The following is a 57,671-nucleotide window of genomic DNA, read 5'->3' as shown; positions in this document are numbered from 1 at the left end:
CCCAGCGCTTCTTCGCTCAATTTTGTGCCGGGCGCCAGACGCTGTTCGAGGATGGCCTCGAAGATATGCGCGTAGACAATATCGTCCTGGGTTCCGCTGCGGCCGGCTTTGCCTGCTCGCGGTTGTTTCTTGAGGGGTTGCAACTGTTCGTTCATGGGCACTCGAGTCGGGAGAACTGCGGCGAATAGACCGTGACTGTAATACGGCACAGTAGGTCGCTGGCAAGTATCGCGTAAAAAACAGCGCGATTGTACACAATGAAAGGTGGCAACACGACTGTACGGCAATTTGTGACTTTGGCTGTATTGCAACGATCCGTTACGAATGAGTTTAGGCTTGATCACAGAATCCGCTGCCAGAACACCGCCTCCCCTGTAGGAGCTGCCGAAGGCTGCGATCTTTTGACTTTGATTTTAAGAAGCAAGATCAACAGATCGCAGCCTTCGGCAGCTCCTACAAGGGTTTGCGTCATGGCGGACATCTTCATTGGTATAAGGAACACCGTTGTCATGAACGACGCCACCCACACTCAACTGCGCCCCTTGGCCGACACTTCGCCTTCAGCCATCGTCGCCGGTTTCATCGCGATGATGACCGGCTACACCAGTTCACTGGTGCTGATGTTCCAGGCCGGGCAAGCGGCGGGCCTGACCAGCGGGCAGATTTCTTCGTGGATCTGGGCGATTTCAATTGGCATGGCCGTATGTTCGATCGGCCTGTCACTGCGCTACCGGACGCCGATCACCATCGCCTGGTCGACACCCGGCGCGGCGTTGCTGATCACCAGTCTGGGCGGCGTCAGTTACGGCGAAGCCATCGGTGCCTACATCACCTGTGCCGTACTGGTGACGATCTGCGGGCTGACCGGCAGCTTCGAACGACTGGTGAAAAAGATTCCAGCCTCACTGGCGGCGGCATTGCTGGCAGGGATTCTGTTCAAGATCGGCAGCGAAATCTTCGTCGCCGCACAGCACCGCACCGGGCTGGTGCTGGGGATGTTCTTCACTTATTTAGTGGTCAAGCGCCTGTCGCCCCGCTATGCGGTGCTCGCCGCGTTGCTGATCGGCACCGCGCTGTCGGGCTTCATGGGTTTGCTGGACTTCAGCGGCTTTCATCTGGAAGTGGCGACGCCGGTGTGGACCACGCCGCACTTCTCACTGGCCGCGACCATCAGCATCGGCATTCCGCTGTTCGTCGTGGCGATGACCTCGCAGAACATGCCGGGCATCGCCGTCCTGCGCGCCGACGGCTACAACGTCCCGGCCTCGCCGCTGATCACCACCACCGGCATCGCCTCGCTGTTACTGGCGCCGTTCGGCTCCCACGGCATCAACCTCGCCGCCATCAGCGCGGCGATTTGTACCGGGCCGCACGCCCATGAAGATCGCAACAAGCGCTACACGGCGGCCGTCTGGTGCGGGATTTTCTACGGGATTGCCGGGGTGTTTGGCGCGACACTGGCGGCGTTGTTTGCGGCGCTGCCGAAGGAGCTGGTGCTGTCGATTGCGGCGTTGGCGTTGTTCGGTTCGATCATCAATGGTTTGAGCATTGCCATGACCGAGGTGAAGGAACGTGAGGCGGCGCTGATTACCTTTATGGTCACGGCGTCGGGGTTGACGCTGTTTTCCATCGGGTCGGCGTTTTGGGGGATTGTGGCGGGGGTTTTGACACTGGTGATTCTGAATTGGCGTAAAGCTTAAAAGATCGCAGCCTTCGGCAGCTCCTACAGGAGATCGCGCTCCTCTGTAGGAGCTGTCGAGTGAAACGAGGCTGCGATCTTTTGATCGACGAAAAAAAACGGCGACCCTCAGGTCGCCGTTTTTTTCAGTATCACTTAGCCGCGTTGATCGGCTTTTCCGGATACCAAACGTCCAGCAACGGGCTGACTTCATACTTGGTCAGCTCGGCGCGGGTTTTCAGCCAGGCTTCAACGGCAGCGCGCTGCTCTTCGTTGACCGAGCCACGCTTCTGCAGGCATACCAGACCGAAGTCGTCGCCGCCAACATAACCCAGGCCGTTGGCTTCCATGGCTTCTTTGATGAATGCTTCGAGGAAAGCGTCAATGGCTTCTTCGGACAAGTCTTCTTTGAAGTCCAGGTTCAGTTCGAAACCCAGCTCTTGAAATTCATCAACGCACAGTTTTTTGCGCAGACGCTGGGAACGGTTAGTCGCCATTGGAACAATCCTCTTAAGTAAATACGGCGGGCACTTTACCAGTTTAAGCCGTCGATTGCCCGCCTCTGTAGACACAGCGGCTGACCGCCTGTAAAAAAATCAGCGAATCGCCACCCCGAGGACGGCACAATCGGTTACACCTTGGGGCATAATGCCGACACTTTCGTGACCACTGAGGACCTTTTCATCCATGTCCTCGTCTTTTTCCCCCTCGGCTGTAGGGTTTTATTTCATATGATCAAATCGTTGCGTCCACTGTTTCTCGCCGGCCTCCTTCTGCCTCTGGCCCTGCCTGTTTCTGCTGCCACCATCAACACCTCCCTCACCCCGAACGTCGAAAAAGCCCTCAAGGCGAGCAAATTGCAGCCTAGCGCCCTGTCGCTGGTGATGGTGCCACTGGACGGTCCGGGCACGCCAACCGTGTTCAACGCCGACGTGTCGGTCAACCCGGCCTCGACCATGAAACTGGTCACCACCTACGCGGCGCTGGAAATGCTCGGCCCCAACCATCAGTGGAAAACCGAGTTCTACACCGATGGTGACCTGAACGGCGGCATCCTCAACGGCAACCTCTACCTCAAAGGTGGCGGCGATCCGAAGCTGAACATGGAAAAACTCTGGCTGCTGATGCGCGACCTGCGCGCCAACGGCGTGACCCAGGTCACCGGCGACCTGATCCTCGACCGCAATTTCTTCGTGCAACCGGTGTTGCCGGAATTCAACGATGACGGCAACGACGAGAACAAACCGTTCCTGGTCAAACCCGATTCGCTGCTGGTCAACCTCAAGGCCCTGCGCTTTGTCGCCCGCAACGATAACGGCCGGGTGCTGATTTCGGTCGAGCCGCCGATCGCCACTGTACGTATTGAAAACACCGTCAAAGCACTGAACTCCAAGCAATGCACCGGCGGCGTGCGCTACAACCCGGTGCCGCAGGCGGATGGCAGCGTTACCGTCACCGTTGCCGGCCAGTTGGGCGAAGGCTGCAGCTCGCAGACCTACCTGTCTCTGCTTGACCATGCGACCTACACCGCCGGCGCCGTGCGCGCGATCTGGAAAGAACTGGGTGGCAGCATTCAGGGCAAGGATCGTCTGGCCTCGACCCCGGGCAACGCCAAACTGCTCGCGCGTGCCTACTCGCCGGATCTGGCGGAAATCATCCGCGACATCAACAAGTACAGTAACAACACCATGGCCCAGCAGCTGTTCCTCAGCCTTGGCCAGCGATTCCGCAACGACGCCGACGGTGACGACGCCAAGGCCGGGCAACGCGTGGTTCGTCAGTGGCTGGCGAAGAAAGGCATCACCGCGCCGCATCTGGTGATGGAGAACGGCTCCGGCCTGTCCCGCGCCGAACGCGTCAGCGCCCGTGAAATGGCGAACATGCTGCAAGCCGCGTGGCACAGCCCTTACGCCGCCGAATACATCAGCTCGCTGCCGATTGCAGGTACCGATGGCACCATGCGCAAGCGTCTGAAAACCACCGCCATGCGCGGTGAGGCGCACGTCAAGACCGGCACTCTGAACACTGTGCGGGCGATTGCCGGTTTCAGCCGTGATGTGAATGGCAATACCTGGGCAGTAGTGGCGATCCTTAACGACAAGGCGCCATTTGGTGCATCGTCGGTGCTGGATCAGGTGCTGCTGGACCTCTACAAGCAACCGCGATTGCCGCAGACGGCTTCGGTCCTTTAAAAGCAAAAGAGCAGCCTTCGGCAGCTCCTGCAGGTGCCACATAATCCTGTAGGAGCTGCCGCAGGCTGCGATCTTCTGATCTTCTGTAGGAGTGAGCCTGCTCGCGATAGCGTCAGTCCAGATACATCATGGTGACTGATATACCGCAATCGCGAGCAGGCTCACTCCTACAAGGGTTCAGCGCCGGGCTTAGCTCATCTGTTCGACCCGATCGCGGCCGCGTTGCTTTGCCATATACACACCCGAATCCGCGCGCAACAGCAACGCATCTGCGCCCTCCCCCGGTCGCCAACTGGCGATACCGAAACTCGCCGTGACCACACCAACCACGTCCACCGGCGCGCCGCGCAAGCCTTGCCACAACTCGACCGCGAGCATGTGCGCGTGCTCGCCGTCGATGTCCGGGCACAGCACCATGAACTCTTCGCCGCCCAAACGGCAGAACACATCGGTGCGGCGCAGGCGATGACCGATGCGCTCGCACACCGCTTGCAACACCCGGTCGCCAACGGCGTGGCCGTACTGGTCGTTGATGCGTTTGAAATGGTCGATGTCGAGCATGATCACCGACAGCTCGCCACCGCCGCGCTCGACCCGGGCCATTTCGGTGGTCAGGCGTTCCTGGAAGTAGCGACGGTTGTGGATCCCGGTCAGGGAGTCGGTGACCGACAGCGCACGCAGTTCTTCTTCCACGCGTTTCAGATCGGAAATGTCCGAGATATAGCCATGCCAAAGCACCCCGCCACCCGGCAGCTCCTCCGGCGTCGCCTCGCCGCGCACCCAGCGCAGGCCACGTTCGGGCAGTTGCACGCGGTATTCCTCGCGCCACGGGCTGAGGCTGTCTGCCGAGGCGCGAATGGAAGAGCGCACGCGGGTGATGTCCTGAGGATGGATGCGCGTGAAGATCGCTTCAGCGTTGAACAACAGCACGTCCGGTTCCAGTTCGTAGATTTCGCGAATGCCGTCGCTGGCATAGATCACGCTGAACCGCCCGTCGAACTCCATTTTGAACTGATAGATACCACCGGGAACGTGCGCACTGAGCTTCTTCAGCAACACATCCCGCGCCGCCAGCACTTCGTGCACGCGTTTGCGCTCGGTGATGTCGATGCAGATCGCCAGATGGCCAACCCACAAACCTTGCTCATCCAGCACCGGTGTGGCCAGCATGTTCACCGGCAGATGGCTGCCATCGCTGCGCACCAGCGTCCACTCGCGCGCCTCGTGACCGCCGACTTCGCCGCCCTCGACGAGCATCGCGTGGCAGGTCGGAATGCTTTTACCGTAGCGCGCGCTCAACTCGGCAGCGCGCGCCGTCAACTCGCGCGGCAGGTGCAGGTTTTCCAGGGTCATATGGCCAACGACGTCGGCACTGCTGTAGCCAAGCATCTGTTCGGCGCCGGGGTTGAAGGTGTTGATCACGCCGCGCAGGTCGGTGGCGATGATCGCCACCTGCGTCGCCGCATTCAGCACGCCGCGTAACTGGCCATGGGTGCCCCGCAGTTCCTGTTCGCTTGCATGCAGTTCCTGGGTGCGCAATTGAACCAGACGCAAGGCACGCTGACGCTGACTGACCAACACGTAGAGCAAGGCGCTGAGCAGCAAACTGAGCAAGCCACCCAGAATGATCACGCTACCAACCGACGAATGGTTAGCCTGAACGAAGGCGTCGCTCGGCAAGATATCGACCTGATAGTCGTGATCGGCCATGCGTACCAGGCGCGTGGCGGACAAGTCGCTCGGCGCCGGCTCGTTGGTCGATTCGAACAACACCTCGTGCTGATCATGGGTCGACATGTCGAGAATGCGCACCGACAGGTAGTCATGGAAGGCATCCGGCAAACCGTCGGCGAGCAGCTGGCGCATGCTGATCACCGCCATCACGTAGCCGAACGATTGGCGCTCGCCATTGCGGCTCACCGGCGCCACCAACAACACGCCACGCGCATAGGACGGCTCGATACTGACCAGGTGCATCGGCTGCGACACCGCCAGACTGCCGAGCTTGTCGGCACGTTGCAGGGTGTCGCGGCGCAACGGCTGCGCCAGCAAGTCGTACCCCAGCGGTGAACCAAGCCGGCTTTGCGTCTGGCTGAAGAGCACCGGCACGTATTCATCGCGCACGCCAGCCAGTTGCAGTTCGCCTTGAGGATGCAATTCTCGCAGGGTGAAGTGACTCAAGCCTTCGTCACGCACCCGCTGCTCGAAAGCGGCGCGCTCGGGCCCGCTGACCTTGAGAGCAAACGAGTAGGCCTGGGTACGCATTAGTAAAGGTTGGGTGTAACCGTCGAATTCGGCGCGGGACACCGATTCAGAGTTGGCAAAGAAGCGCCGCAGACCATCGAGGCGCTGTTCCTGATCCTGAAAGCGTTCTTCGATACGACTGTAACGTTCGTTGGCCAGCAGTTGGAAGCGCTGACGCGTTTGTTGCTGAAACTGATTGAGGGTCGCCCAAGCGAGTAACCCCGTGAGAATTGCACCGGCGAGCAATACCAGCATCGCGACCAGCCAGGCCGAGACGTCTTCGCTGATAAAACCCAGAATCTTAGGGCGCACGGGGTGCAACGACATAAAGACAACTCACACTACGCCAGCATTCACGGGAAAACCCCATTGACCGTGTGTGAGTTATAGCTATTAGCCACTAATTTAGCTAGCGCGGGCAGATCCACGGAGCCTTTAAAAATCAAGGCTCTGTGGATCCAACCCGGCAAAGCGTCAACGAGCCGTGATTTTCCAGGCGCGGTGGATCTTGGTGTTGCGGGCAAAATCCGGATCAATGGTCTGCGCGCTGATTTCCTCGACCGCGTAGCGCTCGGCGAGGTTTTCTTCCAACTGGAACTTGCGGAAGTTGTTGGAGAAATACAGCACGCCACCGGTTGCCAAACGCGCCATGGCCAGGTCAATCAACTGCACCTGATCACGTTGCACGTCGAAGATGCCTTCCATGCGCTTGGAGTTGGAGAACGTCGGCGGATCGATGAAGATCAGGTCGTACTCGTCACGACTGCTTTCCAGCCACGCCATCACATCGCCCTGCTCCAGACGGTTCTTGTCGGAGAAACCGTTCAGCGACAGGTTGCGGCGCGCCCAGTCGAGGTAAGTTTTCGACAGGTCGACACTGGTAGTGCTGCGCGCGCCGCCCTTGGCCGCATGCACACTGGCGGTCGCGGTGTAGCAGAACAGATTGAGGAAGCGCTTGCCGGCGGCCTCTTTCTGGATGCGCATGCGCATTGGCCGGTGATCGAGGAACAGGCCGGTGTCGAGGTAGTCGGTGAGATTGACCAGCAACTTCACGCCGCCTTCGCTGACTTCATTGAACTTGCCCTGCGCAGCCTGACGCTCGTATTGCTTGGTGCCGCTCTGGCGCTCGCGGCGTTTGACCACCACGCGGCTCTTGTCGACGTTGAGCGCCTGCGGAATCGCTGCCAGCGCATCGAACATGCGCGCCGAGGCTTTTTCCGGGTCGATAGACTTCGGCGCGGCGTATTCCTGCACGTGCACCCAATCGTGGTACAGGTCGATGGCCATCGCATATTCAGGCATGTCGGCATCGTAGACGCGGTAGCAATCGATGCCTTCGCGCTTGACCCACTTGCCCATCGCCTTGAGGTTCTTTTGCAGACGGTTGGCAAACATCTGCCCGCCTTCGCTCAAGCGCGGCTGCTCGATCACCGGCGCCGGGGCTGGCGTCGGTTTGATCGGGTTGCCGTTCTTGTTGAACTTGCGCTCTTGCGGCTCGTCCGGAGTCAGATCGTAAGCCGCTTGCTCGCGCTCGGCTTGACGTTGTTCCGGGGTCCGACGCTCGCCGGTGACGAACTGATCCGGCAGAACCTTGATCAACAGCAGCTTGCACGGCAACGCGCCGTTCCAGAACGAATACTGTTTGTGGCTGCGGATGCCCATGCGCTTGCCCAGATCCGGCGCGCCGGTGAACACCGCCGCTTCCCAGTTCAGGCAGGCCTGACGCAGGCGTTCGCCAAGATTCTGGTAGAGATAGAGCAGGCTGGCTTCGTCGCCGAGACGCTCGCCGTACGGCGGGTTGCAGATCACCAGACCTTTCTGGTTCTGGTCCGGGCGCGGCTCGAAGGTCGCGACTTCGCCCTGATAGATCTTGATCCATTCGCTGAGGCCAGCGCGCTCGACGTTGTTGCGGCCCGGCTGAATCAGTCGCGGGTCGGCTTCGTAACCGCGAATCCACAGCGGTGGCTTGGCCAGACCGGCAGCGGCGCGTTCGACGGCTTCTTCATGGAGTTTTTTCCACAGCGCCGGCACGTGACCGAGCCAGGCCGTGAAACCCCACTGCTCACGACGCAGGTTCGGCGCCATATCGGCGGCGATCATTGCTGCTTCGACGAGGAACGTACCGACACCGCACATCGGGTCAGCCAGCGCGCCGCCTTCAGCGGCAATGCGCGGCCAGCCGGAGCGGATCAGGATCGCCGCTGCGAGGTTTTCCTTCAGCGGCGCCGCGCCCTGCTGCAAACGATAGCCGCGCTGGTGCAGGCTGTGCCCGGAGAGGTCGAGGGAGAGGATCGCTTCGCCACGATCCAGACGCAGGTGAATGCGCAGATCCGGGTTGAGCTTGTCGATCGACGGGCGGTCGCCCTGCGGGGTGCGCAATTTATCGACGATGGCGTCTTTGACTTTCAGCGCACCGAAATGCGTGTTGTCGATGCCCGAGCCATGACCACTGAATTCAACGGCCAGGGTGCCGTCGCTGAGCATGTGATCCTGCCATTCGATGTCGAGCACGCCGTGATAGAGGTCTTCAGCGTCTTTCATCGGGAAACGCTTGAGCACCAACAGCACCCGGTTGGCCAGACGCGACCAGAGGCACAGGCGATAAGCGGTTTCCATGGACGCCATGCCACGCACGGCGGAAGTGTGCTCGCGCGCTTCTTCAAGGCCAAGCCCGACGGCTTCCTCGATGAGCAGGCCTTCAAGGCCTTTAGGGCAAGTGAGGAAGAGTTCGAAACGGTCGGACATGGTATTTCCAGAGCCTTTGGCTAGTGAATCGGCAACGCATTGCCGATCCGGTTTTCAATCAGGCGCTTTTCTTAAAGAGCGCCCGCGTGGCACGAAGGTGTGCCGTTCCATCCCCGCTGCTCGGGTTAAAAGAGCTTAGATGCCAGGACAGATAAAAAAGTTGATGCAACAAAAAGTCTTAAAACGACCCTTCGTCGAATAGTACCCCAGCGCAAACGTGGGTCATTCTCACTAAAGAATTAACCCCATCATCCAGCGCGGGGCCGATCATACCGGGGTTTGCCCAATAAACATTCAATAAATACGCAGTTACTTATCGCTATAGCACCCTTTTCGTTACGTGCTTATGACAAAACGGTCATTCCATCGCTGTGACTCATTGGTTAGAACTGAGCACAGGTTGACGTCGCAACGGCGTCAACACCTTGGCTCGCCACGCCGGCAGCGAGCCGCACCATGGCAGGTTTTTTCTGCCAGACCTCAGTTGAGGTCAACGCGATACAAAACAGTCAACAAGTGAGGGAAACACCCTATGAGAAGACTTAAGCGTGATCCGTTGGAAAGAGCATTTTTGCGCGGATATCAATATGGCGTTGGTGGCAAATCCCGTGAGCTTTGCCCATTTACTCTACCGTCGGTACGTCAAGCCTGGATTAACGGCTGGCGAGAAGGACGCGGCGACAACTGGGACGGTATGACCGGCACTGCGGGAATCCACAGACTCAACGAACTTCACGCCGTCGGCTGACACAGGGCATTTATTCCGACACGACAATCTGAATTTGTAACAAATTAACCACGCACGTCCTTCCCGGACGGCGGGCTACGGCCCAGGGGCTCCTTCGAGGAGCCCTTTTTATTGCATGGTTTTTTGTGCCGAGCGCATAACCTGTAGGAGTGAGCCTGCTCGCGATAGCGGTCTGTCAGTCGCTGATGAAGTGACCGAAAGAAAGCTATCGCGAGCAGGCTCACTCCTACAAGGGAACAGTGGTGTCTATGGATCAGCGCAGGGCGGCGATCGCGTCGACCGACTCGCGAATCAACGCCGGGCCTTTATAGATGAAGCCCGAATAGATCTGCACCAGGCTCGCACCCGCGAGAATTTTCTCCGCAGCATGCTTGCCTTCAGTAATCCCGCCAGCAGCAATGATCGGCAAACGCCCAGCCAGCTCACCGGCCAGCACCTTCACGGTATTGGTGCTCTTCTCCCGCACCGGCGCACCCGACAAACCGCCCGCCTCGTCGCCATGCTCCATGCCTTCAACGCCGACACGGCTCAGCGTGGTGTTGGTGGCGATCACCGCGTCCATACCGGTTTCGATCAGCGCCTGTGCTACCTGAACGGTTTCTTCATCGGTCATGTCCGGGGCAATCTTGATCGCCAGCGGCACATGCTTGCCGTGACGCAAGGCCAGTTCGGCACGACGCGTAGCCAGATCGGCGAGCAATTGCTTGAGCGAATCACCGAACTGCAAGCTGCGCAGGCCCGGCGTGTTCGGCGAACTGACGTTAACCGTCACGTAGCTGGCGTGGGCGTAAACCTTGTCCAGGCAGATCAGGTAGTCGTCAACCGCGCGCTCAACCGGCGTGTCGAAGTTCTTGCCGATGTTGATGCCCAGCACGCCTTTGTATTTCGCTGCTGCCACCCGCGCCAGCAAGTTATCCACACCGAGGTTGTTGAAACCCATGCGGTTGATGATCGCTTCGGCTTCCGGCAGGCGGAAGATCCGCGGCTTCGGGTTGCCCGGCTGCGGACGCGGGGTCACGGTGCCGATTTCGACAAAACCGAAACCCAGTTGTGCGAAGCCATCGATGGCCGCGCCGTTCTTGTCCAGACCGGCCGCCAGCCCCACCGGGTTCGGGAACTCCAGCCCCATGACCGTCACCGGTTTCTTCGCCGGCGCCTTGCACAGCAAGCCGTTGAGGCCCAAACGCCCACCCGCGCCGATCAGATCCAGCGACAGGTCGTGGGAGGTTTCCGGGGAAAGTTTGAACAACAGCTGACGGGCCAGGGTGTACATGGGCGGCGATGACTCGGGCGGCGAAAAGAGGCGGCGATTATAGCCGGGCAACGACCCACCGCGCGAGGCGCACGCGCAAATCACTGGCACTGGCATATGCCTTGCACCCTCTTCGCTATCAGCGCGCAGGCCAATGAAGGCAGGCGGGCAAGGACAATGGCGTCGTCCCGGATTTTGCCTGCGCAAAGTCCGTGGCGACGCTTTTTTTCGAGGTAGCGTTGGATGAATGAACCTTCGGTAGGGCCACTGGCCTGGGTCAATGGCAGCGATGCCCCGGAAAAAACTGCGATCAACCTCGGCTTCATGGCGTTGAGCGACTGCGCGTCGGTTGTCGTTGCTGCCACTCAAGGCTTTGCCCAGCCTTACGGACTAACGCTGAACCTGAAGCGCCAGGCTTCATGGGCCAATCTGCGCGACAACCTGGTCAGCGGTGAACTCGACGCGGCGCACAGTCTGTACGGATTGATTTACGCCGTGCATCTGGGCATTGGCGGCGTCGCTCCGACCGACATGGCGGTGCTGATGGGCCTCAATCAAAACGGTCAAAGCATCAATGTGTCCCACAACCTGCAACACCTCGGCGTGACCAGTCCTGAAGCGCTGGACCGCCACGTGCACCAAAGCCGCGCAAAACTGACCTTCGCCCAGACCTTTCCCACCGGCACGCACGCGATGTGGCTGTATTACTGGCTGGCGAGTCAGGGCATTCATCCACTTCAGGATGTCGACAGCGTGGTGGTGCCACCGCCACAAATGGTCGCGCACTTGCAGGCCGGGCGCATTGATGGCTTCTGTGTCGGCGAGCCGTGGGCGGCCAGCGCGGTGCAGCAGGATCTTGGGTTTACCTTGGCGACCAGCCAGACCATCTGGCCCGATCACCCGGAAAAAGTCCTTGGCTGCACCCGCGAATTTGCCGAGCAATACCCCAACACTGCGCGAGCGTTGGTGATGGCGATCCTCGAAGCCAGCCGTTTCATCGAAGAAAGCCCGGAGAACCGCCGCAGCACCGCGCAATTGCTGAGTGCGCCGGAGTATCTCGATGCTCCGCTGGCCTGCATCGAACCACGTTTTCTCGGTGACTATGCCGATGGCCTCGGCAATCGCTGGCAGGATCCGCACGCGCTGCGTTTTCACGGCAATGGCCAAGTGAATTTGCCGTACTTGTCCGATGGCATGTGGTTCATGACCCAGTTCCGCCGCTGGGGCTTGTTGCGTGAAGATCCGGATTACCTCGCCGTCGCCCGCCAGGTTCAGCAGCTTGATCTCTATCGCGAGGCCGCCACGGCGCTCGGCGTTGCCGCGTGGGGCAGCGACATGCGCAGCAGCCAGTTGCTCGACGGCAAGATCTGGGACGGCAGCGATCCCGCTGGTTATGCGCGCAGTTTCAAGCTGCACGCGATGAGCGACGACGTCGCCCTTCTCGCCCGCCGCTGACAGGAGACCGCGAACATGTTGCGCATTCTGTTGATCAACGACACAGCGAAAAAAGTCGGACGCCTTAAAGCCGCGCTGACCGAGGCCGGTTTCGAAGTAATCGACGAATCCGGGCTGACCATCGACCTGCCCGCGCGCGTCGAAACGGTGCGCCCGGACGTGATCCTGATCGATACCGAGTCACCGAGCCGCGATGTCATGGAGCAAGTGGTACTGGTCAGCCGCGACCAACCTCGGCCAATCGTGATGTTTACCGATGAACATGATCCGGGGGTGATGCGCCAGGCGATCAAGTCCGGGGTCAGCGCGTACATCGTCGAAGGCATTCACGCCCAGCGTTTGCAGCCGATTCTCGATGTCGCGATGGCGCGTTTCGAGAGTGATCAGGCGTTGCGTGCGCAGCTGCACGCGCGTGACCAGCAATTGGCTGAGCGCAAGCGCATTGAGCTGGCCAAAGGGTTGCTGATGAAGATGAAGGACTGCAATGAGGAAGAGGCTTACACCCTGATGCGGCGCCAGGCCATGAGCCGGCAGCAGAAGCTGATTCAGGTGGCGGAGCAGATTATTGCGATGAGTGAGTTGCTCGGCTGAATCAAGATCAAAGGATCGCAGCCTTCGGCAGCTCCTACAGGAGACTGCATTCCACTGTAGGAGCTGCCGAAGGCTGCGATCTTTTGATCCTTGGCACAAATCTCGCTATGTAAACAGAACAGGTAACCAACGGCGGTTGCCCCACCTACGACAAAGACGTCGCTCACCCGTTCGCCCAACCGGCGCATCAGGTAGCGACGTTTTTGCGTTTTGGCCCCACAGCTCGGGGCCGGTGGTGCGGCCGTGGCGGCGCCCCACCTGCTGTTGCATGACTCCTTTCGAGACTCTTTTCAGCTGAGGTGCGCGATGAATTCAAGCTTCTGGAAATCCGGCCACACCCCGACCCTGTTCGCGGCCTTCCTCTATTTCGACCTGAGTTTCATGGTCTGGTACCTGCTCGGCCCGCTGGCGGTGCAGATCGCCGCCGACCTGCACTTGACCACGCAACAACGTGGCCTCGTCGTCGCCACGCCGATCCTCGCCGGTGCCGTACTGCGCTTCGTGATGGGTATGCTCGCCGATCGGCTCTCACCGAAAACCGCCGGGCTGATCGGTCAGGTCATTGTGATTTGCGCGCTGTTCGGTGCCTGGAAAATCGGCATTCATAGCTACGAGCAGGCGTTGGTACTCGGCCTGTTCCTCGGCATGGCCGGCGCGTCGTTTGCTGTTGCGCTGCCGCTGGCTTCGCAATGGTATCCGCCACAGCATCAGGGCAAAGCCATGGGCATTGCCGGTGCGGGCAACTCCGGTACCGTGTTCGCCGCGCTGCTGGCGCCGGTACTCGCCGCCGCGTTCGGCTGGAGCAATGTCTTCGGTTTCGCCCTGATCCCGCTGATCCTGACGCTGGTGCTGTTCGCCTGGCTGGCGAAGAACGCGCCAGAACGGCCAAAAGCCAAAGCCATGACTGACTACTTCAAAGCCTTGGGCGACCGTGACAGCTGGTGGTTCATGTTTTTCTACAGCGTGACCTTCGGCGGCTTCATCGGCCTGGCCAGCGCCCTGCCCGGCTACTTCAACGATCAATACGGCCTGAGCCCGGTGACTGCCGGTTACTACACCGCCGCCTGCGTGTTCGGCGGCAGTCTGATGCGGCCGCTGGGTGGCGCACTGGCTGACCGCTTCGGTGGCATCCGCACGCTGCTGGCGATGTACACCGTTGCCGCCATCTGCATCGCTGCCGTCGGCTTCAACCTGCCAAGTTCCTACGCGGCACTCGCCCTTTTCGTCTGCACCATGCTCGGTTTAGGGGCAGGCAACGGTGCGGTTTTTCAACTGGTGCCACAGCGTTTTCGTCTCGAGATCGGCGTCATGACCGGACTGATCGGCATGGCCGGCGGCATCGGCGGTTTTGCCTTGGCCGCTGGCATGGGCGCGATCAAACAGAGCACCGGCAGCTATCAACTGGCCCTGTGGTTGTTCGCCAGCCTGGGCGTATTGGCGTGGTTTGGCCTGCACGGCGTCAAGCGTCGCTGGAGAACCACCTGGGGCTCGGCAGCGGTGACGGCGGCGCGGGTCTGAAGCATCAATGGCCCTGCAACTGAGTTTTGCCGAAGCCAGCGCCACCGGCCCGCGCGCGGAGAATCAGGACGCTTTGCGCCTGGTCACGCCCGCTCCGGCGTTGGCGGCAAGCAAGGGTTATCTGTTCGCCATCGCCGACGGCGTCAGCCAGTGCGCCGATGGCGGACTGGCTGCGCGCTCGACGTTGCAGGCGCTGGCGCTCGACTACTACGCCACACCGGAAACCTGGAGCGTGGCGCAGGCGCTGGATCGCCTGCTGCTCGCGCAAAATCGCTGGCTGCAGGCCAATGGCGGTGGGCAACCGCTGCTCACCACGGTCAGTGCTCTGGTCATGCGTGGTCGGCGCTTTACCCTCGCCCATGTCGGCGATTGCCGGGTTTATCGCTGGCACGCCGAGCGCTTGCAGCGGATCTCGGAAGATCACGTCTGGGAGCAGCCGGGCATGCAGCATGTGCTCAAACGTGCGCTGGGGCTGGATCAGCATCTGGTGCTGGATTTCCTCGACGGCGAACTGCGTGACGGCGAAAGCTTTGTGCTGCTCAGCGACGGGGTCTGGTCGACGTTGGGCGATACCGCGATTGCGGCGATTCTGCGTGATCAGCCGGATCTGCGCAGCGCAGCGCAGACGCTGGTCAACGCCGCGCATCTGGCGGGGAGCCAGGACAATGCCAGTGCTTTGCTGGTGCGGGTGGATGCTTTGGGTGAGGCCAGTATCGGCGATGCGCTGATTCATTTGCAGCAATGGCCCCTGCCGCCACCGTTGAAACCCGGTCAGTCGTTCGAAGGCTGGCAAGTGCTGGACGTTGTCGCTCAGAGCCAGCAATCGCTGCTGTATCGGGTGCTTGATGGACAAGGTCAGACGTGGCTTCTGAAAACCCTACCCACGCGTTCCGCCGATGATTCCTACGCCGGGCAAGCGCTGTTGTCCGAGGAATGGTTTCTGAAACGCGTAGCCGGTCGCCACTTTCCTGAAGTCCATGCCTGCCAGCAGCGTCAGCATTTGTACTACGTGATGCGGGAATATTCCGGAAGGACTCTGGCACAGCTCGAGCTTTTGCCCTTGGCGCAATGGCAGGACCTCGCCGAACGCCTGCTGCGTGCGGTCGGCCTGCTGCATCGGCGGCAGATTCTGCATCGCGACATCAAACCGGAAAACCTGCATTGGGGTGACGACGGTGAATTGCGCCTGCTCGATTTTGGCCTGGCGTATTGCCCGGGGTTGTCCGAAGACGCGCCGTCGACACTGCCAGGCACTCCGAGCTACATCGCCCCGGAAGCGTTCCGCGGTGATCCGCCGAGTGCGCAGCAGGATTTGTATGCGGTCGGTGTGACCCTGTATTTCCTGCTGACCGGGCATTTCCCCTATGGCGAGATCGAAGCGTTTCAGCGGCCGCGATTTGGTGTCGCGGTGAGCGCCAGTCGCTATCGGCCCGATCTGCCGGACTGGCTGGCGCAGAGTCTCGAGCGCGGGGTGGCCGCTGATCCGCAACAACGGTTTGAAACGGCTGAGGAATGGTTGCTGGTGCTGGAACAGGGTGAGCGGCGCAGTTTGAGTGTGCGGCCTCGGCCCTTGCTGGAGCGCGAGCCGCTGAAGGTCTGGCGGACAATGGCATTGGTGGCTTTGCTTGGGAATCTGGTGCTGCTGGTTTTGTTGTTTCATCACTGACACCGCGTCGCGGCCATCGCGAGCAGGCTCACTCCTACAATTTGAAATGCGTCCCCTGTAGGAGTGAGCCTGCTCGCGATGACGTCAGCCCAATCACCACAAATCCATCTGCCTGAATGCCCCACGAACGAGCAACCCGCTTCGAATCAGTGCAAAAAATCCATCCTCAAAATCCCTCGCCCCCAATAAACCCGCCACCGTCCCCACTTGGCACAACCACTGCATTACCCCACTCAACACACACATAAAGCCCAGCCTTCAACGACGAAGGCTGCGCTTCCCGAGAGAACGGGACCAGGACAAAGGCGTCCTCGCTAGGCAACTAGCGGGACGCCTTTTTTGTTTGCGCAAAATTTCTCGAGCAAGGCCTGACTGCCCACAAGAGGCCAGCCGCAGCTCCCCGGAGAACCTGATGAAAAAACTCAAACTGGTGATGATCGGCAATGGCATGGCCGGGGTCCGCACCCTCGAAGAACTGCTCAAGCTGAGCAACGAGCTGTACGACATCACGGTCTTCGGCGCCGAGCCGCACACCAATTACAACCGCATCCTGCTTTCGCCGGTGCTGGCCGGTGAGCAGACCTTCGAAGAAATCGTGCTCAACGATCTCGACTGGTACCTGCAAAACAACATCAAGTTGTTGCTCAACCGCAAAGTGGTGGAGATCGATCGGGTCAAACGCCGGGTGATCGCCGAGGATGGCACCGAGGCCGAATACGATCGCCTGCTGATCGCCACGGGTTCGACACCGTTCATCCTGCCGATCCCCGGCAACACTCTGCACGGCGTGATCGGCTACCGCGACATCGCCGACACTCAAGCGATGATCGACACCGCGAAAACCCACAAACACGCGGTGGTCATCGGCGGCGGCCTGCTCGGTCTTGAAGCGGCCAACGGCCTGATGCTGCGCGGCATGCACGTCACCGTGGTGCATATCGGCGAATGGTTGCTGGAACGGCAACTGGACAAGACCAGCGGCCAACTGCTGCAAAGCGCCCTCGAATCCCGCGGCCTGCACTTCCGTCTGTGCGAACAGACCCAGGCACTGCACGACGCCGGCAATGGCCGGGTCGGCTCGGTGCAATTCAAGAACGGCGACATCATCCCCGCTGATCTGGTGGTGATGGCCGCCGGTATTCGTCCTAACACCGAACTCGCTGAGAAGGCCGGCATCCCGTGCAATCGCGGGATTCTGGTCAATGACACGCTGCAAACCTACGATCCGCGCATCTACGCGATCGGCGAGTGCGCCAGCCATCGCGGGATTGCCTACGGTCTCGTCGCGCCGCTGTTCGAACAGGCCAAGGTGTGCGCCAACCACCTCGCCCAATTGGGTTTCGCTCGTTATCAGGGCTCGGTGACATCGACCAAATTGAAAGTCACCGGCATCGACCTGTTTTCCGCTGGCGACTTCATGGGCGGCGAAGGCACCGAGACCATCACCCTCTCCGACCCGATTGGCGGCGTGTACAAAAAACTGGTTATCAAGGATGACGTGCTGGTCGGCGCCTGTCTGTACGGCGATACGGCAGATGGCGGTTGGTATTTCCGCCAGATTCGTGAGAATCACGCCATCGGCGAGATCCGCGATCACCTCATGTTCGGCGAAAATGCTTTGGGCGACGTAGGACATCAGGGCCAGGACAAAGCCATGGTCATGGCTGACACCGCCGAAGTCTGCGGCTGCAACGGCGTGTGCAAAGGCACCATCGTCAAAGCGATTCAGGAGCACGGCCTGTTCAGCGTCGATGAAGTGAAGAAACACACCAAGGCGGCCAGCTCCTGCGGTTCCTGCGCCGGGCTGGTCGAGCAGATCCTGATCAACACCGTCGGCGGCGCGGCGGACGTCAAACCGAAAAGCGAAAAAGCCATCTGCGGTTGCAGCGACCTCAATCACGGCCAGATCCGCCAAGCCATTCGCGAGCAGCATCTGCTGACCATCGCCGGCACCATGAGCTACCTCAACTGGCGCACGCCGAACGGCTGCGCAACGTGCCGCCCGGCCCTCAACTATTACCTGATTTCCACTTGGCCCGGCGAAGCCAAGGACGACCCGCAATCGCGCCTGATCAACGAACGCGCGCACGCCAACATCCAGAAGGACGGCACTTACTCGGTGGTGCCCCGGATGTGGGGCGGCGTGACCAATCCTTCGGAACTGCGGCGGATTGCCGACGTGGCCGACAAGTACAACGTGCCGATGGTCAAGGTTACCGGCGGTCAGCGCATCGATTTGCTCGGCATCAAGAAGCAGGACTTGCCCGGCGTCTGGAAAGACCTCGACATGCCGTCCGGGCATGCCTACGGCAAATCCATCCGCACCGTGAAGACCTGCGTCGGCAGCGAATTCTGCCGCTTCGGCACGCAAAACTCGACACAACTGGGCATCGAGCTTGAGCACGACCTGTTCAACATGTGGTCACCGCACAAAGTGAAACTCGCTGTTTCCGGATGCCCACGCAACTGCTCGGAAGCAGGGATCAAAGACGTAGGAATCATCGGCGTCGACTCCGGCTGGGAGATGTACATCGGTGGCAACGGCGGGATAAAAACCGAGGTCGCCGAATTTTTCGTCAAGCTGAAAACCGCCGAAGAAGTCCGCGAATACAACGGTGCGTTCCTGCAGCTGTATCGCGAAGAGGCCTTCTACCTCGAACGCACCGTGCACTACCTGCAACGGGTCGGCATGGAACACATCAAGAAAGCCGTGCTGGAAGACCCGGAACGCCGCAAAGCCCTGAACGAGCGCCTGCAATTCTCCCTGTCGTTCGAGCAAGACCCTTGGAAAGAACGCTTGGCGCAGCCGCAACTGAAGAAAGAATTCGACGTAATTCCCGTGAAAAATCTGGAGGTGCCAGCATGAACTGGCTGGATATCTGTGCTCTCGAAGAGATCAACGCCCTCGGCTCGCGGATCATTGCCGGACCAAAAGGTGACATTGCGATTTTTCGTACAAGTGACGATGAGGTTTTCGCCCTCGACGACCGCTGCCCGCACAAGGGCGGGCCGTTGTCGCAAGGTTTGATCTACGGCAAACGCGTCGCCTGCCCGCTGCACAACTGGCAGATCGACCTCGAGTCCGGTGAAGCTCAGGCGCCGGACATCGGCTGCGCGCACCATCACCCGGCGCGGGTCGAAAACGGGCGCGTGCAGCTGGCTCTGCGGGACGCCATCTGATGAGCCGCCAGACGACCGCCTCGACCTGCTGTTATTGCGGAGTCGGCTGCGGCGTGCTGATCGAACATGATGGCGAGCGCATCCTCGGCGTCAGCGGCGATCCGGCGCATCCGGCCAACTTCGGCAAACTGTGCAGCAAAGGCTCGACCCTGCACCTGACCGGCGACCTCGCGGCCCGCGCGCTGTACCCGGAATTGCGTCTGGGCAAAGGCCTGGCGCGCAGTCGCACCGATTGGGACACCGCGCTTGAACATGCTGCCAACGTGTTCGCTGAAACCATCGCCGAGCACGGCCCGGACAGCGTGGCGTTCTATATCTCCGGGCAACTGCTGACCGAGGATTACTACGCCTTCAACAAACTCGCGCGAGCGCTGGTCGGCACCAACAACATCGACAGCAATTCACGCCTGTGCATGTCCTCGGCGGTGGTCGGTTACAAGCGCAGCCTTGGCGCTGATGCTCCGCCTTGCAGCTATGAGGACCTGGAGCTCAGCGATTGCGTGATGATCGTCGGCAGTAACATGGCCTACGCCCATCCGGTACTTTTTCGTCGGCTGGAAGAGGCAAAAACCCGACGTCCGCAGATGAAAGTCATCGTTATCGATCCACGGCGCACCGACACCTGCGACCTCGCCGATCTGCACTTGGCGATTCTGCCGGGCACAGATGTCGCTTTGTTTCATGGGATTTTGCATCTGCTGTTGTGGGAAGACTGGGTTGATCGCGACTTCATCAAAGCGCACACCGAAGGCTTGGCTGAACTGAAAAATCTGGTGCGCGATTACACCCCGCAAATGGTTTCGCAACTGTGCGGGATCAGCGTCGAGCAATTGCAGCAGTGCGCCGAATGGGTGGGGACTTCACCAAGTTTCCTGTCGCTGTGGTGCATGGGTTTGAACCAGTCCACGGCCGGCAGCGCGAAGAACAGTGCGTTGATCAATCTGCACCTGGCCACCGGGCAAATCGGCCGGCCGGGTGCAGGACCTTTCTCTTTGACGGGTCAGCCAAATGCCATGGGCGGACGCGAAACGGGTAGCTTGTCCAATTTGCTGCCAGGGCATCGCGAGGTGGCCAACCCTGAACACCGCGCCGAAGTCGCGGCTTACTGGGGTGTGGATCGGCTACCGGAGAGTACCGGCCTCAGCGCCATCGAACTGTTCGAGCAGGTGCGCAGCGGCAAGATCAAGGCGTTGTGGATTGCCTGCACCAACCCTGCGCAATCGATGCCGGATCAACATTCGGTACGAGCAGCGCTTGAGGCCTGCCCGTTTGTAGTTCTGCAAGAAGCCTTTCGCACCACTGAAACCGCGGCATTCGCTGATCTGCTGCTACCCGCAGCCAGTTGGGGCGAGAAGGAAGGCTCGGTGACCAATTCCGAGCGGCGCATTTCCCACGTACGCAAAGCGATTCTCCCACCCGGTGAAGCGCGTCCGGATTGGGCGATCACGGTGGATTTCGCACAACGTCTGGAGAAACGTCTACGTCCCGCCGAATCTAGCCTGTTTACCTTTAACCAACCTGCGCAGTTGTTCGATGAATTCAAAGGGCTGACGCACGGGCGGGATCTGGATATGTCCGGGATCAGTCATGCGCTGATCGACGAGATCGGACCGCAGCAATGGCCCTTCCCTGTCGGCGCGCGGCAAGGAACGCCAAGACTGTACGAGGACGGGATTTTCCCAACCGCCAACGGACGCGCGCAATTCATAGCCGACCCTTATCGCGCCGCCAAAGAACAGCGCGATGCGCGTTTTCCACTGACATTGATCACTGGACGTCTGCGTGATCAATGGCACGGTATGAGCCGCACCGGTACGGCGGCGCAGTTGTTCGGGCATGTCAGCGAAGCGGTGTTGAGCTTGCACCCGGACGAACTGCGCAGGCATCGCTTGCAGCCGGGAGATCTGGTCAACCTTAAAAGTCGTCGCGGCGCAGTGATCGTCGCGGTTGGCAGCGACGACAGCGTGCGTCCGGGACAGGCGTTTCTGCCGATGCACTGGGGTGACCGTTTTCTCAAGGGCGGCGTGAACAGCCTGACCCTGCCGGCCTTCGATCCATTGTCGAAACAACCGGAACTCAAACACAGCGGCGTGCGCCTGGAAGCGGTGAATCTGCCGTGGCAGTTGTTCGCACTCATCGAAGGCAATGTTCAACAGCATTTCGAGACCCTACGACCGTTGTGTGAGGCATTTTCCTACGTGAGTCTCAGCCTTGTCGGGCGTGAGCGACCGGCATTGCTGATACGCGCTGCCAGCAGCGAGGCGCCGAATCCGCAATTGCTCGGTGAAATCGACCAGTGTCTGTCGCTGATCGACGGTCCGGTATTGGCCTACGACGACCCGCGCCGGTCAATTGGCAAGCGCGTGCGCATTGAAAACGGGCGGATCACCGCGATTCGCCTGGCCGGCGAAACCCTCGCCCGGCATTGGCTGCAAGGGTTGTGGCTGGAGGGCCGTGCGGACGAACAACTGCGGCGCTGGTTGTTGGCACCGATGAGTGCTCCTCCGGGCAGTGCCGGGGCGCAGTTCGCTGCGGATAAAACCCTGTGCAACTGCAAGAACGTCAGCCTCAACGCGGTCTGCGCCGGCATTCGCCAAGGGCTGGATCTGCAAGGCTTGAAAAACAATCTGGGCTGCGGCACGCAATGCGGCTCCTGTGTCCCGGAAATAAAACGCTTGCTGGCTGCCGATGTGCAACCAGTCGCCGTGATCTGATGAGGAAAACCCCATGAATGCAAAAGTCTGGCTGGTGGGCGCTGGCCCCGGCGATCCGGAACTGTTGACCCTCAAAGCAGTGCGCGCCTTGCGCGAAGCCGATGTGGTGCTGATCGACGATCTGGTCAACGACGTGGTGCTGGAGCACTGCCCCGGCGCGCGCATTATTGCCGTAGGGAAACGCGGCGGTTGCCGCTCCACTCCGCAGGCGTTTATCCATCGACTGATGCTGCGTTACGCCCGCCAAGGCAAGTGCGTGGTGCGGCTCAAGGGCGGCGATCCGTGCATTTTCGGCCGTGGCGGTGAAGAGGCGCAGTGGCTGCGTCAGCGAGGGGTTGAGGTGGAGCTGGTCAATGGCATCACTGCCGGGCTGGCCGGGGCGACGCAGTGTGATATTCCGCTGACTTTGCGCGGGGTCGCGCGTGGCGTGACGCTGGTGACTGCGCACACCCAGGATGACAGCCAATTGAACTGGCAGGCGCTGGCGCAGGGTGGCACGACGCTGGTGATTTACATGGGCGTGGCAAAACTGGGCGAGATTCGCGACCAGTTGTTGGCGGGCGGGATGGCGGCAGATACGCCGGTGGCGATGATCGAGAATGCTTCACTGCCGCAGCAGCGCGAATGTCGGAGTGATCTGATGGGCATGAGTGATGACGCAGGTGTTTTCGGATTGAGAAGCCCGGCGATTCTGGTGATTGGTGCGGTGGCGGCTGTTGTTGAAGAGCAAAAGATCGCAGCCTGCGGCAACTCCTACAGGACGTATGCAGAATTCATGTAGGAGCTGCTGAAGGCTGCGGTCTTTTAAAGCTTCAAAGCCAAATCGCAGACAAAGAAAAGCCCGGCCTAAGCCGGGCTTTTCTCGGAGCGGCAGCTAATTACTTAGCTTGAGCTTCAACCTGCGCTTCTACGCGACGGTTAACAGCACGGCCAGCTTCAGTTTTGTTGTCAGCAACTGGGCGGGATTCGCCGTAGCCAACAGACTGAACGCGGGACGATTCAACACCGTACTGGTTGGTCAGAACTTGCTTAACGGCGTTTGCACGACGCTCAGACAGTTTCTGGTTGTAAGCGTCAGGACCGACGGAGTCAGTGTGACCTTCAACAGTAGTGGTGGTGGATGGGTACTGCTTCATGAAATCAGCCAGGTTCTTGATGTCGCCGTAGCTGTTGGTTTTAACAACAGACTTGTCGAAATCGAACTTAACGTCCAGCTCAACACGAACAACTTCAGCAACTGCTGGGCAGCCGTCAGCGTCAACAGTTACGTTGGCTGGGGTGTCCGGGCACTTGTCAACGTTGTCGCAAACGCCGTCGTTGTCGCTGTCGGAGCAGACTTCAGCTGGTGCTGGAACTGGAGCAGCAGCAGGCTTGGAGCCGCCACCGAAGTTCACACCGATACCGACGCTAGGAGCCCACTCGGTGTCGCCCTGGTCGATGTTGTATTGAGCTTCAACGCCAGCACGAGCGTAGAAGTTATCGGTGAAGTACAGCTTGGCACCAGCGCCCAGGTTAGCGAAGGTAGAACGGTTACGACCGTTCGAACCGTTCTGGTCGATGCTCTGGTCGGAGAAACCGGCCGAGACGTATGGACGCAGCATGTCGCCTGGGTTGTTGAAGTGGTACAGAGCGTCCAGGGCGGTGTTAGCGCCTTTTACGTTCTTGCCATCGTCGGCACGTACGTTGTGAACTTCATCGTAGCCCAGACGCAGTTCAACGTCGTCGGTCAGGAAGTAACCGATCGAACCGCCGAACAGGTTGCCGTTGTTCTTGAAGTTACGAGCGCTGTCGAATTGTTCTTTCTTTGCGAAGCCTTCGATTTCAACTGCGCCTTGGCCTTGTGCCAGAGCGCCGAACGAAGTGGCGGCAATCAGAGAACCAATGGCCAAGCCCAAGGTGTTTTTCAGTTTCATCCGTTAAATCCCCATCTGGTGATTGTGAAGCAGTCCCGCAAACCGGGGGACAACTCGGCGGCAAGTCTATCAGAACTTGCCTACACGTAAGAGATATTTGCGCTGAACTAAGTTTCAGCAATGCCTGCAAATTTCTCACGCAATTTATCTAGAGCACGTTTGTAACGCATTTTTGTCGCACTCAAACCCATGTGCATGATGTCTGCGATCTCCTGAAACTCCAGCTCTGCGACAAATCGTAGCACCAGAATTTCGCGGTCGATCGGGTTCACATACACCAGCCAGCGATCAAGTCCGCCCTTCTCCTCGGGTTTGGGCGCCTTTTCTTCGGACGCTTCCTCGAGGGGGTCAAGACTCAATGCGTCCATCAAGCGACGCTTTCGCCGTTCCTTCCGATACTGCGTAATACATTCGTTGTACGTGATGCTATATAGCCATGTCTTGAACTTCGATTTCCCCTCGAAGTTCTTCAGGCCATACAGCACCTTCAACATGACTTCCTGACAGACATCGTCTGCGTCGCGATCGTTCCCAAGATATCTCGCACAGACGTTAAATAATGTTCGCTGGTAACGCCGCATCAGTTCTTCATAGGCGCGCGTCACGTGAAACAGCTCGGTATGCGAGCGCGCGACCAACTCCTCATCAGAGAGCTCGCGGGGGTCGTAGCGCGTAGATAGCGTTTGGGCTTTATTCAAAACAAGTCGTGCCGACAGTCAGGTCAATGTCCACCGCAACCAGCATCAGCTGGCATTTTGCGGCGGCATACATTAGCAGGGTTTGCCGGATTAGCGGCTACTCACATGCTGTTCCAGCAGGATCCGATTGGAGAGAGAGACTAGCTCACCCTCATCGGTCAGCAATGTGGTTTTAACCGTGCCGATCTCTTCGATCTGGCCTTCGACCTCGCCAACACGCACTTGTTGCCCAACCTGATACAACTCACGCACATAGATTCCCGCAAGAATCTGACCGGCAATTTCCCGGCTTCCCAAACCCATGGCCAGCGCAACCGCCAGACCAACGGTAATCAATACAATGACAATCACATGGTTCAGCAGGTCAGTCTTGACCTCGAGCTGACTGATCGCAACCGAGATGCTGATGATGATCACCAGCCCCTGAGCAATGCGTCCCAGCCCGGAAGCGTAGTCCAGGCCTACGCCTTCTGCCGCCCCGCGCACCAGCCCGTTGGCCAGTTGCGCGAGCAAAACACCTACCAGCAATACCAGGGCCGCGCCGAATACTTTCGGCAAATACAGCGCCAACATATCCAGCGTAGCTGAAACTCGCTCAAGTCCAAGGGATTCTGCTGCAGAAACCAAAAATATCAGCAGAACGAACCAATAGACGATTTTGCCGATCAAGGTCGAGATCGGCACTTGCAGCCCGGCTCGCGACATCAATTTGGTCAGGCCGGTGCCGCCCATCAGACGATCGAGGCCCAGTTTGGCGAGCAGCTTGGACAGCAAGGTATCGAGCAGCTTGGCCACGACGAAACCCAACAGCAGCACGACCAGCGCGCCGAACAGGTTCGGAATGAAGTTGGCTACTTTGGTCCACAACGCAGTCATTGCAGTGACGAGGCTCTGAGTCCAGAGGTCGAGTTCCATATTCAATCAGCCTTATCAGCAGTGCGAGCGGTAGGTTTACGAAGACGGGAAACCGGCGAAACATGCGCCGATCCATTATTCAGGGCAATCATCAGCGCGGGCAGCCAACGGCCCAGCAGGCTGAACAGATCACCGGCGCCAACCTGGCGGTTGGCGGTTTTGAGTACGCGGCCCAGGCAGGCATCGTCGTCGCGGCTGGACGGCGAAGCGTTGAGCATGTCGCGCAAAGACTGTTCAAACGGATCGTGCATACGCACCTCTCGTGATGTCTGTGAAAGACGCGGGCAGATTTGGTCGGGTCACATGCGCCATGTTCAGACCCAGCGCAAACGACGAAATAACCACCACTGACCGAAGGCCAGGGCGAGCACCGTCAAACAGGCGATCAGGAAACCATAAGGGCTGCTGGCGAAGGGAATTCCGCCAACATTTATACCCAGCAAACCGGTGATGAAACTCATCGGTAGAAAGATGCAGGTGATGATGCCGAAACGGTACATCGTGCGATTCATACGCTCGCTCAAACGCCGGTCTTCAGCCTCCAGCACAAGCCCCACGCGCTCTCGGGTCAATTCCAGTTCTTCGAGATAGCGGGTCAGGCTGTTGTTCAATTCGTTCCAGTAATCGGCATCGTCATCGACGAACCACGGCATTTTGATCCGCGTCAATTGACCGAAAATATCCCGCTGCGGTGCGAGAAAACGCTTCAGCCCGGCGGCCCTGCGTCGGATGTGCAAAATGGCCCCATGCTCGGGGGTATACCGTTCGTCGGCATCCATCTTTTCTTCTTCTTCATCGGCAATTTCCGAGAGGCAAGTGACCAGATCCTGCACCTTGTTGGTGAGGAACTGCGCCAGATAAAGAATGAGTTCAGAAGCCGTTTTCGGGCCTTTGCCGTCCGCCAATTGTGCCAGCAACTCATCTGTTGCACGCAGAGGACGCAAACGCAAAGAGATGACGCGTTGGGCGGAGGCAAAAATCCGTACCGAGACCATGTCTTCCGGCTCGGCGCCCGGGTTGAGATTGACTCCGCGCAGGAACAGCAGCAGCTCGGAATCCGGCAGCGGCAACAAACGCGGTCGCGTGTTCTCTTCCAGCAGCAAGTCGCAGGTGAATTCGTTGAGCCCGCTGGATTTGCGCAGCCACGTCTGGGTCTGCGGATGACTGCGATCCCAATGCAGCCACAGGCTTTCATGGGCCTGCAGCCGCAAATCGTCGAGCTCAGTCCGGGCTATCGAACGCGCACCGCCTTTTCCGTCCAGCACCAGGGCATGCACCAGCCCCCATTGCGCGTTTTCTTCCTCGAACATCCGCATCCCTTTGTCGACAGGCTTATTCAGGCATCTTCAGCGGGCTCGGCGAGATGATCACGCCGTTGTTGTCCGCATAAATGTACTGGCCCGGGTGGAACGTCACGCCGGCGAAAGTCACCGGGACATTCAGGTCACCGAGGCCGCGTTTTTCGGTTTTCATCGGGTGGCTGGCCAGTGCCTGCACGCCCAGATCGGTTTGCGCGATGACGTCGACGTCACGAATGCAGCCGTAGATCACCAGCCCTTCCCAACCGTTTTTGGCGGCCTTCTCGGCAATCATGTCGCCCAACAGGGCCCTGCGCAGAGAACCGCCGCCATCAACCACCAACACCTTGCCGTTGCCCTTGAGGTCAGCCTGCTCCTTGACCAGAGAGTTGTCTTCGAAGCATTTGATGGTCACGATTTCGCCGCCGAACGAATCACGGCCGCCGAAATTGCTGAACATCGGTTCCAGCACCTGCACCAGCTCCGGATAGGCATCGCACAGGTCAGGCGTGAGGTAATGGTTCATCGAAAAACTCCTGTAACAAGGAAGACGATCAAGGATGACGCATTCTGTTGAGACGAGATCCGGCGGTCGCTGTTTACCTTAGTCCATCCCATGGTCGCTGAACGAACCTGAACAAACGCTGAAACGTAATAGCTAAACAGCCACCAAAAATGACCAGAACCGCACAATGCGTCATATCTTAGCCGCAAGCCAATCTGAACGAAACGCCCTTTTCAGCGGCGCGACTTCAGACTGCTGCGGCCAGATCCGGCTTCTCACCCAGCAGCGGTGTCTGCTGATCGCTCAACCAGCGCGCTACCAACGGCCACACTTCAACCTGCGCCGCTTTGCTCACCAGCATTTCAACATGGCCGAAATTGTCGTTGAAGCCCTGATCACGCCCCAGATTGATGAACTGCTTGTGTTCGGCGCCAATCTGTTCGAACAACTTGCGGCAGGCCCAAGTCGGATCCTGATGATCACCCGCCGCGCTCACCGCCAATACCGGCACCTGAACATCAGCCAGCCCTGCCCACCAATCCTTGTCCTTGTCACCAAAACGGCCGAACAAGCCGTACCAGCGCATGCTTTCCAGCGCCAGACCGATCGGCTCATCTTCCGGGCCACGCTTGAGGCGCGAACCCGACAGCTGCGCAAAACGCTTGAGAATGAAGCGACCACTCCACTCCACCGGTGGGATTTTCAACGGCCAGTAAGTGCGACTGACCTGCGTGCCGAAAAACGCCGCCGAAGCTACGGCAGGCTCGCCTAGGTATTCGCCACCGAGTGCCGCCGCCAAGGTGATGCCGCCCAGCGAATGGCCGATCCAGTGCGGAATCTGCCCGCTCTGCTCACGCACGAACGCGGCAATCGCCGGCAAGTCGTAACGGGCATAATCGGCGACACGGTTGCGTCGGTATTCCTCGTTGCGCTGCGACAAGCCGTGGCCGCGCATCTCCGGAATCCACACGTCGAAACCCAGACGCGTCAGATACGCGCCCAGCCCCAGACCTTTCGGTGAAAACCAGAAGCGCCGATTGGAAAAACTGCCGTGCAGCAGAATCACCGGCACGCCGCGTGGCTGCGAGTCATCAGCCATGCCCAAACGGGTCACAGCGATTTCCACAGACCAGTCGGGGCTGTTGCCGGGTTTCAGGCGATACACGTCTTCGCTCAGATCACCACGCCGTTCGGCGCTGATCAGGGCGACAGGAAACAGGTTGCTGCTGCTTTGCATAATGCTCTTGCACAAAAAAGGGCGGCATCCGAAGGCGCTCGCCCTACTTCAAATCTCAAAGCCCGCCCCTTGTAGGAGTGAGCCTGCTCGCGATTGCGGTGTATCAGCCGACATTTATGGCGGATGTTATGCCGTCTTCGCGAGCAGGCTCGCTCCTACAGGGGAACGGTCCGTTCACATGTTGATCAAGCCGGGGTTTGGCCTTCGGCGAGGAAGAACCAGGTTTCCAGTACGGTGTCCGGGTTCAGCGACACGCTTTCGATGCCCTGTTCCATCAGCCACTTGGCCAGATCCGGGTGGTCGGACGGACCCTGACCGCAGATACCGATGTACTTGCCGGCCTTGTTGCACGCGGCAATCGCGTTGGCCAAGAGCTTTTTGACCGCCGGATTACGCTCGTCGAACAGGTGCGCGATGATGCCCGAATCGCGATCCAGACCCAATGTCAGCTGAGTCAGGTCGTTGGAGCCGATCGAGAAACCATCGAAGAATTCAAGGAATTCTTCAGCAAGGATCGCGTTGGATGGCAGCTCGCACATCATGATCACGCGCAGACCGTTCTCGCCGCGCTTCAAGCCGTTTTCAGCGAGCAGATCGACGACCTGGCTGGCTTCGCCGAGGGTACGGACGAACGGCACCATGATTTCAACGTTGGTCAGGCCCATCTCGTTGCGCACACGTTTCAGCGCGCGGCATTCAAGCTCGAAGCAGTCGCGGAACGATTCGCTGATGTAACGCGAAGCGCCACGGAAGCCCAGCATCGGGTTTTCTTCTTCCGGCTCGTAGAGCTTGCCGCCGATCAGGTTGGCGTATTCGTTGGACTTGAAGTCCGACAGACGCACGATGACTTTTTTCGGCGTGAACGCTGCAGCCAGGGTGCTGATGCCTTCCACCAGTTTGTCGACGTAGAAGTCGACCGGGTCGTTGTAACCGGCGATACGCTTGTCGACGCTGTCCTTGATTTCCTGCGGCAGACCGTCGTAGTTCAACAGCGCTTTCGGGTGCACACCGATCATGCGGTTGATGATGAATTCCAGACGGGCCAGGCCCACACCGGCGTTCGGCAGTTGCGCGAAATCGAAGGCGCGGTCCGGGTTGCCGACGTTCATCATGATCTTGAACGGCAGCTCCGGCATGGCGTCGACGGAGTTCTTCTTGATGTCGAAGCCCAGCTCGCCTTCGAAGATGTAACCGGTGTCGCCCTCGGCGCAAGACACGGTCACGCCCTGGCCATCCTTCAGCAGTTGGGTGGCGTTACCGCAACCGACCACGGCCGGAATGCCCAGCTCACGAGCGATGATCGCCGCGTGGCAGGTACGCCCGCCACGGTTGGTGACGATGGCGCTGGCGCGCTTCATCACCGGTTCCCAGTCCGGGTCGGTCATGTCGGATACGAGCACGTCGCCCGGCTGGACTTTGTCCATTTCGGAGACGTCTTTGATGATGCGCACTTTACCGGCGCCGATGCGCTGGCCAATCGCGCGACCTTCCACCAGCACGGTGCCGGTTTCTTTCAACAGGTAACGTTCCATGACGTTGGCCTGGGTGCGGCTTTTCACGGTTTCCGGACGGGCCTGCACGATGTACAGCTTGCCGTCGTCACCGTCCTTGGCCCACTCGATGTCCATCGGGCAGCCGTAATGCTTTTCGATGATCATCGCTTGCTTGGCCAGCTCGCTGACTTCAGCGTCGCTCAGGCAGAAACGCGCACGGTCAGCCTTTTCAACGTCGATGGTCTTGACCGAACGACCGGCCTTGGCCTCGTCGCCGTAGATCATCTTGATGGCTTTGCTGCCCAGATTGCGACGCAGGATCGCCGGACGACCGGCCTCCAGCGTGCCCTTGTGCACGTAGAACTCATCCGGGTTGACCGCGCCTTGTACAACGGTTTCGCCCAGGCCGTAGGCGCCGGTGATGAACACCACGTCACGGAAACCGGATTCGGTATCGAGGGTGAACATCACGCCGGCAGTGCCGGTTTCCGAACGCACCATGCGCTGCACGCCAGCCGACAGGGCGACCAGTTTGTGGTCGAAGCCCTGGTGCACGCGGTAGGAAATGGCACGGTCGTTGAACAGCGAAGCGAACACCTCTTTGGCGGCGCGGATAACGTTTTCCACACCACGGATGTTCAGGAAGGTTTCCTGCTGACCGGCGAACGAGGCGTCCGGCAAGTCTTCGGCGGTGGCGGAAGAACGCACGGCCACGGCCACGTCAGGGTTGCCGGCCGACAGCGCGGCGAACGCGGTGCGGATTTCGGCATTCAGTTTTTCGGGGAATTCGGCTTCCATGATCCATTGGCGGATCTGTGCGCCGGTCTTGGCCAGGGCGTTGACGTCGTCGACGTCAAGCGCGTCGAGGGCCTGGTGGATCTGGTCGTTCAAGCCGCTCAGTTCGAGGAAGTCGCGATAGGCCTGGGCGGTGGTGGCAAAGCCGCCAGGGACCGACACACCGGCGCCTGCCAGGTTGCTGATCATCTCGCCCAGGGATGCGTTCTTGCCCCCCACATGCTCAACATCGTGTTTGCCGAGCTTATCGAGGGAAACTACGTACTCTACCAAGGTGATCTCTCCACTAACTGTGTTGGAAAAGCTCAGAAACCGGCGGCCCGGGGGAGCCTCGGCCGGTTGTATGGCCTGGACCTGGAAAATAAGTGAGAATGCTGGCCATTGGCGGCCAACAAATCGCGCCTATCATATCCAAGAATGCTCATAAGTGTCCTGTGTTGCATAGGCATGCCGATGTGGCGAGTGACTGTTGTTGCCAGACAAGGCGCCGCGACAAGTCATAGCTGGCTATGGCGAGGAGCGGCAACGTAGTATGGCGACAACAGGCGCCGCCACATCGGCATTCCTATGCAACACAGGACACTCACTTAAGGCCCAAGGTGCAAATGAAACGATCTGCTTTCTTCATCTCCGATGGCACCGGCATTACCGCCGAAACCCTGGGTCAAAGCCTTCTGGCGCAGTTCGAAAACATTACCTTCAGCAAATTCACGCGACCGTACATCGACAGCGTTGAAAAAGCGCGGGCCATGGTACAACAAATCAACAAAGCCGCCGAAACCGACGGCTTCCGCCCGATCATCTTCGATACCATCGTCAATCAGGACATCCGTGAGATTCTCGCAACGTCCAATGGTTTCATGATCGACATTTTCTCGACCTTCCTCGCCCCGCTGGAGCAGGAACTGACCGAGCATTCTTCCTACACCGTCGGCAAGTCCCATTCGATCGGGCACAACTCCAATTACATGGAGCGCATCGAGGCGGTCAACTTTGCCCTCGACAACGACGACGGTGCGCGCACCCACTATTACGACAAAGCCGACCTGATACTAGTGGGCGTGTCGCGATGCGGCAAAACCCCGACGTGTCTGTACATGGCGATGCAGTTCGGCATCCGCGCGGCGAACTATCCGCTGACCGAAGACGACATGGAACGCCTGACCCTGCCGAACGCCCTGCGCGCCCATCAGCACAAGCTGTTCGGCCTGACCATCGATCCCGATCGCCTCACCGCGATCCGCAATGAGCGCAAGCCCAACAGTCGCTATTCGAGCTACGCGCAGTGCGAATTCGAAGTGCGTGAAGTAGAGAATCTGTTCCGCCGCGAGAACATCCCCAACATCAACTCCACGCATTTTTCGGTGGAAGAGATTTCGGCGAAGATTCTGGTGGAGAAAGGTGTCGAGCGGCGCTTCAAATAGATTTGCGGTGTCTGTGCGACCGCTATCGCGAGCAGGCTCACTCCTACAGTTGATCTTCAGCGGGCACAGATCATGTGGACGACAGAGATTCATTGTAGGAGTGAGCCTGCTCGCGATGAACGATCACACTGTCTCTGTCAGTGCCTGACTTAAAGCTTCAAAACCTGCAAGCAACAACCGATCATCCCCCACCGAATTACACACACTCACCCGAATGAACTGCGGCACCGCTGCATGCCCCACCGCAAACGCCTCAGCGGTAGCGACCAGATAATTGTTCTCCTTCAACTCCGCCGCAATCTGCGAGGCGCGCCACAACTGCGGCACCTCCACCCAGAAGTGCGGGCTGTAAGGGTGAGTCTTATAGTTCAAGCCTTCCAGAGCAGGCGAAACCAGTTCCTTGCGTCGTCCGATCTCGCTGATCTGCTCGTCCAGCAGGCGCTGGGCCATGCCGCTTTCAATCCAAAGACTGGCGACCTCCATCGATAACGGATTGGCCATCCAGCACGTCGCACGAACGGCTGCACTCAAACGCCCGACCAACGCCTGCGGCGCATGCAGGTAACCGACGCGCAATCCCGCCGAAACAGCCTTGCTCAAACTGCCGATCAACACTGAACGCTCCGGGGCGAAATAACTCAGCGGCAACGGCCGTTGGCGATCCAGCACGGCATGCGCTTCGTCTTCGATGATCAGCAGATTGTGTTGGCGACAGACTTCGGCAATCGCCTCGCGCCGTGGGACAGACATCACCGCCGCCGTAGGATTCTGGATTGTCGGTGTGCAATACAGCGCCGAAACACGATGCTGACGGCAGACATCCTCCAGCGCCGAAGGCAAAAGTCCTTCGTCATCCATCGCCGCGCCAAGCAGTCTTATACCCAACTGACGGGCGACACTGATCAATCCCGGGTAGGACAAATGCTCGGTGACCAGCGTGTCGCCGGCCTTGAGCAGCCCCATCAACGCGCACAGCAAACCATGTTGACCACCGTTGACGCACAGCACCTGATCGGCGTGCGGCACGAATTCGCCATGGCTGAGCCACACCGCTCCCGCCACACGATGCCGTGCCATCCCGGCTTCAGCGGTGTACCCACTCAATTGCCGCAGGACGTCTGGCTCGTTGGCCAGATCCAACAGACTTTGACGCATGAGTTCGGCTTCCTGTCCGGGCATCGGTTGATTTCGACTCATGTCCAGGCAGGTGGATGGCTCATCGCTGACATTGCGAAAGCCTTTGTCCTGCGGCCGATCCATACCGCGCTGACGCACGTAAGTGCCATCGCCTACACGGGCGACGACCAATCCCACACGTTCCAGCTCACCGTAGGCACGGCTGATCGTACCGATGGTCACGCCGAGGCTGTCGGCCAACAACCGATGCGGTGGCAACTTGCAACCGGCCTCGATCACACCCTCATCGATGGCCTGAGCGACACCTTCGGCGAGGCGTTTGTACTTCACGCCGACGCCATTGCTTAGTCCGTCACGGAGGATTGACACCATGGCAATACTTACTTTGACAGTCATTGTCACCCCGAATAGCGTGTTGAAAACAGGTTCAATCAGAAATAGACCGTTTCCGCGATCAGGTCAATTCCACCGTTCGGAGTACGCCCACATGTCGACTGCCGTCAGCACACCGATGAACATCAGCAAACCCTGGCTCGCCGGACTGCTCACCAGCACCTTGTTTCTGATTGTCTGCCTGAGTTGGGGCACCACATGGTTGGGGATCAAGATTGCCGTGGAAAGCGTGCCGCCGCTGACCGCCGCGGGACTGCGCTTTCTGATCGCGTTTCCGCTGTTTCTGAGTTTCGCGTTGTTGCGCAAGGAACCGCTGTTGTTCCCCCGGCAAAGCCGCTGGTTTTGCGTGTTCGTCACGCTGTCGTATTTCAGCCTGCCCTACTACCTGCTCAACTACGGCGAAATGCACGTCTCGTCAGGCCTGACCGCGCTGCTGTTCAGTTGCATGCCGGTGTTTATCCTGTTGTTTTCCGCGCTGTTTCTGCGCGAGAAAATCTACCCGTCGCAAATGCTCGGCATCGCGATTGGTTTCGGCAGCCTGTTCATGATTATTCGCAGCCAGGGTTTGCATCTGGATCAGGCCGAATGGCTGGGAGTGCTGGCGATTCTCTGTGCCGCCGTGATGCATGCGCTGTGCTACGTGGTGACGAAAAAACATGGCAGCGCGATCAGCGTGATCACCTACAACACGCTGCCGATCGGCATTGCCGGGGCGATGTTATTTATTGTCGGCGTGAGCGTCGAGACACCGGTATTCAGGGATGTCAGCGCACGCTCCTGGGCTGCCCTGTTTTACCTCGGACTGGTGGCGTCGGTCGGCGGATTCATCGTTTACTTTCTGCTGCTCAAACGTCTGAACCCGATCATCCTGTCGTTCGTGTTCATCATTTTCCCGGTGTTCGCCGTGATCATCGGCGCCTGGTACGAAGGGCAAACCCTGTCCCGGGAACTGATGATCTATTCGGCGATTTTGTTGAGCGGTTTTGCGATCACCAAATTGCCCATCGAAAAATGGCGTACGCGGCCCGTGTAGGAGCTGCCGAAGGCTGCGATCTTTTGATCTTGTTTTTTACAATCAAAGTCAAAAGATCGCTGCCTGCGCCAGCTCCTACAGGTTTTTCGTCAGATCACAAGTAGGTCGACGAAACGGTTTACCGGGGTGGACTCCAGAAGCGCCTGATCCTTGCACAACGAAAAGATTTCGCCGCTACGCTGGCCGGTGAAACGTGTGGCCAGATTGGCCTTGAACTTGTCCTCCAGCAAAGGAATGCCCTCGACACGGCGCCGGCGATGACCGATCGGGTATTCCACCACGACGTTGTCGGTGCTGCTGCCATCCTTGAAAAACACCTGTACGGCGTTGGCAATCGAGCGTTTGTCGGCTTCGAGGTATTCGCGGGTGAAACGCGGTTCTTCAACGATGACCATTTTCTCGCGCAACACATCGATGATCGGATGCGCCCGATGGAAATCGTCTTCGTATTGCTCGGCGACCAGATTGCCGAAGGCCAGTGGCACGGCGGTCATGTACTGGATGCAGTGGTCGCGGTCGGCGGCATTGGCCAGCGGCCCGACCTTGGAAATGATGCGAATCGCCGATTCATGAGTGGTGATAACGATGCGGTCGATTTCATGCAGACGATTGCGCACTTGCGGATGCAGGGTCACCGCCGCTTCGCAAGCCGTTTGCGCGTGGAATTCGGCGGGGAAGCTGATCTTGAACAGGACGTTTTCCATCACGTAACTGCCGAACGCGCGCGAGAAACTGAAGGCGCGTTTATCTTCCGGTTTCAACGCCAGATCGCTGTTGGTATGGCTGAACAACACGTCATAGAAACCCCACTGTTTCGCAGTCAGCACCCCGGGAATGCCCATCTCGCCGCGCATGGCAATGTCAGCCAGACGTACACCGCGACTCGACGCATCTCCCGCCGCCCAGGATTTTCGCGAACCAGCGTTGGGGGCATGACGGTAAGTGCGCAGCGCCTGACCATCGGCAAACGCGTGGGACAACGCCGACAACAGTTGCTCGCGATTGGCGCCCATCAGTTTGGCGGTGACGGCGGTTGAGGCGACTTTCACCAGAATGACGTGATCGAGTCCTACACGATTGAAGGAGTTTTCCAGGGCGATCACGCCTTGAATCTCGTGGGCCATGATCATTGCTTCCAGCACATCGCGAATGGTCAGCGGTGCTTCAGCGTTGGCCACGCGCTTCTGCGACAAGTGATCCGCAACCGCGAGAATGCCGCCGAGGTTGTCTGAGGGATGCCCCCACTCGGCGGCGAGCCAGGTGTCGTTGTAGTCGAGCCAGCGGACGATGCAGCCGATGTCCCACGCGGCTTTGACCGGGTCGAGGCGAAAAGACGTGCCGGGGACTCGTGCGCCAAACGGCACGACGGTGCCTTCGACCATCGGGCCAAGGTGCTTGGTGCATTCAGGGAAACGCAATGCCAGCAGGCCGCAGCCCAGCGTGTCCATCAGGCAGTTGCGGGCGGTGTCGAGGGCTTCGGCAGATTCGGTTTTGAAGGTGAGGACATAGTCGGCGATGTCCTGCAGGACACGGTCGTAGTCGGGGCGGTTGTTCAGGTCGACGTTGGCGCTCATTGCGGTTCTCCTGTGCGGAAATGATGAGTGGTGCGGTCTTCCTCAGGGCTTGGCGGGTTTGGTCTGGTTGATTGCAGGTCTGGGGTGCCTGCTTGTTTTGTGTTTCTTCAGTGAGTGGCCCCTCACCCTAGCCCTCTCCCGAGGGAGAGGGAACCGATTGGGGGATGCTGTGGAGGTTCACCGACGTGAACGATCGCCATTGAATCCATAATCGATCTGGTCAATGCACAATTTCAAACACCTCGGTCGGCCCCTGAACCCATAATCGACTCAATCTTTCAGGTCGATGTACAACCCCAGACACCTCGGTCGGCCCCCTCTCCCTTTGAGAGAGGGCTGGGCGGGCGGCGTTCCGATGAGGGTGAAAAATCTCAAATCAGAAAGAATCACCCGGGATACGCACGTAGCCTTCCATGAGAACGCGTGCGCTACGGCTCATGATGGCTTTCTTCACCACCCACTCGCCGTTTTCCAGACTGGCTTCAGCGCCAACGCGCAACGTTCCGGACGGATGTCCGAAGCGCACAGCATTGCGTTCAACGCCACCTGCAGCAAGGTTCACCAGCGTGCCGGAAATGGCCGCCGCCGTACCGATCGCCACCGCCGCCGTGCCCATCATCGCGTGGTGCAACTTGCCCATCGACAACGCACGCACCAGCAAATCCACATCACCGGCACCAATCGCCTTGCCACTGGACGCCACGTAATCTGCAGGCTTGGCGACAAACGCGACTTTCGGCGTGTGCTGCCGCTTGGCCGCTTCGTCCAGATTGGAGATCAGGCCCATGCGCAGCGCGCCATAAGCCCGAATCTTCTCGAACATTTGCAGCGCTTGCGGATTGCTGTTGATCGCGCCTTGCAACTCGGTGCCGGTGTAACCAATGTCTTCGGCGTTGACGAAAATCGTCGGGATGCCGGCGTTGATCATGGTCGCCTTGAACGTGCCAACGCCCGGCACTTCCAGCTCATCGATCAGGTTGCCGGTAGGAAACATCGACCCTCCGCCGCCCTCTTCTTCCGCCGCCGGGTCCATGAATTCGACTTGCACTTCAGCGGCCGGAAAGGTCACGCCGTCGAGTTCGAAATCACCGGTTTCCTGCACTTCGCCGTTGGTGATCGGCACGTGGGCAATAATGGTTTTGCCAATGTTGGCCTGCCACACGCGCACCACCGCGACACCGTTGTGCGGAATGCGACTGGCATCGACGAGACCATTGCTGATGGCGAACGAACCGACCGCAGCCGAGAGGTTGCCGCAGTTGCCGCTCCAGTCCACGAACGGCTTGTCGATGGAGACCTGACCAAACAGGTAATCGACGTCGTGATCAGCCTTGGTGCTTTTCGACAGGATCACGGTTTTGCTGGTGCTGGACGTGGCGCCGCCCATGCCATCGATTTGCTTGTCGTACGGGTCGGGGCTGCCGATGACGCGCAGCAATAAAGCGTCGCGAACCGGACCGGGAACCTGCGCCGCTTCGGGCAGATCCTTGAGGCTGAAGAATACGCCTTTGCTGGTACCACCGCGCATATAGGTGGCGGGGATCTTTATTTGTGGTGCGTGAGCCATGATGCTCCTTAACGAGGGCATGGGGCCTGAAACCCCACCCCCACATCAGTTGATTTAAACGGCAACCGCCGACTCTTCAAGGAAGTCCTGAGCGAAGCGCTGCAACACGCCGCCGGCCTCGTAGATCGACACTTCTTCAGCGGTATCCAGACGGCAAGTCACCGGCACCTCAACGCGCTCGCCATTCTTGCGATGGATCACCAAGGTTAGATCCGCGCGCGGTTTGCGCTCACCGATCACGTCGTAGGTTTCGCTGCCGTCGATGGCCAGGGTGTGACGGTCGGTGCCCGCTTTGAACTCCAGCGGCAACACGCCCATGCCCACCAGGTTGGTGCGGTGAATGCGCTCGAAACCTTCAGCGGCGATCGCCTCGACACCGGCCAGACGCACGCCTTTCGCCGCCCAGTCGCGAGACGATCCCTGACCGTAATCGGCGCCGGCGATGATGATCAGCGGCTGCTTGCGTTCCATGTAGGTTTCGATGGCTTCCCACATGCGCATGACCTTGCCTTCCGGCTCGACCCGCGCCAGCGAACCCTGTTTGACCTTGCCGTTTTCCACGACCATTTCGTTGAACAGTTTCGGGTTGGCGAAGGTTGCGCGCTGTGCGGTCAAGTGGTCGCCACGGTGCGTTGCGTACGAGTTGAAGTCCTCTTCCGGCAGGCCCATTTTCGCCAGGTATTCGCCAGCGGCGCTGTCGAGCATGATCGCGTTGGAGGGCGACAGGTGATCGGTGGTGATGTTGTCCGGCAGCACCGCGAGCGGGCGCATGCCCTTCAACGGACGCGCGCCGGCCAGTGCGCCTTCCCAGTACGGCGGACGGCGGATGTAGGTGCTCATCTCGCGCCAGTCGTACAGCGGCGTGACTTTCGGGCCGGTGTCTTCGTGGACGGCGAACATCGGAATGTAGACCTGACGGAACTGCTCAGGCTTGACCGAAGACTTCACCACGGCGTCGATTTCTTCATCGCTCGGCCAGATATCTTTCAGGCGGATTTCCTTGCCGTCGACCACGCCCAACACATCCTTCTCGATGTCGAAACGGATGGTCCCGGCGATGGCGTACGCCACCACCAGCGGCGGCGAAGCGAGGAACGCCTGCTTGGCGTACGGGTGGATGCGGCCGTCGAAGTTGCGGTTGCCCGAGAGCACGGCGGTGGCATACAGATCGCGGTCGATGATCTCTTGCTGGATCAGCGGATCGAGTGCGCCGGACATGCCGTTGCAGGTGGTGCAAGCGAAGGCGACAACGCCGAAACCGAGCTGCTCCAGTTCAGTGGTCAGCCCCGCTTCGTCGAGGTACAGCGCGACGGTTTTCGAACCCGGTGCCAGCGAGGATTTCACCCACGGCTTGCGCGTCAGGCCAAGCTTGTTGGCGTTGCGCGCGAGCAGGCCGGCAGCGATGACGTTGCGCGGGTTGCTGGTGTTGGTGCAACTGGTGATGGCGGCGATGATCACCGCGCCGTCAGGCATTTGCCCCGGCACGTCATCCCACTGCCCGGAGATGCCTTTGGCCGCCAGATCCGACACTGCAACGCGAGCGTGCGGGTTGCTCGGGCCGGCCATGTTACGCACCACCGAGGACAGATCGAAAGTCAGGCCACGCTCGTATTGCGCGCCTTTCAGGCTGTCGGCCCATAGGCCGGTGAGCTTGGCGTATTGCTCGACGAGCTGCACTTGCTGATCTTCACGACCGGTGAGTTTCAGGTAATCGATGGTCTGCTGGTCGATGTAGAACATCGCCGCCGTAGCGCCGTATTCCGGGGCCATGTTGGAAATGGTCGCGCGGTCGCCGAGGGTCAGCGCCGCTGCGCCTTCGCCGAAGAACTCCAGCCATGCGCCGACGACTTTCTGTTTGCGCAGGTATTCGGTCAGCGCCAGCACCATGTCGGTGGCGGTGATGCCCGGTTGCAGCTTGCCGGTCAGTTCGACGCCAACGCTTTCCGGCAGACGCATCCACGACGCGCGACCGAGCATCACGCTCTCGGCTTCAAGGCCGCCAACGCCGATGGCGATCACGCCCAACGCATCGACGTGCGGGGTGTGACTGTCGGTGCCGACGCAGGTGTCGGGGAACGCCACGCCTTCACGCACCTGGATCACCGGCGACATTTTCTCCAGGTTGATCTGGTGCATGATGCCGTTGCCCGGCGGGATCACATCAACGTTCTTGAAGGCCTTTTTGGTCCAGTTGATGAAGTGGAAACGGTCTTCATTGCGCCGGTCTTCGATGGCGCGGTTTTTCTCGAACGCCTGCTTATCGAAACCGCCCGCTTCCACCGCCAGCGAATGGTCGACGATCAATTGCGTCGGCACTACCGGGTTGACTTGCGCCGGGTCACCGCCCTGCAAGGCGATCGCGTCGCGCAGGCCAGCGAGGTCGACCAGCGCGGTCTGGCCGAGAATATCGTGGCAGACCACACGCGCCGGGAACCACGGGAAGTCGAGGTCGCGTTTGCGTTCGATCAGTTGCTTGAGAGAGTCGGTGAGCGTGGCCGGGTCGCAGCGACGCACGAGGTTTTCCGCCAGCACGCGGGAGGTGTACGGCAGGGTGTCGTAACTGCCGGGCTGGATCGCTTCGACAGCCGCGCGAGCGTCGAAATAATCCAGAGGACTGCCGGGCAGGGTTTTGCGCAATTCTGTGTTCATCGGGTCAGGACTCGGGTCACGGTGGTTGCAAAGGGTGGGCAGACGCCAGACTCAAAATTCACACCTTCCCTTGTAGGAGTGAGCCTGCTCGCGATAGCGGTAGATCAGTCGACATCGATGGTGAATGTCAGTCCGTCATCGCGAGCAGGCTCACTCCTACAGGGATTAGCGGTGATCTTGCGCTCCGGGTCAGCTCACCATTTCAGCGACGTTCGATTGGCACGAACTTGCGCTGTTCGACGCCGACGTACTCGGCGCTTGGACGGATGATGCGGTTGTTGGCGCGCTGTTCGAACACGTGCGCAGCCCAGCCGGTCAGGCGCGAGCAAACGAAGATCGGCGTGAACAGCTTGGTCGGGATGCCCATGAAGTGGTACGCCGAGGCATGGTAGAAATCGGCGTTCGGGAAGAGTTTTTTCTGTTCCCACATGGTCTTGTCGATGGCTTCGGAAACCGGGAACAGCACCTTGTCACCGACTTCGTCAGCCAGCTGTTTCGCCCAGCCTTTGATCACTTCGTTGCGTGGATCGCTGTCCTTATAGATCGCGTGGCCGAAGCCCATGATCTTGTCCTTGCGCTCAAGCATGCCGAGGGTGCCTTTGATCGCCTCTTCCGGCGACGAGAAGCGTTCGATCATTTCCATCGCTGCTTCGTTGGCGCCACCGTGCAGCGGGCCGCGCAGCGAACCAATGGCGGCGGTGACGCAGGAATACAGATCGGACAACGTCGAGGCGCAGACGCGGGCGGTGAAGGTCGAGGCGTTGAATTCGTGCTCGGCGTAAAGGATCAGCGAGACGTTCATCACTTTGACGTGCAGTTCGCTTGGCTTCTTGTCGTGCAACAGATGCAGGAAGTGGCCGCCAATGGTCGGCTCGTCGCTGACACAATTGATGCGCTTGCCGTCGTGGCTGAAGCGATACCAGTAGCACATGATCGCCGGGAACGCGGCGAGCAGGCGGTCAGTCTTGTCGCGCTGCTCGGAGAAGTCTTTCTCCGGTTCGATATTGCCAAGGAACGAGCAACCGGTGCGCATCACGTCCATCGGGTGGGCGTCGGCGGGGATGCGTTCGAGCACTTCCTTCAGCGCTTGCGGCAGGTCGCGCAGCTTGCTCAGCTTGCTCTGGTATTCGTCGAGTTGTGCCTGGGTCGGCAGTTCGCCGTAGAGCAGCAGGTACGCGACTTCTTCAAATTGTGCATCGGCTGCCAGTTCGCGCACGTCGTAGCCGCGATAGGTCAGCCCGGCACCGGCCTGGCCCACGGTGGACAGTGCGGTTTGCCCGGCAACCTGGCCACGGAGCCCGGCGCCACTGAGTACTTTTGCTTCGGCCATTGTGTTCTCCAATCTTGAATTTGTTAGGGAGTGTGGCGAAAAGATCGCAGCCTCGTTGCACTCGACAGCTCCTACAGGGATCTGTGTAGGAGCTGCCGCAGGCTGCGATCTTTTGATCTTTATTTCTTCGCGGCAAACAACGCATCGAGCTTCTGCTCGAAGGTGTGGTAATCGATGCGATCGTAAAGCTCCATGCGAGTCTGCATGGTGTCGATGACATTCTGCTGCGTGCCATCGCGGCGGATGGCGGTGTAGACGTTTTCCGCCGCCTTGTTCATCGCGCGGAACGCCGACAGCGGATACAGCACCAGCGACACATCGGCGCCGGCCAGTTGCTCGGTGGTGTACAGCGGCGTCGCGCCGAACTCGGTGATGTTGGCCAGGATCGGCGCTTTCACGCGGTTGGCGAACAGCTTGTACATCTCCAGTTCGGTGATGGCTTCCGGGAAGATCATGTCGGCGCCGGCCTCGATGCACGCGGCAGCGCGATCGAGTGCCGATTCCAGACCTTCCACCGCCAGCGCATCGGTGCGCGCCATGATCACGAAGCTGTCATCGGTACGCGCATCAACCGCAGCCTTGATGCGATCGACCATTTCCTGCTGGCTGACGATCTCTTTGTTCGGACGGTGGCCACAACGCTTGGCGCCAACCTGATCCTCAATGTGAATCGCCGCCGCGCCAAACTTGATCATCGACTTGACGGTGCGCGCCACGTTGAATGCCGACGAGCCGAAACCGGTGTCCACATCGACCAGCAGCGGCAGATCGCAAACGTCGGTGATACGGCGCACGTCGGTCAGCACGTCATCCAGGCCGGTGATGCCCAAGTCCGGCACGCCGAGCGAGCCTGCGGCCACCCCGCCACCGGATAGGTAGATCGCCTTGAAACCGGCGCGCTTGGCCAGCAGCGCGTGGTTGGCGTTGATCGCGCCGACCACCTGCAATGGATGCTCGCTGGCGACCGCATCGCGGAAACGCTGGCCTGGAGTGCTGTGCTTGGAACTCATGACTCACCTCGTTCAGTGGCTGTCTTATTGTGGGCGCCGTCCTGGTAATGACGGGCGATGTTGCGTTTCGAGGCGCCGATGTGACGGCGCATCAACAATTCCGCGAGCTCGCCGTCACGGTCGGCGATGGCATCGAGAATCCGGTGGTGTTCGGCAAACGCCTGACGCGGGCGGTTCGGTGTGGTGGAAAACTGGATGCGGTACATGCGCACCAGTTGATACAGCTCGCCGCAGAGCATCTGCGTCAGCGTACGGTTGCCGCTGCCCTGGATGATCCGGTAATGGAAGTCGAAATCGCCTTCCTGCTGGTAATAGCCGACGCCAGCCTGAAACGCCGCGTCGCGCTCGTGGGTTTCCAGCACGCGGCGCAGTTCGTCGATTTCTTCGACGCTCATGCGCTCGGCCGCCAGACGGCAGGCCATGCCTTCGAGGGATTCGCGGATTTCGTAGAGTTCGAGCAATTCGGCATGGCTGAGCGATACCACCCGTGCGCCGACATGCGGTACGCGCACCAGCAGGCGCTGGCCTTCGAGACGATGGATCGCCTCACGTAACGGCCCGCGGCTGATGCCGTAGGTGCGCGCCAGCTCCGGCTCGGAGATCTTGCTGCCTGGCGCGATCTCGCCTTTGACGATGGCCGCTTGAATGCGCCGGAAGACGTTTTCCGAAAGCGTCTCGGAATCGTCGCCGCTAATGACCGGGGGATCGAGTTGATCCAGCATGATTGTCGACACCTTTAAATCCAATGCGGCAAAAACTAGCCAATTCGCCCGCATCAGTCAAAGGATAAATAGGTATTGTCGACAATCGTCTAATAACCTTAAAAGATCGCAGCCTTCGGCAGCTCCTACAGGGCGCACGCAAATCCAATGTAGGAGCTGCCGAAGGCTGCGATCTTTTGATCTTTTATAGACCGGCCCAAGCGCTGGCGCCATAAACCCACCGTGCTAGAATGCCGCCCGCATTTGCTGGCCATTTGTACGGCTTGTCATAAAAAGCTGATAGGCACACGAAGGGCCTTGCGCAAGTTTTGCCAAGGACCTGAACCGAAAACGGAACGCTGCGCACCAGGATTTATGAGACTCAAGCCCTTCCCCACATTCTTTGCCCTGTTTTGCCTGCCCGGCCTCGCCGCCGCGGGGGAAAAAACCGTGTACGGCCTCAACGAATACGCTTCGCTTGACGGCATCAATCTGGAAGTCGCGGCCAAACTCGACACCGGCGCGAAAACCGCCTCGCTGAGTGCCCGCGACATTAAACGCTTCAAACGCAACGGCGAGTCCTGGGTACGTTTCTACCTGGCCATCGACGCCGCGCATTCGCACCCGATCGAACGGCCACTGGCCCGGGTCAGCAAGATCAAGCGCCGTGCCGGCGACTACGACCCGGAAGAAGGCAAGAAGTACACCGCCCGTCCGGTGATCGAGCTGGATATCTGCATGGGCACGGCAATGCGCAGCATCGAAGTGAACCTGACCGACCGAAGTGCGTTCCAATACCCGCTTTTGATTGGCTCCGAGGCGCTGAAACGCTTCGATGCGCTGGTCGACCCCAGTCTTAAATACGCTGCCGGCAAACCCGCCTGCACCATCGCCGCTCATACCGCCGAGTAATTTCCATGCGTTCTCTAACCTTCCACCTGAAAATCCTGATCACCATTCTGGTGCTGCTGGGCGTTTCGGTTACGGCCTATCAGATTTTCGTACTCGGCATCCCGGTGACCGAAGATGCGACCGACGACTTGTGGAACATCGACGCCAAGGTCGAGTTCGTCGCCAGCACCAAGGATCCGGTGAAGATCCAGATGTTCGTGCCGCCATTGAGCCGCGATTACGTCAGCCTCAACGAAAGCTTTATCTCCAATAACTACGGCGTCGCCGTCAACCGCGTCGACGGCAACCGCAAGGTGACCTGGTCGGCCCGTCGCGCGAAGGGCAACCAGACGCTTTATTACCGTCTGGTGCTGACCAAGCGTTACACCGCGGAAAAAACCAAGATCAAAGGCCCGACCTTCCGCGACAGCATCGCCATCGAAGGCCCGGAAAAAATCGCCGCCGAAGCCCTGCTCGCGCCGATCCGCCAGCACTCGGCTGACGTCGAAACCTTCATCGGCGAGGCGATCAAACGCGTCAACAACCTCAACGATGACAACGTGAAACTGCTGCTGGCCGGCGATCCGTCGACCGCGCACAAAGCCAAAATCGTTGAACTGCTGCTGTCCATCGCCCACGTACCGGTGGAAAAAGTCCACACCATCCGCCTCGTCGCCGATCAGCCGCAAATGCCCGAACTGTGGCTGCGCAGCTTCAACGGCAACGACTGGCTGTACTTCAATCCGGAAACCGGCGAGCAAGGCCTGCCGACCGACCGCCTGCTGTGGTGGACCGGCGATGAAAACCTGATCACCGTCGACGGCGGCAAGAAAGCCAACGTGACCTTCAGCCTGAACAACAGCGAGATGAACGCGATTCGTCTGGCCAAGCTGACCGACGAAAACACCGACGCCAACTTCCTCGAATACTCGCTGTACGGCTTGCCGCTGCAGACCCAGCAGACCTTCATGATCATGGTGATGATCCCGATCGGCGTGCTGGTGATCCTGATCCTGCGCAACCTGATTGGCCTGCAGACCCTCGGCACGTTTACCCCGGTACTGATCGCCCTCGCCTTCCGTGAAACGCAACTGGGCTTCGGCATTTTGCTGTTTACCGTGATTACGGCGCTGGGCCTGTCATTACGTTCTTATCTGGAACACCTGAAGTTGCAAATGCTGCCGCGACTGTCGGTGGTGTTGACCTTTGTCGTGGTACTGATCGCGGCTATCAGTCTGTTCAGCCATAAACTCGGTCTGGAGCGCGGCTTGTCCGTGGCACTGTTCCCGATGGTGATTCTGACCATGACCATCGAACGCCTGTCGATCACCTGGGAAGAGCGCGGCGCCAGCCATGCGATGAAAGTCGCGATTGGCACGCTGTTCGCCGCGTCCCTGGCGCACCTGATCATGACCGTGCCTGAACTGGTCTACTTCGTGTTCACCTTCCCGGCGATCCTGTTGATCCTGGTGGGCTTCATGCTGGCGATGGGGCGTTATCGCGGCTACCGCCTGACGGAACTGGTGCGCTTCAAGGCTTTCCTGAAGAAGGCTGACGCCTGATGTTCGGTTTCTGGAAGACCTGGAAGGCCCTGGAGGCGCGGGGCATCATGGGCATCAATCGGCGTAACGCCGACTACGTGCTCAAGTACAACAAGCGCAGTCTGTACCCGATCGTCGATGACAAGATCATCACCAAGGAGCGCGCCATCGCGGCCGGCATTCACGTGCCGGAACTGTATGGCGTGATCTCCACCGAGAAGGAAATCGACAAGCTCGGCGAGATCATCGGCGGGCGCAGCGACTTCGTGATCAAACCGGCCCAGGGCGCCGGCGGTGACGGCATCATCGTTGTCGCCGACCGTTTCGAAGGCCGCTACCGCACGGTATCGGGCAAGATCATTGCCCACGAAGAGCTTGAGCATCACATCTCAAGCATTCTTACCGGTTTGTACTCGCTGGGCGGCCATCGTGATCGGGCGCTGATCGAATACCGGGTAACGCCGGATCAGATTTTCAAAAGCATCAGCTACGAAGGCGTGCCGGACATTCGCATCATCGTGCTGATGGGTTATCCGGTGATGGCGATGTTGCGCCTGCCGACCCGGCAGTCCGGCGGCAAGGCCAACCTGCACCAGGGCGCCATCGGTGTCGGTGTCGATCTGGCGACCGGTCTGACCCTGCGCGGCACCTGGCTGAACAACATCATCACCAAACACCCCGACACCACCAACGCGGTGGACGGCGTGCAACTGCCCTACTGGGACGGTTTCATGAAACTCGCCGCTGGCTGCTATGAGCTGTGCGGGTTGGGTTATATCGGCGTGGACATGGTGCTGGATCAGGAGAAGGGTCCGCTGATTCTAGAGTTGAATGCGCGGCCTGGGTTGAATATTCAGATTGCCAATGATTGTGGGCTGACGTTGCGTACGCATGCGGTTGAAGCGCGGCTGGAAGAGCTGAAGGCGCGTGGGGTGACGGAATCGGTTGAAGAGCGCGTGGCGTTTACCCAGGAAATGTTTGGGCATATTCCTGCCGTAGAAGGCTGATCTCCCCCGATGATCGTTCCCACGCTCTGCGTGGGAATGCATCCCGTGACGCTCCGCGTCACAGTGGACGCAGAGCGTCCATGGCGGCGTTACCACGCAGAGCGTGGGAACGATCAGTAAAGCCCCCAATCGGCTCCCTTTCCCCCTCGCCCCCTTGGGGGAGAGGGCTGGGGTGAGGGGGTAGGCTTTTGATTTTGATCTGACAGCCGAGAGAGGACTACAATCCCCACCCCGCCTCCACGGCCGATCTGCCCCGCCCATGCTGACCTGTTCCGTACACCCGCTGCCCTACCGCGCCAATCCCGCCGACTACTTCGCGGCCATTCGCAACGCCCCCGGCGCCGTGCTGCTCGACAGTGGCCGCCCGAGCGCTGACCGTGGCCGTTATGACCTGCTCAGCGCTTGGCCGCTGGAACAACTGGCGGTATTGCCGGACGAGAGCGGCAGCCATTTCCTGCAACGTCTGCGTGACAATCTGAATCGCCTCGGTGAGGCTGATTTACCAGCGGGTTTCGAACTGCCATTCGCTGGCGGCTTGATCGGCTATCTGAGCTATGACTTCGGCCGGCATCTGGAAAACCTGCCGAGCCAGGCTCGCGATGATCTGCAATTACCGGATGCACGTTTTGGCCTGTACAACTGGGCACTGATCAGCGATCACCAGTCCGCCACCAGCCAATTGGTCTTCCACCCGTCGGTGATCGATAGCGAGAAGCAACGGCTGATAGCGCTGCTCACTCAGCCACACACAGACACATTGGTACCGTTCAAACTGAACAATCCGATGACCGCCGACCTCTCGCCCGACGATTACCGTCAGGCCTTCGAACGCATTCAGCATTACATCCAGGCCGGCGACTGCTATCAGGTCAACTTCGCCCAGCGCTTTCGCGCGGCGTGTCAGGGCGATCCGTGGCTGGCTTACTGCAAATTGCGCGAAGCCTGCCCCACGCCGTTCTCCGGCTTCCAGAGCCTGTCCGGTGGCGACGCAGTGCTGAGCCTGTCGCCCGAGCGCTTTGTCAAAGTCAGCCAGCGCCAAGTCGAAACCCGGCCCATCAAAGGCACTCGCCCCCGTGGCCTGACTCCAGCAGAAGATGCCGCCAACGCCGCCGAACTGCTGGCCAGCCCCAAGGATCGCGCAGAAAACCTGATGATCGTCGACCTGCTGCGCAACGACCTCGGGCGCACCTGCCGCATCGGCTCGGTGCGCGTGCCGGAGCTGTTCAGTCTGGAAAGCTATCCGAACGTGCATCACCTGGTCAGCAGCGTCACCGGTGATCTGGCGGATGATCGCGACGCACTGGATCTGATTGCCGGCAGCTTCCCCGGCGGCTCGATCACCGGCGCGCCGAAGATTCGTGCGATGCAGATCATCGATGAGCTGGAGCCGACCCGGCGCGGATTGTATTGCGGCTCGTTGCTGTACCTCGACGTGCGCGGCGAGATGGACAGCTCCATCGCCATTCGCAGTCTGTTGGTCAAGGATGGGCAGGTGTGCTGCTGGGGCGGTGGCGGGATTGTCGCGGATTCTGATTGGCAGGCCGAGTATCAGGAGTCGATTACTAAAGTCAGAATCCTCCTCGAAACCCTGCAAAACCTCTGAGCAATGATCGTTCCCACGCTCCGCGTGGGAATGCAGCCCGGGGCGCTCCGCGTCCCAAGCGGACGCGGAGCGTCCATTGAGGCATTCCCACGCAGAGCGTGGGAACGATCATCAGGTAGCCAGGCTTACAGGCTGAGGTCGCGGTTGGAGGCCTTTAAGAATTCCTGCTTCAACTCGGCAAAGCTGTGCACCGCCGGAAACTGCGGAAACTCGCGAATCACATTCTCCGGCGCATGAAACAGAATCCCCGCATCCGCCTCGCCCAGCATCGTCGTATCGTTATACGAATCCCCCGCCGCAATCACCCGGTAATACAGGCTCTTGAACGCCAGCACCGACTGGCGCTTGGGGTCTTTCTGCCGCAACTGGTAGCTGGTCACCCGCCCGGTTTCGTCAGTGATCAGACGATGGCAAAGCAAGGTCGGGAAGCCCAACTGACGCATCAGCGGCTGGGAAAACTCATAAAACGTATCCGACAGAATCACCACTTGAAAGCGCTCACGCAGCCAGTTGACGAACTCCACCGCGCCGTCGAGCGGCTTCAGCGTGGCGATCACTTCCTGAATATCGGACAGCTTCAAGCCGTGCTCGTCGAGGATGCGCAGACGCTGCTTCATCAGCACGTCGTAATCGGGAATGTCCCGGGTGGTGGCCTTGAGAGAGTCGATTCCGGTTTTTTCGGCGAAGGCGATCCAGATTTCCGGCACCAACACTCCTTCAAGATCCAGGCAAGCAATTTCCACAAGACACTCCCGTTTGTATTGATTATTTGAGTCGAGCGAGGCCGAACTCTAGCGGCTCAAATCCACTCGCGCAACGCACAGCGCACCCCGAGCCACGCAGCTTTTTGTTACCATCGGCCCCATATAGAGCGCCCAGCGCCACTGACCTGTAGGAAGCCGCCCTGATGAGTGCAACGTTCGACGTCGTGGAACTCGCCACGACCTATGCCAACAAATCCGCGCAAGACATCCTCAAACTCGCGTTTGCCGAGTTCGGCGATGACTTGTGGATATCTTTCAGCGGCGCCGAGGATGTGGTGCTGGTGGACATGGCCTGGAAGCTCAACAAAAACGTCAAGGTGTTCAGCCTCGACACCGGCCGCTTGCACCCGGAGACCTACCGCTTCATCGAGCAGGTGCGCGAGCACTACAAGATCGATATCGAAATCGTCTCGCCGGACTACACGAAACTGGAACCGTTCGTGAAGGAAAAAGGCCTGTTCAGTTTCTACAAGGACGGCCACGGCGAATGCTGTGGCATCCGCAAGATCGAGCCGCTGCGCCGCAAACTGTCCACCGTCAAAGCCTGGGCTACCGGCCAGCGCCGCGACCAGAGCCCCGGCACCCGCAGCGCCGTGGCGGTGATGGAAATCGACGGCGCGTTCTCCACGCCGGAACGCACCCTGTACAAGTTCAACCCGCTGGCGCAGATGACCAGCGAAGAGATCTGGGGCTACATCCGCATGCTCGAGCTGCCGTACAACAGCCTGCATGAGCGCGGCTTCATCAGCATTGGCTGCGAACCGTGCACCCGCCCTGTTCTGCCGAACCAGCATGAGCGTGAAGGTCGCTGGTGGTGGGAAGAAGCCACGCAGAAAGAATGCGGGCTGCATGCGGGGAATATCATCAGCAAGGCGTAACTCCCTGCCGCGCTGATTTCCCCCTGTAGGAGTGAGCCTGCTCGCGATAGCGGTTTATCATCCGATGATTTTTTTGGCTGATACACCGCTATCGCGAGCAGGCTCACTCCTACAAAGGTCACTAGCGACTCAATAAATGTGTACACACGAATGTCACCATCGGTGCCATTTATGTGTGCACTTTTTTGTTTCCGCGCCCTGAAAAGTTACATCCCGCCTGAAAACCCCTCGCTCTCGCCTTTCCTGAAAATCCCTCATCAAAAATAAATACCTGTTCAAACGGTCAATTTTTAACCACTTATTTTCAAAGACTTAGCGTGCATCGATAACTTTTCGAAATGAGCACAGCTGCGCATAGACCGCTAACTGGCACAAATCTGGCTTTAGTGCATACATGTTTTGTATACAAAACTGCAGAACATACCCACACTTTCGATCCGCAAGCCTGAAGCGCCCTATCCCGTACAGGCTGCAGATGCCCCGTAACCAGTGATGTTTTTCACTGCCGCGACGAAGATTTGTCGAGCCTGACGGCTTATGTACAGTCATCGCGGCCCTGAACATCAGGAGCCTGCCGGAATGCGTACAAGTCTCTCCAATAACATCGCGCTGAATCTGCCCGCCTCTCCCGTTACCCAACCGTTACCCCATGACGGACTCATCGAGCCGCTAAAACTCAGTCCGCGCCTGCACAATAGCGACCTGGCACCGACCAAGGCCGAAGGTCGACGCTGGGGCAAATACAGCATTTTCGCCCTGTGGACGAACGACGTGCACAACATCGCCAACTACTCCTTCGCCATCGGCTTGTACGCGTTGGGCCTGGGTGGCTGGCAGATTCTGTTGTCGCTGGGGATCGGCGCGGCGCTGGTGTATTTCTTCATGAACCTGTCCGGCTACATGGGACAGAAAACCGGCGTGCCGTTTCCGGTCATCAGCCGGATCAGTTTCGGCATTCACGGGGCGCAGATTCCTGCGTTGATCCGGGCGGTTATCGCCATTGCCTGGTTCGGTATTCAGACGTACCTGGCCTCGGTGGTCTTTCGCGTATTGCTCACAGCGGTACACCCCGGTTTCGCCGAATACGACCACAACTCGATTCTTGGCCTGTCGACTTTGGGCTGGGTGTGTTTCGTGGCGATCTGGTTCGTGCAACTGGCGATCCTTGCCTACGGCATGGAAATGGTGCGCCGCTACGAAGCCTTTGCCGGACCGGTGATTCTGCTGACCGTCGCTGCGCTTGCCGCGTGGATGTACTTCCAGGCCAACGCGACCATCGCCTGGTCGACTCGCGAGCCACTGACCGGTGGCGAGATGTGGCGCAACATCTTTGCCGGCGGCGCGTTGTGGCTGGCGATCTACGGCACGTTGATCCTCAATTTCTGCGACTTCGCCCGCTCTTCGCCATGCCGCAAGACCATAAAGGTAGGAAATTTCTGGGGTTTGCCGGTGAATATTCTGGTGTTCGCCGCGATTACTGTCCTGCTCTGCGGTGCACAATTTCAGATCAATGGCCGGATCATCGAGAGCCCGACCGAGATCATCGCCTCGATCCCCAACACGTTCTTCCTGGTGCTCGGTTGCCTGGCGTTTCTGATCGTCACAGTGGCGGTGAACATCATGGCCAACTTCGTCGCTCCGGCCTTCGTCCTCAGCAACCTGGCGCCAAAATACCTGACCTTCCGCCGCGCCGGGCTGATCAGCGCCACCATCGCCGTGTTGATTCTGCCGTGGAATCTCTACAACAGCCCATTGGTGATCGTGTACTTCCTGTCCGGCCTCGGCGCCCTGCTCGGCCCGCTGTACGGCGTGATCATGGTCGACTATTGGCTGATCCGCAAAGGCCGGATCAACGTCCCGCAGCTCTACAGCGAAGATCCCAACGGCGCTTATTACTACAGCCGCGGGATCAATTTCCGTGCGGTGGCGGCGTTTATTCCTGCGGCGCTGATCGCCATCGTCCTCGCGCTGGTTCCCGGTTTCCACAACGTCTCGCCGTTCTCCTGGCTGATCGGTGCGGGGATTGCCGGAATGCTTTACCTGATCATCGCCAAACGCCAGCCGCACTACGCCGACGTCAGTGGCGAATCCATTGCGGTCGACAACGTCTGCCATTAACTCCCTCGCGGCCCGGACTTCGGGTCGCAGAACTGCCCGCTATAAGGATTTCCCCATGCGTATTCTCGTGGTCAACGTCAACACCACCGAATCCATCACCGATGCCATCGCCCGCTCGGCGCAGGCTGTCGCTTCACCGGGTACTGAAATCGTCGGTTTGACGCCGTTCTTTGGCGCCGACTCGATTGAAGGCAATTTCGAAAGCTACCTGGCGGCCATCGCGGTGATGGATCGGGTGATGGCCTACGATCAGCCGTTCGATGCGGTGATTCAGGCCGGTTATGGCGAACATGGCCGTGAAGGTTTGCAGGAATTACTCAACGTTCCTGTGGTGGATATCACTGATGCGGCGGCGAGTACGGCGATGTTTCTCGGCCACGCGTATTCGGTGGTGACCACGCTGGATCGCACCGTGCCGCTGATTGAGGATCGGTTGAAATTGTCCGGTCTGTGGGATCGCTGCGCTTCAGTGCGTGCCAGTGGTTTGGCTGTTCTGGAGCTGGAACACGAGCCGCAGCGTGCGCTGGAAGCCATCGTGCAACAGGCGGAACTGGCGGTGACGCAGGATAAAGCCGAGGTGATTTGCCTGGGTTGCGGCGGCATGGCCGGGCTGGATGAACAGATTCGTCGACGTACCGGCGTGCCGGTGGTGGACGGCGTGACGGCAGCGGTGACGATTGCGGAATCGCTAGTGCGCTTGCGCTTGTCGACGTCGAAGGTGCGAACGTATGCGACGCCGCGACCGAAGAACATCATTGGCTGGCCGCGGCGGTTTGCCCGCTAGACCGCGTTATCGTTCATCGCGAGCAGGCTCACTCCTACAGGCGGACGCATTCCAATGTAGGAGTGAGCCTGCTCGCGATGGCCACACCTCGGTCTGATGCCTTGCTCAAATCGCACTGAACCGCCGCGCCAACCCCCGCTCCGCAAACTGCTCAATCACAAAATCCACAAACGCCCGCGTCTTGCCCGGCAACAACTTATGCTCGGCGTAGTAAATCGAAATATTGCCATCATCGACAAACCAGTCCGGCAACACCCGCTGCAGCCTCCCTGACTCCAGATACCCCACCGCAAACGGCATGCTCACCAGCGCAATCCCCAAGCCTTGCGCCGCCGTCCTGCAAGCGGCCTCGGAATCACTCATGGTCATTCGCGCCTTGAGCGTCAACGGCCGACAATTCTGCGGATTGCGCCCGGTCAATTGCCAAGAACGCACACGCCCGGTTTGCGGCGAGCGGATCAGAATGCCGTCGTGATGGCTGAGGTCGTCCGGCTCGGCGATCACGGGATTAGCCTGTAAATAGTCGGTGGACGCGACCAATATCCGATGCGCCGGGCTCAACTTGCGTGCGATCACGCCTTGCGGCAGTTCGAAACCGCCACCGATGGCCGCATCAAAGCCCTGGGCGATCAGATCGACCTGTCGATTATCGAAATGCCAGTCCGGGTTGATCGCCGGATATCGCCGCAAAAACTCTCCGAGCATCGGCACGATGTGCAGACAGCCGAACGCTGCGCCCATGCTCACCTTCAGAGTTCCCGCCGGAAGCCCTTCGACACTGGACAGATTGGCCACGGCATTTTGAATAGTGGTCAGGCTGCCACTGACCTGATTGAGGAAAAGTTGTCCGGCCTCGGTTAGCGTCAGGCTGCGTGTACTACGCTGGAACAGCCGTACGCCAAGCCGCACTTCAAGCTTGGCCACACTCTTGCCGACTGCCGCCGGGGTCAGACTCAAGCGCCGCGCGGCTTCGGCAAAGCTGCCGACCTCGGCACTGCGCACGAAGCATTCGATGCTGCTGAAGGTTTCCATGATCGCCACTATAAACTTCTGGTTTACACAGACTATAGCAATCATGGTCTACACAGTTGTCGATACCAAGCCGATACTCGCCACCAATACCAAGGCACTCCCGCCTTGAACACTCTGGAGATCGAACATGACCACTCAACACCTCAGCGGTAAAGTCGCTCTGATTCAAGGCGGTTCCCGTGGTATCGGCGCTGCCATCGTCAAACGTCTCGCCGCTGAAGGCGCTGCAGTAGCCTTCACTTACGTCAGCTCCGTCGCGAAAGCTGAAGAGTTGCAAAACAGCATCACCGCCAACGGTGGCAAAGCTCTGGCGATCAAAGCCGACAGCGCCGATGCCGCCGCCATTCGCCACGCCGTCAACGCCACCGTCGAAGCCTTTGGCCGAGTCGATATTCTGGTTAACAACGCTGGCGTACTGGCCGTCGCACCACTGGAAGACTTCAAACTCGAAGACTTCGACCAGACTGTGGCGATCAACATTCGCAGCGTATTCATCGCCTCGCAGGAAGCCGCCAAACACATGGGCGAAGGCGCACGCATCATCAACATCGGCAGCACCAACGCCGACCGCATGCCCTTCGCCGGCGGCGGTGTGTATGCGATGAGTAAATCGGCGCTGGTCGGTTTGACCAAAGGCCTGGCCCGCGATCTTGGCCCTCGCGGCATCACCGTCAACAACGTGCAACCTGGCCCGGTCGACACCGACATGAACCCGGCGCAGGGTGACTTCGCCGAAAGCCTGATCCCGCTGATGGCCGTCGGTCGCTACGGTAAAGCCGAGGAAATCGCCAGCTTCGTCGCTTATCTGGCGGGCCCGGAAGCCGGTTACATCACCGGTGCCAGCCTGACCATCGACGGTGGTTTCGGCGCCTGATTGTTTCCGAATCGCCTGAACGAAAAACGCCGCCCCTCTTTTTACAGAGGGGCGGCGTTTTTCTGTGTCAGGTGTTCAAGCCCATTCCAGCGCCGGCAAGCCGCAGACACTCGGTGTGAAGGCTTTCAGCGTACGAAGAATCCCGTCAGCGTGTGCGTATTTTTCATCGGCCATGGCCGCATCAGGGATGGCGATGGCAGTCATCCCGGCGGCTTTCGCGGCGGTCACGCCAAATGGCGAATCCTCGAACACCAGACAATCTTCAGGTGCAACGCCCAGACGCCGGGCAGCAGTGAGGAAAATGTCCGGAGCAGGTTTAGCTGCGCCGACTTCCGGGTCGTCCGCCGTAACGATGTAATCAAACAACGCAAACCAGTCGCGGTGCAGCGTGGTTTTCTGGCCAAACGACTGGCGCGACGAACTGGTGCCCACCGCGATGGGAATGTTGTGCGCCTTGAGGTGACGGATCAGTTCCTCGGCACCCGGCATCGCTTGCGCAGTGGGAAAACGCTCACGCATCAATGGCTCGCGGATCACCAGAAATTCTTCGGCGGTGATCGGCAGATCCAGCGCCTGCACCACGTAGTTCGCCAGATCGTTGGCACCGCGACCGATGATGTTCTGCTTGACGCTCCAGTCGAAGGTGCGCCCGTAACGCTGGGCAATCAGCGAGGTGACCTCGGTGTAAATGCCCTCGGTGTCCAGCAGCAAACCGTCCATATCGAAAATCACGGCCTTGATCGGGCCGAACGCCTTCAGCGGTGCATTCATCATCGGATCCGTTAAAAAAGACATCCCAGGCGCCTGAAGCAGGTCGCTGCTCGGATCTGATTAAAGGGTTCAGCAGCATAACGAGCGCGAAGGACATTGGGCAACGGGCAATCTCCGTTGAACCGATGAACTACTCGCAAGCATTTAGCGAAACATCCTACAGGCATCACCTACTTACCCGACTTCTTTCCTTTTTCATCCCCAGCAAAGTCCCCGCACCTTTTTTGACGTGCGCGAGAGACTGCGAATGCTTGAGACCGATCGGTTACTGGCCCTGAACAACAGCATCGGCCTGCTGGTAGTTGCAGCGCTCAATCCCCGGCATCCGGATTTTGAAAGCCTGATCAGGGAGTTTCGCCTGTGCCTCAACGACTACGAGGCCTGGGCCGAGCAGTTCTGGACCGGGACGGCGCTGGATGCCGAACAAGTGTTCACCGTCGGCAACGACGTACGCCTCAGCGCACCGATCAAGTCTCGTCAACCGATCAGTTCATCGGTGGCGATGTGTCCGGCCAGCGGGCCGTTGACGCTGGTGCACATGTTCGACGCGGCTCGGTTCGTGCCGATCGGCGATACCCCGGTAACACTCGAACCGGTGCTGGCTGAAATCGACGGCGTCCTGACCTTTGGCGAGCCGCTGTACTACACCATCGGTTCGAGCGGCATTCTGCAAGTGGCCGACTGCGATCGGGGCCAGCGTTATCGCATCACCTTCTTTCCCGATGTTTGCGCCGAGCATGTGCGGACGCTGTATGCCTCCTACGAGGCAACGCTCGCCCATCTGGAAGGTTGGCTGCGTGACGAGTGGACTGGGTTTCAGCCGCAGTGGAAGGAGTTTTCCAGCGCCGGATTTCTTGACCGTTATGGTCAGTTGCAGCAGGCAGACTGGCGCGGATTCGAGAATGTCCTGAACGGGGTTTGGGATGACATCAAGCAACTGTTCGCTCTCCTCGCCGACTTGCAGGCCAACAGCGAAAAACTCCTGGACTACCTGAGCCCGGTTGAACTTGCGGCGCTGCTGCAAGCCTCCAGCGAAGCCATCGCCAACGCTTTGCTGATGCTCAGTGATGAGCCGCTGCTGTTCATTCATCTGGCGGCATTTACCAGTTGGCTGAAGATGTTGCCACCGCAGTACCTGGCGGAAGTAGTCGCCGAAGTTCGCGTCGAACTGCTGATCAGCTTTCTGTTGATGAGGGTGTGTGGCGGCGTCGGTGTGCAGATGCGCTTGAGCAGCAAGGTATTGGCGAAGATCAAGTCGCCGCGGGCGCGGGAATGGTTGACGGCTTCGGCGTCGCGGTTGGCGGAGCTGAACCCGGCGTCCGAGCTGAGCGGGCATGCGCGCGTGCTGAAGCCGCTCGCGGTTAACGCGCGTGATGTCGAGTTGAAACCGACGCCAGCCATTGCGTTGAACATTCGCCAGGCTGACTCCATGGTTTTGAAGGTGGCTAATCCCCTGCCTATCGCGCGGGACAAGTCACGCGGCATGGCTCAATTGCAGCGGCATGAGCATCACGATGACTCACCCGATCAAGCAAAAAACCCCAACGGCGACAGCGCCGATTGCGTACCGCTGACCTGCACCGATGGTTGTCCGGTGTCGATGGTCACCGGCGAAGAACTGCTGACCCTGACCGATGCGGTGCTCGATGGCGTGCTGCCGTTCGGGTTCACCCGGTTGTATCGCTCGAGCGCCGTCGAGATCGATGTCGGGCTGGGCTTTGGCTGGAGCCATTCGCTGGCGCATCGGCTGGAG

45 protein-coding genes (1 of these 45 running past the window's edge) are annotated in these 57,671 nt (G+C 59.4%); 22 read left to right on the top strand and 23 right to left on the bottom strand.

The genetic code is table 11. The features are described 5' to 3' along the window. Positions 1–155, bottom strand: the 5' end (the start) of a protein-coding gene (locus CQ009_RS17910) for a GntR family transcriptional regulator (protein WP_105707893.1). The gene continues 610 nt to the left of window position 1, outside the view; 155 of the gene's 765 nt are visible here — the first part of the coding sequence; it begins with the start codon at positions 153–155; its stop codon lies beyond the left edge, outside the window. 354 nt (positions 156–509) lie between these two features. Here CQ009_RS17910 and CQ009_RS17900 point away from each other — a divergent pair, with 354 nt between their 5' ends. Continuing rightward, positions 510–1,700, top strand: coding sequence for a benzoate/H(+) symporter BenE family transporter (locus CQ009_RS17900; protein ID WP_105707891.1), 1,191 nt, complete (start codon positions 510–512; stop codon positions 1,698–1,700). Between the two features lie 130 nt (positions 1,701–1,830). Here CQ009_RS17900 and CQ009_RS17895 read toward each other — a convergent pair whose 3' ends face one another. Next, entirely contained in the window at positions 1,831–2,175 is a 345-nt protein-coding gene (locus CQ009_RS17895; protein WP_105707889.1) for a YggL family protein, read from the bottom strand. A gap of 234 nt (positions 2,176–2,409) precedes the next feature. On the opposite strand from CQ009_RS17895, the gene dacB reads away from it, so the two are divergent. Then, positions 2,410–3,870 (top strand): D-alanyl-D-alanine carboxypeptidase/D-alanyl-D-alanine-endopeptidase, encoded by a 1,461-nt coding sequence (dacB, locus tag CQ009_RS17890; RefSeq protein ID WP_105707885.1) that lies wholly within the window; start codon positions 2,410–2,412, stop codon positions 3,868–3,870. Between the two features lie 189 nt (positions 3,871–4,059). Here dacB and CQ009_RS17885 read toward each other — a convergent pair whose 3' ends face one another. After that, complete coding sequence (locus CQ009_RS17885; protein WP_105707882.1) at positions 4,060–6,441, bottom strand: diguanylate cyclase; 2,382 nt, start codon at positions 6,439–6,441, stop codon at positions 4,060–4,062. Positions 6,442–6,588: 147 nt separating this feature from the next. After that, on the bottom strand, positions 6,589–8,859 hold the full coding sequence (rlmKL, locus tag CQ009_RS17880) for a bifunctional 23S rRNA (guanine(2069)-N(7))-methyltransferase RlmK/23S rRNA (guanine(2445)-N(2))-methyltransferase RlmL (RefSeq protein ID WP_105707880.1): 2,271 nt from the start codon (positions 8,857–8,859) through the stop codon (positions 6,589–6,591). Positions 8,860–9,391: 532 nt separating this feature from the next. On the opposite strand from rlmKL, the gene rmf reads away from it, so the two are divergent. Then, on the top strand, positions 9,392–9,607 hold the full coding sequence (gene rmf / locus CQ009_RS17875) for a ribosome modulation factor (RefSeq protein ID WP_003223300.1): 216 nt from the start codon (positions 9,392–9,394) through the stop codon (positions 9,605–9,607). Between the two features lie 253 nt (positions 9,608–9,860). Here rmf and CQ009_RS17870 read toward each other — a convergent pair whose 3' ends face one another. Beyond that, entirely contained in the window at positions 9,861–10,880 is a 1,020-nt protein-coding gene (locus CQ009_RS17870; protein WP_105707878.1) for a quinone-dependent dihydroorotate dehydrogenase, read from the bottom strand. A 222-nt stretch (positions 10,881–11,102) separates the two neighbouring features. On the opposite strand from CQ009_RS17870, the gene CQ009_RS17865 reads away from it, so the two are divergent. The 8 genes from CQ009_RS17865 to cobA all read left to right on the top strand — a co-directional run bounded on the left by CQ009_RS17865 (position 11,103) and on the right by cobA (position 22,764). After that, entirely contained in the window at positions 11,103–12,314 is a 1,212-nt protein-coding gene (locus CQ009_RS17865; protein ID WP_105707876.1) for a CmpA/NrtA family ABC transporter substrate-binding protein, read from the top strand. Between the two features lie 15 nt (positions 12,315–12,329). Beyond that, positions 12,330–12,905, top strand: a complete 576-nt coding sequence (locus CQ009_RS17860) for an ANTAR domain-containing response regulator (protein WP_042558507.1) — start codon at positions 12,330–12,332, stop codon at positions 12,903–12,905. A gap of 306 nt (positions 12,906–13,211) precedes the next feature. Further along, positions 13,212–14,423 (top strand): NarK/NasA family nitrate transporter, encoded by a 1,212-nt coding sequence (locus CQ009_RS17855; RefSeq protein ID WP_105707874.1) that lies wholly within the window; start codon positions 13,212–13,214, stop codon positions 14,421–14,423. A gap of 7 nt (positions 14,424–14,430) precedes the next feature. Continuing rightward, positions 14,431–16,089: a bifunctional protein-serine/threonine kinase/phosphatase gene (locus tag CQ009_RS17850; protein ID WP_105707873.1), complete on the top strand. Its 1,659-nt coding sequence runs from the start codon at positions 14,431–14,433 to the stop codon at positions 16,087–16,089. Between the two features lie 412 nt (positions 16,090–16,501). Then, positions 16,502–18,955 (top strand): nitrite reductase large subunit NirB, encoded by a 2,454-nt coding sequence (gene nirB / locus CQ009_RS17845; protein WP_105707871.1) that lies wholly within the window; start codon positions 16,502–16,504, stop codon positions 18,953–18,955. Beyond that, the gene (nirD, locus tag CQ009_RS17840; protein WP_053118721.1) at positions 18,952–19,269 is read left to right on the top strand and encodes a nitrite reductase small subunit NirD; all 318 of its coding nucleotides are present in this window, start codon (positions 18,952–18,954) and stop codon (positions 19,267–19,269) included. Before nirB ends, nirD begins: the two co-directional genes overlap by 4 nt. Next, positions 19,269–21,983 (top strand): nitrate reductase, encoded by a 2,715-nt coding sequence (locus CQ009_RS17835; RefSeq protein ID WP_105707869.1) that lies wholly within the window; start codon positions 19,269–19,271, stop codon positions 21,981–21,983. Before nirD ends, CQ009_RS17835 begins: the two co-directional genes overlap by 1 nt. A 13-nt stretch (positions 21,984–21,996) precedes the next feature. After that, a complete protein-coding gene (gene cobA / locus CQ009_RS17830; RefSeq protein ID WP_105707866.1) occupies positions 21,997–22,764 on the top strand; it encodes a uroporphyrinogen-III C-methyltransferase in 768 nt (255 codons plus the stop codon). A 97-nt stretch (positions 22,765–22,861) separates the two neighbouring features. On the opposite strand, the gene CQ009_RS17825 is transcribed toward cobA, so the two are convergent. The 8 genes from CQ009_RS17825 to ppsA all read right to left on the bottom strand — a co-directional run bounded on the left by CQ009_RS17825 (position 22,862) and on the right by ppsA (position 31,110). Then, positions 22,862–23,896 (bottom strand): OmpA family protein, encoded by a 1,035-nt coding sequence (locus tag CQ009_RS17825; protein WP_064391269.1) that lies wholly within the window; start codon positions 23,894–23,896, stop codon positions 22,862–22,864. Positions 23,897–24,003: 107 nt separating this feature from the next. Then, a complete protein-coding gene (gene sigX, locus CQ009_RS17820) occupies positions 24,004–24,594 on the bottom strand; it encodes an RNA polymerase sigma factor SigX (RefSeq protein ID WP_011333251.1) in 591 nt (196 codons plus the stop codon). A 90-nt stretch (positions 24,595–24,684) separates the two neighbouring features. Beyond that, complete coding sequence (locus CQ009_RS17815) at positions 24,685–25,509, bottom strand: mechanosensitive ion channel domain-containing protein (RefSeq protein ID WP_007916401.1); 825 nt, start codon at positions 25,507–25,509, stop codon at positions 24,685–24,687. A gap of 2 nt (positions 25,510–25,511) precedes the next feature. Next, entirely contained in the window at positions 25,512–25,760 is a 249-nt protein-coding gene (locus CQ009_RS17810) for a hypothetical protein (RefSeq protein ID WP_008076827.1), read from the bottom strand. 63 nt (positions 25,761–25,823) lie between these two features. Beyond that, positions 25,824–26,819 carry a zinc transporter ZntB gene (locus tag CQ009_RS17805; RefSeq protein WP_064391268.1) on the bottom strand — a complete coding sequence of 332 codons (996 nt, stop codon included), beginning with the start codon at positions 26,817–26,819 and terminating at the stop codon, positions 25,824–25,826. 22 nt (positions 26,820–26,841) lie between these two features. Beyond that, the gene (gene rraA, locus CQ009_RS17800; protein ID WP_105707864.1) at positions 26,842–27,333 is read right to left on the bottom strand and encodes a ribonuclease E activity regulator RraA; all 492 of its coding nucleotides are present in this window, start codon (positions 27,331–27,333) and stop codon (positions 26,842–26,844) included. A 226-nt stretch (positions 27,334–27,559) separates the two neighbouring features. After that, complete coding sequence (locus CQ009_RS17795) at positions 27,560–28,549, bottom strand: alpha/beta fold hydrolase (RefSeq protein ID WP_105707861.1); 990 nt, start codon at positions 28,547–28,549, stop codon at positions 27,560–27,562. Positions 28,550–28,734: 185 nt separating this feature from the next. Continuing rightward, positions 28,735–31,110 (bottom strand): phosphoenolpyruvate synthase, encoded by a 2,376-nt coding sequence (gene ppsA, locus CQ009_RS17790; RefSeq protein WP_064391264.1) that lies wholly within the window; start codon positions 31,108–31,110, stop codon positions 28,735–28,737. 332 nt (positions 31,111–31,442) lie between these two features. Between ppsA and CQ009_RS17785 the strand changes: the two genes are divergently transcribed. Next, positions 31,443–32,261, top strand: a complete 819-nt coding sequence (locus CQ009_RS17785) for a pyruvate, water dikinase regulatory protein (RefSeq protein WP_016985584.1) — start codon at positions 31,443–31,445, stop codon at positions 32,259–32,261. 123 nt (positions 32,262–32,384) lie between these two features. On the opposite strand, the gene CQ009_RS17780 is transcribed toward CQ009_RS17785, so the two are convergent. Further along, positions 32,385–33,794 (bottom strand): PLP-dependent aminotransferase family protein, encoded by a 1,410-nt coding sequence (locus tag CQ009_RS17780; protein WP_105707858.1) that lies wholly within the window; start codon positions 33,792–33,794, stop codon positions 32,385–32,387. A 115-nt stretch (positions 33,795–33,909) separates the two neighbouring features. Between CQ009_RS17780 and CQ009_RS17775 the strand changes: the two genes are divergently transcribed. Beyond that, entirely contained in the window at positions 33,910–34,824 is a 915-nt protein-coding gene (locus CQ009_RS17775; protein ID WP_177431004.1) for an EamA family transporter, read from the top strand. 89 nt (positions 34,825–34,913) lie between these two features. On the opposite strand, the gene prpD is transcribed toward CQ009_RS17775, so the two are convergent. The 6 genes from prpD to CQ009_RS17740 all read right to left on the bottom strand — a co-directional run bounded on the left by prpD (position 34,914) and on the right by CQ009_RS17740 (position 43,673). Further along, entirely contained in the window at positions 34,914–36,398 is a 1,485-nt protein-coding gene (prpD, locus tag CQ009_RS17770; RefSeq protein WP_064391261.1) for a 2-methylcitrate dehydratase, read from the bottom strand. Positions 36,399–36,774: 376 nt separating this feature from the next. Beyond that, positions 36,775–37,965 carry a 2-methylaconitate cis-trans isomerase PrpF gene (prpF, locus tag CQ009_RS17765; RefSeq protein WP_105707854.1) on the bottom strand — a complete coding sequence of 397 codons (1,191 nt, stop codon included), beginning with the start codon at positions 37,963–37,965 and terminating at the stop codon, positions 36,775–36,777. 54 nt (positions 37,966–38,019) lie between these two features. Then, complete coding sequence (acnD, locus tag CQ009_RS17760) at positions 38,020–40,614, bottom strand: Fe/S-dependent 2-methylisocitrate dehydratase AcnD (protein WP_064391259.1); 2,595 nt, start codon at positions 40,612–40,614, stop codon at positions 38,020–38,022. A 202-nt stretch (positions 40,615–40,816) separates the two neighbouring features. After that, positions 40,817–41,944 carry a 2-methylcitrate synthase gene (gene prpC, locus CQ009_RS17750; protein ID WP_105707852.1) on the bottom strand — a complete coding sequence of 376 codons (1,128 nt, stop codon included), beginning with the start codon at positions 41,942–41,944 and terminating at the stop codon, positions 40,817–40,819. A 119-nt stretch (positions 41,945–42,063) separates the two neighbouring features. Continuing rightward, positions 42,064–42,954, bottom strand: a complete 891-nt coding sequence (prpB, locus tag CQ009_RS17745) for a methylisocitrate lyase (RefSeq protein ID WP_034152882.1) — start codon at positions 42,952–42,954, stop codon at positions 42,064–42,066. Continuing rightward, positions 42,951–43,673, bottom strand: coding sequence for a GntR family transcriptional regulator (locus tag CQ009_RS17740; RefSeq protein ID WP_172828118.1), 723 nt, complete (start codon positions 43,671–43,673; stop codon positions 42,951–42,953). Before CQ009_RS17740 ends, prpB begins: the two co-directional genes overlap by 4 nt. 357 nt (positions 43,674–44,030) lie before the next feature. On the opposite strand from CQ009_RS17740, the gene CQ009_RS17735 reads away from it, so the two are divergent. From CQ009_RS17735 to pabB, 4 genes are all read left to right on the top strand, one after another. Continuing rightward, positions 44,031–44,567: an ATP-dependent zinc protease gene (locus CQ009_RS17735; RefSeq protein ID WP_053116866.1), complete on the top strand. Its 537-nt coding sequence runs from the start codon at positions 44,031–44,033 to the stop codon at positions 44,565–44,567. A gap of 5 nt (positions 44,568–44,572) precedes the next feature. Further along, on the top strand, positions 44,573–46,108 hold the full coding sequence (locus tag CQ009_RS17730; protein ID WP_008080999.1) for an inactive transglutaminase family protein: 1,536 nt from the start codon (positions 44,573–44,575) through the stop codon (positions 46,106–46,108). Further along, positions 46,108–47,094, top strand: coding sequence for an alpha-L-glutamate ligase-like protein (locus CQ009_RS17725; protein WP_064391256.1), 987 nt, complete (start codon positions 46,108–46,110; stop codon positions 47,092–47,094). The genes CQ009_RS17730 and CQ009_RS17725 overlap by 1 nt, the downstream gene beginning before the upstream one ends. 259 nt (positions 47,095–47,353) lie before the next feature. Continuing rightward, complete coding sequence (gene pabB / locus CQ009_RS17720; RefSeq protein ID WP_105707850.1) at positions 47,354–48,697, top strand: aminodeoxychorismate synthase component I; 1,344 nt, start codon at positions 47,354–47,356, stop codon at positions 48,695–48,697. A 125-nt stretch (positions 48,698–48,822) separates the two neighbouring features. Here the strand turns inward: pabB and thrH are convergent, their stop codons facing one another. Then, the gene (gene thrH, locus CQ009_RS17715; protein WP_105707848.1) at positions 48,823–49,440 is read right to left on the bottom strand and encodes a bifunctional phosphoserine phosphatase/homoserine phosphotransferase ThrH; all 618 of its coding nucleotides are present in this window, start codon (positions 49,438–49,440) and stop codon (positions 48,823–48,825) included. A gap of 164 nt (positions 49,441–49,604) precedes the next feature. Here thrH and CQ009_RS17710 point away from each other — a divergent pair, with 164 nt between their 5' ends. The 3 genes from CQ009_RS17710 to CQ009_RS17700 all read left to right on the top strand — a co-directional run bounded on the left by CQ009_RS17710 (position 49,605) and on the right by CQ009_RS17700 (position 53,241). Continuing rightward, complete coding sequence (locus CQ009_RS17710; RefSeq protein WP_064391253.1) at positions 49,605–50,339, top strand: phosphoadenylyl-sulfate reductase; 735 nt, start codon at positions 49,605–49,607, stop codon at positions 50,337–50,339. Positions 50,340–50,918: 579 nt separating this feature from the next. Next, entirely contained in the window at positions 50,919–52,457 is a 1,539-nt protein-coding gene (locus CQ009_RS17705) for an NCS1 family nucleobase:cation symporter-1 (protein ID WP_105707846.1), read from the top strand. Positions 52,458–52,512: 55 nt separating this feature from the next. Continuing rightward, positions 52,513–53,241 (top strand): aspartate/glutamate racemase family protein, encoded by a 729-nt coding sequence (locus tag CQ009_RS17700; RefSeq protein ID WP_105707845.1) that lies wholly within the window; start codon positions 52,513–52,515, stop codon positions 53,239–53,241. Positions 53,242–53,346: 105 nt separating this feature from the next. Here the strand turns inward: CQ009_RS17700 and CQ009_RS17695 are convergent, their stop codons facing one another. Beyond that, positions 53,347–54,273, bottom strand: coding sequence for a LysR family transcriptional regulator (locus tag CQ009_RS17695; protein WP_105707842.1), 927 nt, complete (start codon positions 54,271–54,273; stop codon positions 53,347–53,349). A gap of 127 nt (positions 54,274–54,400) precedes the next feature. Here CQ009_RS17695 and CQ009_RS17690 point away from each other — a divergent pair, with 127 nt between their 5' ends. Continuing rightward, positions 54,401–55,147: a 3-oxoacyl-ACP reductase family protein gene (locus tag CQ009_RS17690; RefSeq protein WP_105707839.1), complete on the top strand. Its 747-nt coding sequence runs from the start codon at positions 54,401–54,403 to the stop codon at positions 55,145–55,147. 75 nt (positions 55,148–55,222) lie between these two features. Here CQ009_RS17690 and CQ009_RS17685 read toward each other — a convergent pair whose 3' ends face one another. Further along, complete coding sequence (locus tag CQ009_RS17685; protein WP_105707837.1) at positions 55,223–55,918, bottom strand: HAD-IA family hydrolase; 696 nt, start codon at positions 55,916–55,918, stop codon at positions 55,223–55,225. A 247-nt stretch (positions 55,919–56,165) separates the two neighbouring features. On the opposite strand from CQ009_RS17685, the gene CQ009_RS17680 reads away from it, so the two are divergent. Then, on the top strand, positions 56,166–57,671 hold a 1,506-nt coding region (locus CQ009_RS17680; protein WP_256585450.1), incomplete at its 3' end, for a DUF6531 domain-containing protein.

The sequence above is a fragment of the Pseudomonas sp. MYb2 genome, assembly GCF_002979955.1.
GTDB lineage: Bacteria > Pseudomonadota > Gammaproteobacteria > Pseudomonadales > Pseudomonadaceae > Aquipseudomonas.
The sequence above is the reverse complement of the archived record's forward strand: the minus strand, read 5'-3'. Positions and strand labels throughout refer to the sequence as shown.

What these genes read in the sequence shown, in the direction of transcription:
- CQ009_RS17900 (WP_105707891.1), top strand. Translation starts at nt 510, where the DNA reads ATGAACGACGCCACCCACACTCAACTGCGCCCCTTGGCCGACACTTCG.
- CQ009_RS17895 (WP_105707889.1), bottom strand. Translation starts at nt 2,175, where the DNA reads ATGGCGACTAACCGTTCCCAGCGTCTGCGCAAAAAACTGTGCGTTGAT.
- dacB (WP_105707885.1), top strand. Translation starts at nt 2,410, where the DNA reads ATGATCAAATCGTTGCGTCCACTGTTTCTCGCCGGCCTCCTTCTGCCT.
- CQ009_RS17885 (WP_105707882.1), bottom strand. Translation starts at nt 6,441, where the DNA reads ATGTCGTTGCACCCCGTGCGCCCTAAGATTCTGGGTTTTATCAGCGAA.
- rlmKL (WP_105707880.1), bottom strand. Translation starts at nt 8,859, where the DNA reads ATGTCCGACCGTTTCGAACTCTTCCTCACTTGCCCTAAAGGCCTTGAA.
- rmf (WP_003223300.1), top strand. Translation starts at nt 9,392, where the DNA reads ATGAGAAGACTTAAGCGTGATCCGTTGGAAAGAGCATTTTTGCGCGGA.
- CQ009_RS17870 (WP_105707878.1), bottom strand. Translation starts at nt 10,880, where the DNA reads ATGTACACCCTGGCCCGTCAGCTGTTGTTCAAACTTTCCCCGGAAACC.
- CQ009_RS17865 (WP_105707876.1), top strand. Translation starts at nt 11,103, where the DNA reads ATGAATGAACCTTCGGTAGGGCCACTGGCCTGGGTCAATGGCAGCGAT.
- CQ009_RS17860 (WP_042558507.1), top strand. Translation starts at nt 12,330, where the DNA reads ATGTTGCGCATTCTGTTGATCAACGACACAGCGAAAAAAGTCGGACGC.
- CQ009_RS17855 (WP_105707874.1), top strand. Translation starts at nt 13,212, where the DNA reads ATGAATTCAAGCTTCTGGAAATCCGGCCACACCCCGACCCTGTTCGCG.
- CQ009_RS17850 (WP_105707873.1), top strand. Translation starts at nt 14,431, where the DNA reads ATGGCCCTGCAACTGAGTTTTGCCGAAGCCAGCGCCACCGGCCCGCGC.
- nirB (WP_105707871.1), top strand. Translation starts at nt 16,502, where the DNA reads ATGAAAAAACTCAAACTGGTGATGATCGGCAATGGCATGGCCGGGGTC.
- nirD (WP_053118721.1), top strand. Translation starts at nt 18,952, where the DNA reads ATGAACTGGCTGGATATCTGTGCTCTCGAAGAGATCAACGCCCTCGGC.
- CQ009_RS17835 (WP_105707869.1), top strand. Translation starts at nt 19,269, where the DNA reads ATGAGCCGCCAGACGACCGCCTCGACCTGCTGTTATTGCGGAGTCGGC.
- cobA (WP_105707866.1), top strand. Translation starts at nt 21,997, where the DNA reads ATGAATGCAAAAGTCTGGCTGGTGGGCGCTGGCCCCGGCGATCCGGAA.
- CQ009_RS17825 (WP_064391269.1), bottom strand. Translation starts at nt 23,896, where the DNA reads ATGAAACTGAAAAACACCTTGGGCTTGGCCATTGGTTCTCTGATTGCC.
- CQ009_RS17815 (WP_007916401.1), bottom strand. Translation starts at nt 25,509, where the DNA reads ATGGAACTCGACCTCTGGACTCAGAGCCTCGTCACTGCAATGACTGCG.
- CQ009_RS17810 (WP_008076827.1), bottom strand. Translation starts at nt 25,760, where the DNA reads ATGCACGATCCGTTTGAACAGTCTTTGCGCGACATGCTCAACGCTTCG.
- CQ009_RS17805 (WP_064391268.1), bottom strand. Translation starts at nt 26,819, where the DNA reads ATGTTCGAGGAAGAAAACGCGCAATGGGGGCTGGTGCATGCCCTGGTG.
- rraA (WP_105707864.1), bottom strand. Translation starts at nt 27,333, where the DNA reads ATGAACCATTACCTCACGCCTGACCTGTGCGATGCCTATCCGGAGCTG.
- CQ009_RS17795 (WP_105707861.1), bottom strand. Translation starts at nt 28,549, where the DNA reads ATGCAAAGCAGCAGCAACCTGTTTCCTGTCGCCCTGATCAGCGCCGAA.
- CQ009_RS17785 (WP_016985584.1), top strand. Translation starts at nt 31,443, where the DNA reads ATGAAACGATCTGCTTTCTTCATCTCCGATGGCACCGGCATTACCGCC.
- CQ009_RS17780 (WP_105707858.1), bottom strand. Translation starts at nt 33,794, where the DNA reads ATGACTGTCAAAGTAAGTATTGCCATGGTGTCAATCCTCCGTGACGGA.
- CQ009_RS17775 (WP_177431004.1), top strand. Translation starts at nt 33,910, where the DNA reads ATGAACATCAGCAAACCCTGGCTCGCCGGACTGCTCACCAGCACCTTG.
- prpD (WP_064391261.1), bottom strand. Translation starts at nt 36,398, where the DNA reads ATGAGCGCCAACGTCGACCTGAACAACCGCCCCGACTACGACCGTGTC.
- prpF (WP_105707854.1), bottom strand. Translation starts at nt 37,965, where the DNA reads ATGGCTCACGCACCACAAATAAAGATCCCCGCCACCTATATGCGCGGT.
- acnD (WP_064391259.1), bottom strand. Translation starts at nt 40,614, where the DNA reads ATGAACACAGAATTGCGCAAAACCCTGCCCGGCAGTCCTCTGGATTAT.
- prpC (WP_105707852.1), bottom strand. Translation starts at nt 41,944, where the DNA reads ATGGCCGAAGCAAAAGTACTCAGTGGCGCCGGGCTCCGTGGCCAGGTT.
- prpB (WP_034152882.1), bottom strand. Translation starts at nt 42,954, where the DNA reads ATGAGTTCCAAGCACAGCACTCCAGGCCAGCGTTTCCGCGATGCGGTC.
- CQ009_RS17735 (WP_053116866.1), top strand. Translation starts at nt 44,031, where the DNA reads ATGAGACTCAAGCCCTTCCCCACATTCTTTGCCCTGTTTTGCCTGCCC.
- CQ009_RS17730 (WP_008080999.1), top strand. Translation starts at nt 44,573, where the DNA reads ATGCGTTCTCTAACCTTCCACCTGAAAATCCTGATCACCATTCTGGTG.
- CQ009_RS17725 (WP_064391256.1), top strand. Translation starts at nt 46,108, where the DNA reads ATGTTCGGTTTCTGGAAGACCTGGAAGGCCCTGGAGGCGCGGGGCATC.
- pabB (WP_105707850.1), top strand. Translation starts at nt 47,354, where the DNA reads ATGCTGACCTGTTCCGTACACCCGCTGCCCTACCGCGCCAATCCCGCC.
- CQ009_RS17710 (WP_064391253.1), top strand. Translation starts at nt 49,605, where the DNA reads ATGAGTGCAACGTTCGACGTCGTGGAACTCGCCACGACCTATGCCAAC.
- CQ009_RS17705 (WP_105707846.1), top strand. Translation starts at nt 50,919, where the DNA reads ATGCGTACAAGTCTCTCCAATAACATCGCGCTGAATCTGCCCGCCTCT.
- CQ009_RS17700 (WP_105707845.1), top strand. Translation starts at nt 52,513, where the DNA reads ATGCGTATTCTCGTGGTCAACGTCAACACCACCGAATCCATCACCGAT.
- CQ009_RS17695 (WP_105707842.1), bottom strand. Translation starts at nt 54,273, where the DNA reads ATGGAAACCTTCAGCAGCATCGAATGCTTCGTGCGCAGTGCCGAGGTC.
- CQ009_RS17690 (WP_105707839.1), top strand. Translation starts at nt 54,401, where the DNA reads ATGACCACTCAACACCTCAGCGGTAAAGTCGCTCTGATTCAAGGCGGT.
- CQ009_RS17685 (WP_105707837.1), bottom strand. Translation starts at nt 55,918, where the DNA reads ATGAATGCACCGCTGAAGGCGTTCGGCCCGATCAAGGCCGTGATTTTC.